Here is a 56,873-nt window from a genome sequence, read left to right as displayed (position 1 = left end):
CCTGGAGCGCGGAACGCCGGCCTGGGAAGATGCGCAGCGGCGTCTCGCCGGGCGCCTTGGCGAGGAGCGCAGCGGCGCCTTGGCGGCGTTGCTGGCGGAACTGGAGCGACTGGACTGACAACCGACGAAGCCTCTCGCCGAGGCGCTTCGTTCACGATAAAGCGGGTATATACCCGTAGATGGAGCGACCCATGCCGCGTGCCGCCTTCTGGATCCTGCTGTCCGGAGCCCTGATCCTTGCCCTGTCCCTCGGCGTGCGACATGGCTTCGGCCTGTTCCTCGCGCCGATGAGCGCCGACTTCGGCTGGGGCCGCGAAGTCTTCGCCTTCGCCATCGCCTTGCAGAACCTGGTCTGGGGCCTGGCCCAGCCGTTCACCGGGGCGCTCGCCGACCGCTACGGCGCGGCGCGGGCGGTGCTGGTGGGGGGCCTGCTGTACGCCCTCGGCCTGGTCCTGATGGGACTCTCGCAGTCGGCCACCGGGCTGTCGCTGAGCGCCGGCCTGCTGATCGGCCTGGGCCTTTCCGGCACCTCGTTCTCGGTGATCCTCGGCGCCGTCGGCCGCGCAGTGCCGGCGGAGCAGCGCAGCATGGCGATGGGTATCTCCAGCGCGGCCGGCTCCTTCGGCCAGTTCGCCATGCTGCCCGGTACCCTCGGCCTGATCGGCTGGCTGGGCTGGTCCTCGGCCCTGCTCGCCCTGGGCCTGCTGGTGGCGCTGATCGTGCCGCTGGCCGGGCTGATGAAGGATCGCCCGTTGCCGCTGCAGGGCCACGAACAGAGCCTCGGCGAAGCGCTGCGCGAGGCCTGCGCGCATTCCGGGTTCTGGCTGCTGGCGCTGGGCTTCTTCGTCTGCGGCTTCCAGGTGGTGTTCATCGGCGTACACCTGCCGGCCTACCTGGTCGACCAGCACCTGCCGGCGCAGGTCGGCACCACGGTGCTGGCGCTGGTCGGGCTGTTCAACGTGTTCGGCACCTACATCGCCGGCTGGCTCGGCGGGCGCTGGTCGAAGCCGCGCCTGCTGACCGCGCTGTACCTGGTGCGCGGGGTAGTGATCGTGCTGTTCCTCTGGCTGCCGCTGAGCGTCTACAGCGCCTACGCCTTCGGCGTGGCCATGGGGCTGCTGTGGCTGTCCACGGTGCCCCTGACCAACGGCACCGTGGCGACCCTGTTCGGCGTGCGCAACCTGTCGATGCTCGGCGGCATCGTGTTCCTCTTCCACCAGTTGGGCGCCTTCCTCGGCGGTTGGCTGGGCGGGGTGGTCTACGACCGCACCGGCAGCTACGACCTGGTCTGGCAGTTGTCGATCCTGCTAAGCCTGCTCGCGGCGCTGCTCAACTGGCCGGTGCGCGAGCGTCCGGTGGCGCGCCTGCAGGTGGCCGGAGGCGCGGCGTGAAGCTGGCCTGGCTGCTCGCCGCCGGGGCGCTGCTGGGACTCGCCTGGTGGGGCTGGCAGCGTGGCGGACTGGCGCTGCTGGAACTGGGCATGGGCGCATGCTGATAGGTGGCGATAGGCGCGGGGAAGGGTAAGCTGGGACATTCGTCGCCAAGGAGCCATTCCATGAAACCTCGCGTGCTGTTGTCCGTCCTGGCGCTCGCCGGGCTGCCGCTGAGCGGCTGGGCCGCCGATTGCCCGGAACTGTTGCAGGGCCAGTTGACCAAGCTGCGTTCCAAGGAAAGCATCGATCTTTGCCAGCGTTACGCCGGCAAGCCGCTGGTGGTGGTCAACACTGCCAGCCACTGTGGCTTCACCCCGCAGTTCAAGGGGCTCGAGGCGCTCTACCAGCGTTACAAGGGGCAGGGCCTGGAAGTGCTCGGGGTACCTTCCGACGACTTCAAGCAGGAAGCCGCGGATACCGCCGAGACCGCGAAGATCTGCTATGGCAACTACGGCGTGACCTTCGCCATGACCCAGCCGCAGCACGTGCGCGGCGACGAGGCGATCCCGCTGTTCCGCCAGTTGGCCGAGCAGAGCGGCCAGGCGCCGCGCTGGAACTTCTACAAGTACGTGGTGGATCGCCAGGGCAGGGTGGTCGCGCAGTTCTCCAGCAAGACCACCCCGGACGATCCGCAGCTCCAGGCCGCCATCGAGAAGGCCATCGCCAGCCAGCCCTGAGGGTCGGCCAGGCATGAAAAAGCCGGGCATTGCCCGGCTTCTTCGTTGGCGCGTGTGATCAGAAACGATAGGTGACCTGGGCGGTCAGGCCATGCGCGCTGTTGTCGTACTTGGCGCTGTAGGCCGGCTGCAGGGCGCTGCCTTCCTGGTTGACGCCGGCGGTGGTTTCCCACAGGTAGGCGTAGGCCACGTCGACGGTCAGGTCCTGGTTCGGCGACCAGCCGGCACCGACGGTGAAGACCTTGCGGTCGCCCACCGGGATGCGTACGTTGCGGTCCTCGTTGGAGGTCGGCGACGGCTCGTAGGCAAAGCCGGTGCGCAGCACCCACTCCGGGGTGGCCTGGTAGGAGGTACCTACCGAGAAGGACCAGGTGTCGCGCCAGTTCAGGTCTTCGCCGATGGTGTTGAAGCCCAGGGCCTGGCCGAGCGCCGGTACGCCGCTGTTGCGCACCTCGATCTTCTCCAGGCGGCTCCAGCGGGTCCAGACGGCGCCCAGGTAGCCCGTCCACTTGTCGTCGAACTTGTGGGTGATGGAGGTATCCACCGATTCCGGCAGGGTGATGTCCAGCTTGGCATCGTACTTGCCGTTCAGGCCCAGGGCACCCGGAGCGTTCTTCACTTCGGTGTTGCCGCCCAGGTGGTACTTGACCTTGGAGTGGTAGGTCAGGCCCCAGGTGGTGTCGTCGGTCAGGTCGACCATCACGCCGACGTTGTAGCCGATGGCGGTGTCGTCGCCCTTGATGTTGATCTTGGTATCGCCGTTGCTGCCGAGCAGGCCATTGGTGGCCAGGGTGTTCTTCAACTGGCCGTCGATGCGGTTGAAGGTCGGACCGAAGCCGACGGAAACCTTGTCGTTGATCTTCCAGGCGATGGTCGGCTGCACGGTGATCACCTGCACCTTGCTATAGGAGCCGTGGGAGCTGCCCATGAAGCCGTTTTCGTAATCGTTGATGATGCCGTAGGGCACGTAGATGCCCAGGCCGAAAGTGAAATCTTCGTTGATCGGCGTGGAGAAGTAGCCGAACGGTACGGCGGCCAGCGGTACCGAGTCGCCCTTGTTGCTGCCCTGGGCGGTGCTGTGGGCCTGGCTGATGTCGTCCTTGGCCTTGACGATGGCCAGACCGCCGCTGACTTCGGTGCGTTTCAGCTTGGACAGGCCGGCCGGGTTGCCGTAGATGGTGCTGGCATCGAGCGCGGACGAGGCGCGGCCGGCGTAGGCGGTGCCGGCGCCGCTGGCGCTCTGTTCGTTGATGGCGATGCCGTTGGCGAGGGTGTAGGTGGAGACAGCGCTAATGGTCAGTGCGAGAGAGGTTTTAAACCATATTGTTTTCATTGTTGGAGCAACTCCTGTGTATAACGGCGCGCAAACTACCAAGATTCCCAGACCGGCGCCAGTGTTCCGAAGTTCCGCAGGGTGCGGAACAGAGCGGTTGGCTCCGGTGCCAGTGAAGCGAAGGTAGCGCAACCGTTCGTGTCTGTATGTAAAAAATTTTCTGACCGGTTGGTCTGTTTCGGACGCGGGATTTTTCCATTCGCCGTCAGGCGACCTGGCTGAGGCTGCCGATGCAGCGTTGCCAGGCGTCGATGAACTCGTGCAGGCGACCGTGCGGCTGGAATACCTGGCGCCACACGCGAGCCTGGGCGAGGTGGTCGTGCTGGTCGGGCAGTGGCAGTCGCGCGGCTTCCACCAGCGACCAGGCGATGGCCGTGCTGTAGCGCAGGTTCACCGTCAGTTCCAGGTGCGGCGCGGCGAGGAAGGCATGCTGGCTGGCCAGGCCGCGGACCCGGCTGGCGCGCTCCGGGTCCAGCGCCAGGTACTGGTCCCAGAGCTGCTGGTGGCGTTCGCTGGCGATCCGGTACAGGCCGTGGCCACGGCGGTCGTCGAGGGCGCTCCCCAGCGCCGACTGGCAGGCCGCCGCGCCCAGCAGCAGCGCTTCGGCGGCGGGGCTGTGGCAGGACAGGTAGTCCAGGGTCGGGCGTATCACGTGCTGGCAAAGATCGTTGGCGGAAATACCCATGACGGCCTCGCGCAAGGTGGATCGGCGGGGCCGGGCAGTTTGGCAGCTTCTATTCCGATGGCCCCGCCGATAGCGGACTTAGCCGCTTGATTTGAAGTGTAGTGAAACAAGTCAGCTGTAAAGGACTGTTTTTAAATTGTTTCCAGCTTTAGAGAACAGCTGATATGCCCGCTGGAAATTAAACCGGCGCGTCCTTGCTTCGCTTGTGCTGGGCGGCATTCTCAGCCCCTGCGCAGGCTGTAGAGGAAGTCGCGGATGATGGCTTTCACTTCATTGGCCGCTTGCCGCTTGCTGCGTGCATCGCGAAGACTCATCGCGGCCTGGGTAAGGAAGCCGTAGAGCTGGCCGACCAGGGTTTCCCGGCGGTAGTCCTTGAGTTCGCCACTGGCCGCCAGTTCGTCCACCAGGCGCCCGACGTAGCGCAGCGTGTGGCGCGAGTCGATGCGTTTCCATCGCTCCCAGCCGACGACCGTGATCACCTCCTGCAGCGACAGTTGCCGCTTGCCGCGCGCCATCACGCTGTCGATGAAGGCCTCGGCCAGTGCGGCGGCCTCCGCCCACTTGTCGACATGCGCCGGCACCCTGTCCAGGTCCTCGGCGATCGTCCGTACCTGGCGTTCGTAGCATTCGGCGAGCAGTTCCTGCTTGCTGCCGAAGTGGTGGTAGAACGCGCCCTTGGTCACGCGCGCCTCGCGGGCGATGGCGTCGATGGAGACGCCGCCATAGCCATGTTCGATGAAGGCGGAGAGGGCGCTTTCCAGCAGCGCCTCGCGGGTCGCCTCGGCATTTTCCTGCTGCCTGCTCTTGACATTCATACTGCTGCCTTCTTACATACCGTCGGTATGTTCATGCTAGCACGCCTGGCGATCCGTCGAGCATTGCGTCCGTCCCGGCTGCTCGAACCCGCACGGCAAAGGAGGGAGCGAATGAGTACCGCAGTGGAGATCGCCTGCCGTGACGGTGTGCGCCTGGCCGGCGACCACTTCCCGGCCGTCGGCGATGCGCAGGGGAGCATCGTGGTGGCCTGCGCGCTCGGCGTCAGGCGCGCCTTCTACCAGCGCTTCGCCGTCCTGGCCGTGGCTTCCGGCTATGAGGTGCTGTTGTTCAGCTACCGCGGCAGCGAAGGCGACGACCCTGCCGTGGCTAGCTATCGCCTGGCCGACTGGGGACGCGAGGACATCGATGCGGCGCTGGCCTGGTGCCGAGCGCGCGCGCCGGAGCTACCGCGCTATTTCGTCGGCCACAGCATCGGCGCGCAGTTGCTCGGTCTGGCTGGTCAGGCCAGCGGATTGAGCGGCGCCGCGTTCGTCGCCGGTTCGTTTCCGTACTGGAGGCGCTGGCGAGGCAGGCAACGCTGGCAGATGTTCGGCCTGTTCTGCGTGGCGGTGCCGCTACTGACCGGACTGCTCCGACGCTTTCCCAGTCGTTTCTTCGGCCTCGGCAGCCTGGATATGCCGAGTCATTTCATGCGCGACTGGGCGCGCTGGGTGCGGCAGCCGGACTACCTCCTGGCACCGCGCTTCGGATTGCAGCGGCAGGGTTACGAGGCGCTGGACATCCCCGTCGCCAGCTTCCTGTTCGAGGACGACGACTACGTGCCGTGGGCTGCGGCGGAAAAGCTTCACCAGGTCTATGCCGCGGCGCACCTGGAGTTGCGTCGCAAGGGACGGGCCGAGGGGGCGGTCGGGCATTTCGGGCTGTTCCGCAACGAGGCGTTGCAGAAGGAGTTGCTCGACTACTTCAGGAAGCTGCCCGACGCGGCGTAAGCCGCGTCCGAGCGTATGGCGTCGTCAGTCGCCGGTGGCGACCGGGCGGCCCGGGTCGGTGATCCACTCGCTCCACGAGCCGGCGTAGAGGCGCGGAAGCGGGAAGCCGGCGAGGCTCAGGGCGAACAGGTTGTGGCAGGCGGTGACGCCGGAGCCGCAGTAGGCGACCAGCTCGTCCACCGGGCGACCGCGCAACAGGGCGGAGAACCGCTGGTGCAATTGTTCCGGCGGAAGGAAGCGGCCGTCGCTGCCAAGGTTGTCGGTGAAGGCGGCGCACTGGGCACCGGGAATGTGCCCGGCGACCGGATCTATGGGCTCGACTTCGCCACGGAAGCGCGGCTGCGCGCGAGCATCGAGCAGCGCCAGTCCGGGTTGGCCCAGTTGGGCCTGGAGGGTGGCGGCGTCGATCAGCAGCGAGGCATCGGGCTGGCCCTGGAAATCGCCGGGTCGAAGGTTGCTTTCGCCATTGGTCAGTGCCAGTCCCGCAGCCTTCCAGGCCGCCAGGCCGCCATCGAGGAGGTAGACCCCATCGCGCTTGCCCAGCCAATGCAACAGCCACCAGGCGCGGGCGGCGAATGCGCCGGGGCCGTCGTCGTAGAGCACCACCTGGCTATCCTGGCGCAGGCCCCAGGCTTGTAGCTTGAGCGCTAGCTCGGCGGGATCCGGCAGCGGATGGCGACCGGTCACGCCCTTGCGCACGGGAGCGGAAAGATCCCGTTCGAGGTCGGCGAAATGCGCGCCGGGAATGTGGTTCTCCTGATAGACGCGGGCACCGTAGGACGGGTCTTCGAGGGCGAAACGGCAGTCGAGGACCAGCAGGTCGGGTTCGCTGAGGCGGGCGGCCAGTTGTTGCGCGGTTAGCAGTTGGGCGGACGACATCGCGGACTCCTTGGGTCGGGAAGCAAAGCCGGTGGCGAATGGGTGGATCATGCCCCTTGGACCGCGTCGCGTCATCCCGGCGTCGCGCGGCGAGGTGGAGAAATGGCGAAAGGAAAGGGCTGGCTCCAGGCGAGGAAGATTCCTACTCGGTCATCAGCCTCGCCCGGCAGCGGGGGATTTGTCCAGACATGCAGAATCGGCTCGTTCCGAGATACCCGCTCCTGTGTTCTATCCCTCGGGACGCTTGTCCGATTGGCTTGGCCCGACGCTTGCGCCGGGCTTTTTTTCGCCTCTGTCCCGACCGCACCGCTTGCCTATCCATCCCGGGCCGCCTGCCGTAATGGTTGGGACCTTGCATGCCTGGCGATGGAGTCCTCGAAATGGTTGGGTTTTACGACTTGTAAGTTGGGAGTTTTCTTACTTCTAACTCAGGATTTTCAATTTTCTATAAATGCCACACTTCCCGCATCTTCAACTCATCGCTTTCCACCCTGCCATTTGCAAACCCAATGACGCCTCATGCCTTTGCTCGCTGGAATCTTCTGCTTCTCGTCGCTTCCATCTTTGCCGGACTTGTCTTTGCTCCGAGTGCCGATCTTTCCGCCTTGCCCACTCCTGAAGACCGGAAGTGGGTTCTGGCGGAAGTTCCGTCCGTTGCGGTTGATACGATGGTTGCCGGCAAGTTGGCTGGAATGTCGTGGTGGGGGAGAACCGTGGACGAGGAGCGCGAAGCTGAATCGAAGCGGGTTTCGGTGGGCGTGGATGGAGTGGCGCTAATCAAGGTCGATTGGCTGCTACGCGGCATTGTCCGCGATGAGGGCGGCATCTTCGCCCTTGTTGCCAAAAGCGCCGAGGGGCCTCTGCGGCGTTTTGCGGCGGGCGCCACTCTGCCTGGCGGCGAGCGTCTGGAGAGCATCACTGAACAAGGAATCCGCTTCTCGTTCTCGCAGGACGGGAACACCCAGGGTTTTGAAAGGAAACTGTATGCACCCTTGCCATAGGCCGAGCTTTGCCTTCTTGCGCCACCCGTTGTCCGTTGTCGTCTGTCTGGCCCTATTGGCAGGTTGCAGTACTTCCCCATTGCAGTTTCCCGAACCATTGCTCGCGAAGTCGGAAAAAGCCAAGGCAACCGAGGGCGTAGCCCTGGTGAGCGACGACGGAAAGAAAGCTCCGGCATCGTTGGCTGTTCCGAAGACGGAGTTCAGTGGCACGCCCACATCGCCTCGGTCGATCGTAGGCGGTGTAGTCGATCGAATGGACAAGGTGATCCTCGACGACAAGAAGGCTGACATCAGTCTGAACGTGGAGGACGTACAGCTTGCCGCATTCATCAACGAGGTATTCGGCAACATCCTCGGTTTGCCGTTTGAGATCGAAAGCGCTCTGAAGGAAAAGACTGATCGCGTGACCGTTCGTTTGGAACAGCCGCAGACTGCACAGATGGTTTACGAAGTCGCGCGCCAGGTGCTCGTCAACTACGGCGTGGAGATACTCCACCAAGGCGATATCTATCGCTTCCAGATCAAGCAGGTAGGGCTCAGCCCGGACGAGCCGCCCATTCTCATCAGTGGCGAAGCACGGCCTAGCGTGCCGATTGCCTATCGGCCGGTATTTCAATTCGTGGCGTTGCACAGCGTCGACCCCAAGGATGTGATTCCCTGGTTGAACAGCGCCTACGAAAAATCCGGCCTGAGCGTGATGGCCGATGGTGCGCGGAGTGGCTTGATGCTCAAGGGCATGTCTTCCATCGTCAACCAGGCCACCGAAGCCGTCCGCCTTCTCGATCAACCTTTCATGCGTGGACGTCACAGCCTGCGTATCGATCCGGCCTTCGTCAGTGCTGCCGACATGGCCAGTCAACTCAAGACCGTGATTGCGGCGCAAGGATACAGCGTCGGTATCGGCGAAGCGGTCGGCAGCATAATGCTGGTACCGCTGGAAAGTTCCAATGGCCTCATCGTCTTCGCCAACGATGGCCAACTTCTCGACTTGGTGCGCGAGTGGGCGCAGCAGGTCGACAGGGCTCCGATGGCGGTTGCCGCAGGTATCGGCGAGGAGAAGGAAGGACTGTTCTTCTACGAAGCTCGCAATACCCGTGTCACCGAACTGGCCAAGTCGTTGCGGGCATTGGTATCGGGGTTCGCCGGGGAGGGTGCCTACGGGATCACCTCCGGACTGCAAAGCAGCGCTTCCAAGCGATCTGGCGGTGGCAGGCGCGCCGGAGACGATGGTGCGGCACCGGCGGTGGCTCCCTTGCTGCAAGCCGCAGGTGCCGCCGCGTTGGTGGGGGGCGACGGTGCTAACGGTTTGCTCGGTGGCTTGGCGGCCGGTATCAGCGGCAGCGGCACCATAGTGGAGGACGAGAATCGAAACGCCATCTTGTTCCGAGGAGCGGCGCGTACCTGGCAGCAGATGCAGGGCTTGCTCCGGGAAATGGACAAGCCGGCCCGCCAGGTATTGATCGAGGTGACGGTGGCCAGCGTAAGTCTCAGCGACACCCAGGAGTTGGGCGTGGAGTGGGAGATGCTCAACGGCAGCTTCAATAGCGCGACCTCGACCGGAAGCAAGGGCAGCGCCGGGAAAGGAGGTTTCAACTACGTCATCAACACCGCCGGAGGCAATACCGCAGCCATCCAGGCAATGGCGGACAATCAACGAGTCCGGGTACTCGCCACTCCCCGTATCTTGGTCAAGAGCGGCGAGCAGGCCAACATCAATGTCGGTCGGGATATTCCTATCCCAACGGCCCAGGTCAATGACGACAGCACCACTGCTGGAAGCACCAACCTGCGCAATGAAATTGCCTACCGCTCTACCGGCACAATTCTGAATGTCGCCCCCGTAGTCTACTCGGATAGTCGGGTCGATCTTACGGTCAGCCAGGAGTTGAGCGACAGTGGCGGTTCTTCCGGCGGCGGTGGCAAGGCCAGTGGTGGAGGAATCAGCGCTCCGGAGATTTCCAGGACGTCGCTGGAAACATCGCTTACGTTGAAAAGCGGTGGGTCGGTGCTGATGGGGGGGCTGATTCGGGACAACATAACGGACTCCAACGCTGGCGTGCCTCTCCTGAAGGACATTCCCGGGATTGGTTTCCTCTTCGGACGCCAGAAAGCCGTGAAGACCCGTGAAGAAGTCATCATGTTGATCCAGCCTTACGTGCTGGAAAGTGATGCCGATGCCAGGGAAGTGACGGAAAAGCTGCACGCCATGCTGAGCAAGACACTGGCCTGCTCCGATAGACCGGGCGCCTGCCGTATGGAATGAGGTCGGTCGCCTGCAACACTCATCTAGACGACTCTCGTCGTGCTTCCCGATAGGCCTGGAACTTTCCGGGCCGTATCCATCCATAAAAATCTATTGCGAATCTTCTTTCTAAATGCTCAGAAGTAGCCTTTTACTTCTGGGTGTGACCCGGTTTTTAGAAACGTTTGTTCGTGATCGCTTGGATATTCTTAAGAATTTTCTCTATTTTACAGTTTTTATTTTTACCTTCTTCCGTAGGAAAATTCATTTATTAAATGGGAAGAGGTGAAAACGCACTTTTTGCTATTGCTGAGGTGCTTTGGCAATTATATAAAGCCATCCGTTGGTGCCTGTGTGGCCACTTCATGTAGTGGCTGGGCGTCAATTCGATCGGTGTCACCGGAATGATTGGAAGTATTCATGGTGTCAGGCCTGTCGATGTGTTGGTTGATTACCGATACATGATCATTAGCGTGTCGTCCAAAGATGGACACTTGACTGGAATGCTCAATATAAACGCTTCAAGGAGTTATTTTCTCATGCTCAAAAGAACACTACTCAGCGCCGCTGTAGCTTCGGCACTGTTTGCTGGAGTCGCGAACGCTGCCGGAGTGGTTGCTATTGCCACAAGCCCCACTCTGGAGGCGAACTCGCCTGGTGCAACCGAGCAGTACGGACCAGGACAGGCCAACTATGTCGTCGGCAAGAGTGTGGAAAATGGTGCCAACCTCGACAGCAAGGCGGCCAACATCACCCTGGCTCAGGAGATTTTCGGCAACAAGTCCGAAGAAACTACCTTTGACCTACCCAGCGTTACCTACACCATCGATCCAGTGAAGGCTGGAAATGCCGCTGCGGGCCACACCATCAAGCTGACCCTTGGTCGTACCGTCGTGCGCTTCGCCAAGGCCGTGACCGCCAACCAGATCAAGATCGGCGCCCTGGCGGCGGGTAGCGGCTTCGTCATCACCAGCGGCACTGGCGCCACTGACAACACGCTTGAGCTGCGCCTCGACCAGGTGGGTGCCGACATGATCAAGCAGACCGCGACCGGCGGCAACGTGGTGTTCTTCAACTTCCGCGAGCCGAGCAGCCAGGACAGCCAGCCTGCCAAGGTCACCAACATGCGCGCTCCGCTTCAGGGCGATGCCACCTTCGTGGCTGGAAGCTGGAATCCGAAAGTGAGCCTGCAGAACGACCCGCTGAACGAATTGCGTTTCCAGGTCACGGTTTCCGCCCAGTTCGATACCACCACTGGCGCCGATGCCGGCAACCCTGCGAATAACGATTCTGCACCGCCCCTGACCATTTTCACTTCGCTGCCCGCGGTTTACTGGGACGTTCTCAACACCAACCAGTATGGGCAGAATCGCGTCCTGCATCCGTTGAACCTGAACAATCAGGATCGCTCCTTCGATACCACGGTGTCCGTCGGTGGCGATAACACCGATTATTATGGTGCCAACTATGCGCGTCTGGGCGCCGTACGGCTCGGCATCAATACGGATGTGCTCAACGAAGCGGGTCGAACCGTGTTTGGTTTCGCCGGTGGCGACAAGGTGACCAGCACCCTGTCGGGTAACTTCAACGGGATCAGCGACATCGGCCTGACCACCGGGAACTGCTCCGCCTTTGCCGCCAATCCGGGGTCTGCCGCCAAGCTCTGGAATTCTGCCGCCATCGAAGGTGTAGTGGATGCGCAGGGCAACGGTACTTTGCCGGTATCGTTCGACAACTCGAATATCAACCAGACCTACAACGTCTGCGTGAAGGCTTCCGGCACCGTGCCGATGCAGGCGCTGCAACGTTTCGACGTGGGTGATCTGAAGGTCGACTTCGAGAACGTACGCTATGTCGACCGTACCATTGCAGGCAACCGTCTCGACGAGTTCTGGAAGAACAGTTGCGTCGCCAGTCTATTCAATCTGCCTGGCTCCAATGTTTCCGACCAGTTCTTCATTCGTCTGACCAACACCAGCGACGATGGTCGGGACGGCAAGGTGCGCGGGGTACTGTTCGACCAGAACGGTAAGCGTTATCCGGCGACTGGCAGCACCTACCTGACCGACTCGAGCGGGAAGACCGCCCTGAAAGCGCACGAAACCGGTGTGTACACCGTAACCGAAGTAGCCAAGGCCTTCGGTATCGACGGCACCAACTGGAACGGTGCCAACGGTCGCGCACGTCTGGTCCTGGAAGGCGAGTTCCCAACTTGCGAGGCGCTCGGCCTGATCCGCTCTGCCAATGGCACCATCACCAACATGACCTCCACCACCCAAGGCAACTTCAACGAAGATGGCTCGTCCACCTCGGAGAACCACAAGGCTGGTAACAACCGCAACTAAGTCGCTTTAGCTGCAGGCCAAAGGAGGCGATCTCCTCGATCGCCTCCTTTTCCACTGGGTAAGTAGAAAGAGAGTGCGTTACAGACGGGCTCGATGGGAGTTCTTACCCCTGAAAACCCAGCTCTGTACGTATCAAGGTGAGGCGAGATGCGCGTATTGGTCACAGGAGGTGCAGGATTCATTGGCTCTCATGTGTTGGTCGAACTCTTAGGCCAAGGCGCCAAGGTTGTGGTTCTGGATAATCTTGTCAACGGTTCTTCGGAATCTCTAAAGCGAGTGGAAAGAATAACCGGGCATCCGGTTGGCTTCGTACTGGGAGATATTAGAGACAGTCTTCTTGTTGAGCGCCTGCTGATCGATGAGAAGGTTGATGCGGTCATTCATCTGGCGGGGTTGAAAGCTGTTGGAGAAAGCGTTGATGACCCGCTGGAGTATTACGAGAGCAACGTTCAGGGAACTATTTCGCTGCTACGCGCCATGCAGAGGGTCGGGGTATTCAAGATTGTCTTCAGTTCTTCCGCAACGATCTATCAGATGCCTGGCACCTTGCCTATATCCGAGAGTTCGAAAGTGGGAGGCGTGGCCAGTCCCTATGGCCGGACAAAACTGACTGCCGAGCACATGCTCGATGACCTGGCTCGCTCCGATGCGCGTTGGTCCATCGCGGTGCTCAGATACTTCAACCCCATCGGTGCTCATGAAAGCGGCCTCATCGGTGAGGACCCATGCGGTACCCCAAACAATCTGCTGCCCTATATCGCCCAGGTTGCAGTCGGACGTTTGAGTCGGTTGACGGTACATGGCGGCGACTATCCGACTATCGACGGGACGGGAGTCCGGGACTACATCCATGTTTGCGACCTGGCAGCAGGACATACCAGGGCGCTCGAGTACCTGCGGCAGGGGCACGGCTACCACGTTTGGAATCTTGGGACGGGCACCGGCTATTCGGTCTTGCAGATCATCGAAGCTTTCGAGCGAGTCTCTGGCAGGCGCATTCCCTTTACGGTGTCCGGTCGCCGCCCAGGTGATGTGGCCGAGTGCTGGGCGGATGTTTCCAAGGCGGAGCGAGAGTTGGGCTGGAAGGCGGGGCTGGGCCTCGAATGCATGATTGCGGATGCCTGGCGCTGGCAGGTTTCCAATCCGAGTGGGTATTCATGAATCACGCCGCTGTTGTCGATGGGTTGCCTTTTAGCAACCTTGCGCTGATCTCCAATCAGGCTTTTTCAATCTACAATTTTCGTGGCGATTTCATTCGTGAGGTCGTACGTCGAGGAGCGAAGGTCTACGCTTTCGCTCCAGACTATGACGAGGTGACAAGCCGTCAAGTTTCGGAGCTTGGAGCAATTCCGGTTTCCTACAGCTTGAAACGTGCGGGCATGAATCCCTTTCAGGAGTTGCACGCGCTCCTGAGCCTGATCTGCAAGCTGCGGGCGCTGAAGATCGATGCCGTGTTCAGTTACTTTATAAAGCCCGTTATCTACGGTGGTATCGCGGCTTTTTTGACGGGCGTCAGATTACGCTATTCGATGATCGAAGGCGCCGGTTTCATCTATTCGGAAGAAGGCTATACCCATTTTCTACGGAAGCTGCTTAGGCATGTCGTGACCTGTTCGATCAGGTTGGTCCTTCGGTTCTCGTCTCGTGTATTTCTTCTCAATCAGGATGACTATGACCTGTTTGTGAGCCCTCGGCTGGCCAAGACGGGACGTGCCTTGATATTGCCGGGTATAGGCGTCGATCTTGATTATTTTGCCGCGAGTTCTCCCGTGTTGCGGCCTATTACTTTCGTGTTTGTCGCTCGTCTTCTCAAGGAGAAAGGTATCTATGATTTTGTGGAAGCCGCGAGAATCGTTAGAAAACGCAGTCCGCTCGCGCGTTTTCTGGTCTTGGGAGGCGTCGACAGTAATCCAGGAAAGGTTTCACGGGAGGAAATGAACCAGTGGGTAGCCGAAGGCTTGTTGGAGTGGCCTGGCCATGTGCATGACATCAAGGCATGGGTGGCCAATACGAGTGTATTCGTGCTGCCCTCCTATTATAGAGAAGGTGTGCCGAGAAGTAGTCAGGAGGCCATGTCCCTGGGGAAGCCTGTGATAACGACTGACTGGACGGGATGTCGTGAAACGGTACTGGATGGTTTCAATGGATTTCTGGTACCGATCAAGAGTCCGCAGAGTTTAGCCGCGGCAATGTTGAAGTTCATCGAGTCGCCTTCGCTCATCGCACGTATGGGAGAAGCCAGTAGATCGCTGGCGGAACAGCGTTATGACGTTTTCAGGATAAACAATACGATGCTTTCTGCGTTGTAGGGATCTGGCTGTGAGTTGTATGAAGGGTAATGCGCCGGTACTTGCGGCCGTAGATATAAGCAAGGGTTTTAGAGTCTACAGGGCTCCTCATCAAAGGATGTTGCAGGCCATCTGGGGTGAGAGAAAGAAATTTTATTCGGAATTCTGGGCTCTGCGGAATGTGAGTTTCCAGGTTTTTCCTGGGGAGGTGGTTGGAGTAATCGGCTGCAACGGCTCCGGGAAGTCCACCTTGCTGCAGATACTTGCGGGTACCTTGCGCCCTACGAGTGGGCAGGTGGTTCGCCCAGAAAGGGTAGCGGCATTGTTGGAGCTGGGGGCCGGTTTCAACATGGAGTACACCGGCAGGGAAAACATAATCTTCAATGCCATGCTTCTTGGATTGGGCGAGCAGGAGATTTCTGAACGCCTCGACGAGATAATCCAGTTTGCCGATATCGGTGAGTTCATCGATCGTCCGGTTAGAACATATTCGAGCGGTATGTTCGTGCGTTTGGCTTTCTCCATTGCGGCATATGTCGATGCCGATGTGCTGATCGTGGACGAGGCCCTGGCGGTAGGTGACGCCGCGTTTCAGTTCAAATGCCTGAACCGGCTTGAAGAACTGCTGCTGAAAGGCATCACCATCCTGCTGGTCTCCCACGATATACAGTTGATCAAGAGTTATTGTAGTCGAGCGATCTATCTATCCAAAGGTAGAGTGATATTCGATGGCGACTGTGAAACAGCCACGGAACTCTATCTGCGGGACAGTATAGAGACACAGCGGGCGGAAGTCCGCTCAGGAAGCCTGATCGCTTCTGGCGAACACGGGAACTCGGTAATTGCATATGGAAATGGGCAGGGCAGGTTTCTATCCATCCGTATGGGTGTACTTGACGAAGCCCGGGATTACTTCGATTCGGGCGAACGTGTCTGGGTCGAGGTACTTGTGCAATTTGACCTACCCGTCCCGGAGCACCCAAAAATCACCCTGACTATCCGTGACCAGCGCGGTTACAACCTCTATGGCATAAACAATTTATTGCTGGGCAAGGCTCTGAATGTCGAGCCTGACGGGCGCTTGAGAACACGCATCAGCTTCGACTGCGACTTGCAGGCCGGCGAATACGCCTTGACGTTTCGTCTGGAGAACTCTTTGTCGGAGTCCGTTTGCGAACTCATGGATAAAAAGGTCAATGCGGCGATATTCAGGGTCTTCAATTCGCCCAAGTGCTTCGATGCAGTGGTGAATCTGCATGGAGCATTCGAGCCGGTTCCGTTCTGCTGCGAGACCCGGGCTACCCAATGAAGTCATCGTCTTTGACCATGGTATTCGTCGTCCACGCCGGCGAGCTGGAAATCAAGTCTGCCGTGTTGGCGGCTTCTCTACGCAAACGCTTTGGCTTTTCCATGGATATCATTGCCGCATGTCCATCGGGAAAGGCTGACTGGGGTGTGCCAAGCGATGCATCCCGGCGCTTATATGAGCGTTTGGGCATTCCTCTTTTGCCTATGGATAGTCCTTTCGGGCCAGCGTATCCAATAGGCAACAAGTTCGCGGCGTTGGCGCTGGGGCCGGCTGTTGGGCATACGTTGTTTCTCGACAGTGACATGATCTGTGTCGATGCATTCGAAGCTGACATGCTTTGTCGTTTCGATGCGGCACTCAAACCTGCCGATATGGCATTGGTGGCAAAACAGAACGATTACTGGGAACGCATATACGCCCATGCGGGATCGGCATTGCCTGGAGATCGGGTAGTGACCACTTGTTCCGGGGAAGCGATGCCTGCGTACTATAACGCTGGCTTTATCCTGGTACGTGATGCCAGGCGTTTCGCCGAAGTCTGGTACAGGCTCGCCGAGCGCGTCCATGCGGATCCGCTGATCACCAACAAGATGCCCTGGCTGGACCAGCTGACGCTACCCGTCGCTCTGCACGCGTTGAACTACAAGACGAGAGCGCTCAGCGAACGGTTCAATTATCCGCTTCATATCAAGCCGCTATCCGCTGCGTCCCTACCACCCTTCTTCTGCCACTACCATTCTCTCGACACACTTGTCAGCGAGCGTTCGCTATGGGCCGAACTGGACGAACTGGCCAAGCGTTTCCCTGAGCTGCGCGAAGTGCTTGCGCTGGATGCCAACTGGAAGAAGGCGATCCTGGTTCCTGCACCTCGGCTGGCTTTTTCGGAAGGTGATTCCACCGGCACTGTCGAGGCCGGACAGGACCTGGTGATCACCGGGATTCCCCGGAGCGGAACCAGCCATCTATGCCGTCTGCTCTCCCAGCAGCCCGACACCGTGGTGCTCAATGAACCTCCTCAGGTATTCGAAGCGCTGAAACTCTCGCCTCTTCCTTGGGGACTGCCACGCTACTACGCAGAGTTACGTCGCGACATCCTGGCGGGCAGGCCCGTGCCGAACAAGCATGTGAATGGCCGCCTGGTCGACGACACTGCCAGGGGCAACGATCAGTCCAGCGACTATTTCGCTGAGGTGCGGGGGGCTTCGTTTCACCTGGGAACGAAGAACACGCTTGCCTATATCGCCCGGCTGGCCCTGATTCGCAAGGTCATGCCGACGGCGTTGCTGATCGCAACCATCCGTCATCCCTACGACACCCTGAACTCCTGGGCGAACACCTTCGAGCACCTGCGCCAGGCTGCCGTCGAACGCCAGCCGTTCGGATGTCCCGATGACCTGGCCCTCACGGGATGGCAGCGCAAGGCACTACTGGCCATTGCCGATACCGACCACCTAGCTGTCCGGCGTGCTCTGTGGTGGCGTTACCTGGCACTGCAACTGGAGGACGCCGGGGATTACGTCCAGTTGTTGCGCTACGAGGATTTCGTCGAGGCGCCGCAAACGACCTTGGCCGCTCTGCGAAACAACCGCCCCTTGCCTTTCGACGAGCCTGCGGTGTGGAGCAAGGGGCTGGCGCCGGACGAGCAGGAGCTGGTTGCCAACATAGTCTGCGACGTTGCCGAGCGATTCCACTACGTCTTGTAGAACCGGGAGAACCCTTATGCCGGATATCAGTTTAATCATGAATTTCCATGCGGAAGACGTGCTGGCGCATTGGAGCCTGCTGGGTTTTCAACGCATGCGTGAATTTGCGTCGCACCATGGGGTTTCCGTGCAGTTGGTGGCGGTGCTCGACCGCGCCTCGCAAACGACTCGGCGAATCGTCAGGCAGCATCCGATCCTGCGCGAGGGCGACAAGGTCCTTCAGGTCGAGCATGGCGATCTCGGGCTTTCCCGGAACGCCGGGATCGATAGCGCGGATGCGTCCACGGTGGGGGTGTTGGATGGCGACGACTACTGCTCGGCGAACTGGTTGGTCGAAGCCCTGCAGGTGGTATCCGAGAAGGGCAATGGCGTCGTGGTCCATCCCGAGTACACGGTGAGCCATGGAGCCTGCCATTTGCTGGGGCGTTCGGTAGATCAACTGAGCGAAGACTATCCCGTGGAAAGTTGCTTCAAGCATCACCCATGGGTTTCCGTTGCCGTAGCCGAGAAAGCCGTATTCCAGGAGCTTCCATACCTGGAGACCCGAGTCGGGAAATCCGGCTTCGGTTATGAAGATTGGCATTGGAATCTCGAGGTGATTGCGTCCGGTCGGAAGCACACCCTGGCTAGCGGCACCTGCCTGTTCTATCGCCGCAAGGAAGCATCGATGCTGGCCGCCATGGGCGCGCTGAACGCAGTGGTTCGCCCCGGACGATTCTTCGATGGACGGTGTTTCGATCACTATCCGGCTTCTCCGGGGCCGGGGAGGCACATGCCTGCCGCGGCAGCCCCGCATCGATGAGCCGAGCATCCAGCACTTCTACCAAGTGGAACTTTCCTGATGAGCCTGAACGGCAGACTGAAAGCTCGTGCGGCCAGCTTCGCTCGCACAGCCTATCCACCTATTCTTGGATCGTTGCGGCGGGTGCTCTCCGAGCGCCAACTACAACGCTTCATACTGGTCTGCGACCGTTTGAAGGGCTGGTTGCTCAAGGAGGCAGTCGTCGTACCGTCACCCTCTCCGATGGCGCTGCCGCCATGGATAGTCGACGAAATGAAGGCGTTGGCCCGGATCGAGCCTGCCCTGTATCCCTCGGCGGCGAAGCTGCGCGTTTTCACTTCCTGGAAGGCCCCGATAGATAACGGACCGGCGCAACTGTACCGGGGATGTCTGGCGGACTTCATCGAATATGCGCCGGATATGGTCTTCCTCGTCCCGCATTTGCAGCGTGGTGGCGCTGACCTGGGAATCCTGCATCATGTGCGGTTATGCGCCGAGATGGGCGTGAAGGTGACGGTAGTGGTCACGCGGGATGTGGTGTCTCCCTGGCTCAACCGGCTTCCGGCGGAGGTTCGGGTGGTGGAGTTCGGACGCCTGGGCAATCTGCTCGGCGAGGAGGACCGGCGCCTGGTACTGCTGCGCCTTTTGCTGCAATGTCCTGCCAGGAGTATCCACATCATCAACTCGCAACTGGCCTGGGAACTGCTCGAGCGGCATGGCAAGACGTTGACGTTCGAGGGTAAGCGGATTTACGCCAGCGTCTTTTGCGACGACCTGGACGGCAATGCGGTTCGCTGCGGCTATGCCAGCGAGTTCCTCCCACGGTCCTGGATGCACCTGGCGGGCCTGCTTTCGGATAACCGGACCTTCCTCCAACAGATTCACGAGCGGGACGGCATTCCGCCGGAGCTCATGCATGGGCTCTACTTTCCCGCCAGCGACCATGCAGAGGCGATTCCGACCGCAGGCTCGACGATTCTTTGGGCCAGCCGTATCTCGCCGCAGAAAAGGCCGGACCTGCTCTACGAGATTGCCCTGGCGCTTCCCGAATACCTGTTCGAAGTCCACGGCGAGGTCGATCCTGCTTGCAGGGGAGAAACCCAGAGGAAGCTGCGACGCCTGCCGAATGTCAGGCTTCATGGGCGTTACGACTCCTTCCAGGCCCTGGCTCGGCAGGGGCGATATGCGATGTTGCTGTATACCTCTCGCTATGACGGCTTGCCGAACATCCTGCTCGAAGCCACTGCTGCAGGGCTGCCCATAGTCGCCCCCGACGTCGGGGGTATCGCTGAGTTCCTGAATACCGAAACGGGCTATCTGGTCGGCGCTGACGCCGATGCCGGCGAGTTCGCAAGGGCAATCAGGAGTGCGCTGGGCAATCCCGGGGAGACGGCGAGACGGGTGAAACGCGCCCGCGAGTTGCTGACGCGACGTCATGGCTGGGCCGCATTCAGGGATGCGGCCAGGAACATACCCGGCTACCTGCCTGGGGGCGTGCGGCCTGAGCAAGAGGTCTCCATGGAAACCGAACCGGTGTCCAGGTGAAGGGCGTGAGGTCGGCCCATTTTCTGCAGCGCTTGATATTTTCCCTACCGCCTGCTTTTCGTTCGTGGCTGGGAGAGAAGGGAAGGCACCTGGTCCATCTTGTCCTCGATATCGGTTCGGCCTCGGCGCTCCGGCAGGATTCCGGGCACGCCACTCCGTGGGATCCGCAAAAGCCCCTGCTGAGCGTGGTCATTCCCTGCTTCAACCATGGGAGGTATTTGAGGCGCGCGCTTGATAGCCTGGCTCGGCAGAGCTTCCAGGACTTCGAGATCATTCTGGTCGACGATGGTTCTGATGACCCTTCGACCCTGAGCCTCCTCGAGGCTCTCCAGGAGCCCGGCATGACGATCCTGCGCCAGCCCAATCGTGGGCCATCCGCCGCGCGGAATGCCGGTGTGGCGCGGGCGAGGGGGCGTTATATCTGCTGCCTGGATGCGGATGACTGGCTGGCGTCCACCTATTTGGAAAAGTGCCTGGTCTTGCTGGAGGGAAACTCTGGCGTCCGCCTGGCGTACAGCTGGGTCCAGGTGGTGGGAGAGGAGCATCGGCTGCATCGTTCCGCCGGCTTTCATCCCGGACTGTTGCGTTACTTCAATCCGTTCTGTGTCTCCGCGATCTTTCATCGCGATAACTGGCTGGCGGTAGGCGGTTTCGACGAAGCCAGGGAGGCACAGTTCGAGGATTGGGATTTCTGGATCGCCCTGGTCGGATGTGGGGTGCGAGGCAGGCTGATCAGGGAACCCCTGTTGTTCTATCACCGCCAGGTCGGCTCCAGACTGGAGACCGGCAAACGTCATGCCTTGAGTTCTTACAAGCGCATGCGGACTCGCCATCCTCGCTTCTATCGAGGGAGTCCATTTCTTCGAGCGCAGCGGCAAGGCTATTACGACTGCTGGGCATATCCTCCTCTGCTCAACCTCTCCCGCGCCGACCAATACAACGCCGTCATATCCGATGCGGTAGCCGTGGTGGCCGACGCGCCGCTCACCGAGGACTGGAACGCATGGCGTCGACAATTCGATGAGCTGCCAGCGTCCTCGACGGTTTTCGTCATTGCCGGTGGGTGCCGAAAACTCCCGGGCTGGCTGCTGGAGAGGGCGAGCGCCATCTACTGGCTGGACGACCTGCTGCACGAGCGGCAATGGTCGGCTTTCATCGATAACTTCAGGCGGACCCGCGGAATCTCCAAGGTGTTTTCCGTGGGCAGGACGGCGTGGTGAAGGTTCTTTCGCGAGGTCCCGTCGCCGATGCCGTGCCGTTGCTGTCCATCCTCACGGCCTGCGATTGCAGCGTGGAGGAACTCGAACGAATCGCCGCATTTCTCGAGACGCAGACGCTGAAACGCTGGCGCTGGCTTCATTGCCCAGGAGTGGACAGTGACTGTCTGCCGGTAGAGGGGATGGCGGTACTGTACTTGCCGCGAGCACCGGCAGCCCTGAGGGCGACTGCTCTGGAAGAGGCGATCTGGTTCCTGCTGTCCCGACCGACCCTGCCGTGGGTCGAACTTCGCGAAGATGCGCGCCGCGGCGACCTCTTCGTCAGTCGCAGGTCGTTGCCCGAGGGCCGTATTGGCGCAAGGCTGAACGGGCGCAGGCAGCCTTGCTCGCCGGCCATGCTGGCGCCGGGGGGCTTGCCTAAGGCACCGGGAAAGCGCCTGTTGCTGCTGGCGCCCTGGCTTGAGCCAGGCGGAGCGGATCGTTGCAATCTGGATATGCTTCGAGCCTTGGCCCGGGAGGGCTGGATGCTGACGGTGGTCGCCAGCCTGGCGGCCGAGCATAGGTGGCGGGATCGTTTTACCGCGCTCACTGCGGATGTCTGGGTGCTCCCGGACTTTCTGGCTGTCGAGAAAGCTTGCGGCTTCCTTGCTTATCTGGTGGACAGTCGACAACCCGACCTGATGCTGCTTTCCAACTCTGCATTCGCCTATGACGTGCTGGGGTACGTCCGGACCCGCTACCCGGGCCTGCCCGTGGTCGACCTCAATCATATGGAGGAGGGCTGGGACGATGGCGGCCATCCGGGTAGAGCCGCGCGATGCACTGCCTTGCTGGACAGGCACTGGGTCGTATCCGGGCACCTGCGCCACTGGCTGCTCGACCGTGGCGTCGAGGCGAGCAAGGTCGAGGTGTTGCACTGGTTCGCCGATGTGGACTCGTGGAAACCCGACAGCCTGACGCGCGCGAAGGTCCGGGCGCGCCTGGGAATAGCTCCGCAGTGCGTAGTGATCGCCTATGCGGGGCGGCTCTGCGCGCAGAAGCGACCGGAGCTGTTTGCCGCCAGCCTTGGCGAGTTGGCGCGCCGTGGTAGTGGTTTCGTCGCGTTGGTACTGGGCGATGGCGAGCTGGCAGGGGAGCTGCGGAACGACCTCCGGCGCCATGGCTTGGCCGGGCGGGTACGGATGCTGGGCTGGCAGGACGAGGCTGCGTTGCGCGAGTTGTTCCAGGCCTCCGATATATTTTTCCTGCCATCGGCCGGCGAAGGTATCGCACTGGTTCTCTACGAGGCGATGGCGTGCGGAATGGCCATAGTCGCAGCCGATGTCGGCGGTCACGCAGAACTGGTCTCTGCCCACTGCGGCTTCCTTGTTCCGCGGCGCGATGCCGAACGAGAGGCCAGGGATTACGCCGCTAGGCTCGAGAGCCTCATGCGCGAACCGGAAATGCTGAGGCGGATGGGGCAGAACTCCGCACGCCGCATCCGCGAAGCATTCACCTTGTCTCTTTTCGAGCGGCGTTTGCGGGAGTTGCTGGAACGCGTGCCGGTTTCGACTCCATGCGGCGTTTGCACGGATAGTCCGGTGCCTGCCCTGGGGGCGGCCAGGCTTTCCATGCAATGGGCGTCCTACCGACTGGCAAACGGATTGCGCTGCCGGCTGGATATCCAGAAGCACGGCCGTTTTTCAAGATTCCTGGAGCGATGCGCGAAGGGGGTGTTCTTCTTGCGCACATTCGGGGCGAAGGCGCTTTGGCAAAAGATCAGGAAGCACTGAATGAATAGGGAGGTTTCATCCATGACGCCCAGGGTGGTGGTGATTCTCGGCATGCATCGCTCCGGTACGAGCGTACTTTCCGCCGGACTCGAGGCGCTCGGGGTCGAGTTTGGCGAGAATCTGATCCCACCCAGGCCGGACAACCCCAAGGGATACTGGGAAGATGCCCGCCTGGTGGCTTTCAATGACAGAGTCCTGGCCCTGTGCGGGTTTTCGTCGGGCGACGTCGGGTTGTCCAGTCGCCGGGTGCTGGGCGTCGAGCGATTCGAAGAGATCGTCCAGCAGGCCATGGCGCTTTTGACTGAGCTACTGGCAGGCAAGGCGCTGCTGGGTATCAAGGATCCGCGTATGCCGCGTCTGATGCCGATCTGGCAAGCCGCGTTCGATGCATTGGGGCTATGGGTCGACTATGTCATTGCGGCTCGCCATCCTCTTAGTGTCGCGGAGTCTCTTGCTGCCCGTGACCACTTGAGTCGGGAAAAGAGCCTGATGCTCTGGTACGAACACTCCTGTCGCTCGATGCAGTGGGCGCTCCACAAGGGGGCCGTGGTGGTCGACTACGATCGATTGCTGGCTCTGCCGCGACAGGAACTGGGCCGTATTGGCCATCGACTTTCCTTGCCGGTGGACGAGTCGGCTTGTGCCCGCTTCGTCGGTGATGTCCTGGATGTCGCATTGCGTCACTCATCCCATGATGCGAGCGCGTTGGCTGCCGCAGCGGGAAGCTTTCAGGCGCTGCTCGAGGTGCATGAGGCACTGCAGCAGCTTGCCGTGGACCGGTTCGACATCGAAGGGTGGAAGGGCCTGGAGCGGGAATTCAGCAGAGCGATGCCGTTGCTGGAGTACGTGGGGGAGCTGGACAGGCAACTCTGGCAATCGGCTTCGTCCCACAACGAGAGCATGACGCGGTTCAGCGAGCAGGTGGCTGACCTGGCCATGAGCTGTACCGCACAGAGGCAACTGAACGATGGACTGAGAGATCGCTTGCTTGAGGCCGGTGCTCGGGACGAACAGAACGAACGAGCCATGCGGGAACTTTCTCGGCGATTGTCGGCGTGTCGCGAAGAGCTTGCTTCCGCTCAGCGCACTCTCGCCGAAACGGACAACTTGCTACGGCGCACGCAGATAGATCGCGATGATACTCACGCCCGTTTGATGGCTATATTGGACAGTCGCTTCTGGCGTTTCACGAAACCCTTGCGAAACCTGTCCCGTCTGTTCGGCAGCGAGACGGGGTGTCCCTGAGCGCAAGCTGGAAGTGGGGCTGCGGACGGTTCGTGCCTCCAGGCCCAGTCATCTTGTCAGGCTGGCTGGTTCGTCTCCAGGTAGGAAATGATTCGCTTCACCGCCAGGTCGGGGTCTTCTGAAAGTGTATCGATCGTTATGTTCGGCTGTGCGGGCGTTTCGTAGATCGAGTCGATCCCGGTGAAGTTTTCGATCTTGCCCGAGCGTGCTTTCCTGTACAGGCCTTTGGGATCTCTTCTCTCGCATTCCGAGAGCGGCGTATCGACAAAGACCTCAATGAAATGCTCGATGCCGATAAGTTCCCGAGAGAGGTTCCTGTCTCGCGAAAATGGCGAGATGGTTGCCACGATCACGATAAGGCCGGCTTTCAGCAGGATCTTTGCCACTTCCGCGATTCTTCGAATGTTCTCGGTGCGATCTTCGTCGCTGTAGCCAAGGTTTCGGCACAGGCCAAGGCGCAGATCGTCGCCGTCCAGGAGAAACGTATGTTTCTTCTGTTCGAAAAGCGCTAGTTCCAGGGCATTCGCAATAGTGGATTTTCCAGCGCCACTCAACCCGGTCAGCCAGACGACCGCTGGGCGTTGGTGCTTGAGCGCACTGCGTGTCTCGTTATCGATCGATCGTTTTCCATGTTCACGAGGGTTCATCGCTGTTTCTGCCTGGAGGATTGGTTAACTGCATGGGAAGGGGGGCCTCCCGAAGTTGGACTTGGATTCCGTTGGGGGCCGGTACTTCTTCTAATGCGCGGTCAGGGCGTGTTTGTGCAGTTAGTTAAGTTAACGTTGCGCCAAATAAGTGCGTATAAGAAATTTCTTTATTTTCAGTAGGATGTTCTTTCCCTTAGGTATTTAAGCAAGTGGCTGGTTTCACTTGTCTTCCAGCCATGGCCGTGCAGTGTTCGGTCGCGAGGGTGCTGTTGGAGACCGAGAAAGCAGGGGAACTCATCCAGTGTTTTCCGGGGCGCAGAGTTGGTCGATGGCATGGCGCAGCTTCGACCGGAACTCACCGAGGTGACTTCCCGATCGGACGAGCCGAGAAAATAGTACCTCTGTGCTATTCGAGCTTCTTCGCCGCGACGCTATAGTCCCGCCCTTGATCCCCGCGTTTCGCGGAAACCGGTTGTGCAGGACGCACGCGACTTGGAAGGAACCATGACTCGGCAATCCGCACTCGCCACCGGCCCGGAGGCCAGCGATTGGTGGCGCTTCGGCAGCGGCGACGAGCCGGCGCGCAAATTGTTCTTCGCCGGTGGGCGTTCGCTTGCGGCGTCGAGAAAACCTGCCGCCGCACCGCGCGGAATGGCCGTGGCCGAGCAGGCGAACCGCGCGCAAGCGTCCGGGCAGGACGCCGCGCCGGGCCTGCGAACCTTCGACCTGCTGCCTGGCAACCCGCCGAAGAACCCCTAGACACGGAGTCAACCCATGCGCCGGATATTCATCGCGCCGTTACTGGCGTCGCTTTCCCTGGGCGGCTGTATCCAGATGGACACGCTGCCCGAGGTCTACGCCCGCAGCCAGTGGAAGGGCCGTTCCGCCGAGGAAGCGATAGCCTTCTTCGGTACGCCGCAGAACATGGAGCGCACCGCTGACGGCTCGCAGGTGGTGATGCAGTGGTACACCGACACCAGCTATTCCCGCTATGAAGTGGTGGGCTCCAGCTCGGAGATGCAGGGCAACGTGATGGTGAACACCAACTACTGGGATACCGTCAACCACCCCAATCGCTGCATCATTTCCGTCACCGTCGACAAGAGCAAGCGGATCACCCAGTTCGAGGCCGACGACGGCGAGTTGCTGCTGTCCCACGGCTGCGCTGGCATCAAGTACGGCCCGCCGTAGGCCTGAGCTCCTCGACCTGCCTTGTCTCAGGAAGCGTGGCTGGCGGCCACCGGGCGCTCGCGCAGGGCGCGCAGGGTGGCGCGCAATTCCGTGGGGCGCACGGGCTTGGAGAGCAGGGCGATGTCGGTGTCTTCGACGCTGGCCTGGATACGCTCGATGTCGTGGCCGCTGATCACCAGCGCCGGTATCGCCTCTCCGCGTTGCCGCCGTACCCGCTCGATGCACTCGACGCCGGAGGCGTGGGGGCCGAGGTCGTAGTCGACGACGAGGATGTCGCAATCGGTTCGCCAGCCGTCCGCCTCGGTTTCCGCCTGGACCGTGCAGCCCCAGCGTTCGAGCAACGCCGAGGTGGCGCGCAGGACGTTGCGATCATCTTCCACCAGGCACACCCGCAAGCCGGTGAGCAGGCCGGCCTGCAGGGGATCGTCGCGGCGGGGCAGGGCTTGCGCGGCGACCGCCGGCAGGCCGTGCAGGGTCACCGCGGTGCCGCGTCCGACCCGCGAGCGCAGCGTCACCTCGATCCCGGTCAACTGCCCCAGGCGGCGGACGATGGACAGCCCCAGGCCGATTCCCTCGACGTCGCGGTCGCGCGTCTCGCGTACCCGGTAGAACTCCTCGAACACCCGCGGCAGGTGTTCCTCCGCGATCCCCCGGCCCTGGTCGTAGATGGCTACGGCCAGGCCGTCGCCTCGCCGCCGCACGCCGATCAGCAGCGGGCGCTCGGCGGCGTACTTGAAGCTGTTGGAGAGCAGGTTCTGCAGCATGGTCGACAGCAGCCCCGGATCGGTTCGCGTCCACAGGCGGCAAGGGCGCAGGCGCAGTTCCACCCCGGCCCAGCGCGCCGCTTCGGCGTTGCGCCGGACCAGGTCGCGCAGCAACTCGCCCAGGTGGACGTTCTCCTGCTTGGGTTGGAGCCGACCGTTGTCGAGGGTGTAGAGATCGAGAATGGAGCGGAACAGTTGCGAGACGTTGAGCAGCGAGCGGTCGATGTTGTCCACCAGGCGCCGTTCCTCGTCGCCCAGGCGGGCGTCGCGCAGGCAGGCGGTGAACAGGCCGATGGAGTGGATCGGCTGGCGCAGGTCGTGGCTGGCCTGGGCCAGCAGGCGCGATTTCTCCTGGTTCGCCTGCAACGCTTCCTCGGTGGCCTTGCGCGTGCGCTCCAGCAGGAGGTGCGCGTAGAAGGGAATGACGGTACTGGTGGTCATCAGCATCAGCACCATGAACGGCTGAGCCTGCCAGGCCGGGGTCAGTCGATAGATGACCAGTAGCGCGAGCAGCGCCAGGGCGGTGGCGATGGCCAGGTAGCGCGAGCCGTAGCGCATGCCGTTGCCCAGGTTGATCCAGACCATCACCGCGTACAGCGGCAGCGCTGCCTCGCCGCCCACGATCAGGCCGAACGAGGTGCCGGCGTAGTCGTGCAGCATGCAGAAGATCCGCCGCGCCGGGTAGTGCCCCGGCCAGCGCACGATGGCCTGGCGTAGCAGTATGGAGGCGATCAGGAACAGGCCGTAGTAGGCAACGATCGGCAGGTAGGTCTCGACCTTCAGGCCGGGCAGCAGGCCGATCAGCACCACGTAGAGAATCGCGCAGGTGGCCACGATCAGTCGCAGGTTGGCCTGGTCCAGCTCGGTATTCTTCTCGAACTTCATGTGCACCTCCGTGTGCATGGTAGCGCCGCGCGCCTTTTCCTCTGTTTCGCCCCCTTCGTCACGAAGACGGACGAAGGGTGGGCGCGGCGGTAGCGGGCTAAGGTAGCATGCGCGGCGGAAACTGCGACTCCTGGAGACTACAAGAATGACTGGCCGCATCATCGTCGCCGATGATCATCCGCTGTTTCGCGAGGGCATGCTGAGTATCCTCCAGCGCCTGCTGCCCGAGGCCAGGATCGAGGAGGCCGGCGACCTCGCCGGGGTCCTGCGCCTGGCTGGCGAAGGCGAGCAGCCCGATTCGCTGATCCTCGACCTGCGTTTCCCCGGCCTGACCCGCATCGAGATGCTCGCCGACCTGCGCCGCCGGTTCCCGCGCACCACCCTGATCGTCGTCTCGATGGTCGACGACCCGCAGCTCATCGGCGAAGTGATGAACGCAGGGGCCGACGGCTTCCTCGGCAAGAGCATCGCGCCCGAGGAACTCGGCCAGGCGATTCTGGCCATCCGCGCCGGGGAAGTGCTGGTGCGCTACGAACCCTCCGGTCTCCTGCCGCTGCAGCCCAGCCCGCGCCTGGAGGGGCTCACCGAGCGCCAGCTGGATGTCCTGCGCCTGCTGGCCCAGGGCAAGAGCAACAAGGAGATCGGCCGCGCCCTGGACATCTCCCACTACACGGTGCGCATCCATGTGTCGTCGCTGCTGCGGGCACTGGACGTGCCGTCGCGGACCGCGGCGGCGGTGAAGTACCGGGCGCTGCTGGGGCAGGGGGATGCGGAGTAGCACCATGGGCACGCCGCGGATGCGCCGAGGCGCCGGGGCTGTTTTAATGGCGCACTCTCCATGGCCAAGGAAACGGACACATGCGTAGCCCGCTTGCCACGATTGCCTGCGCCTGCCTGCTGCTCGGCGGCTGCTCCAAGTCCGCCGAGGACAGCGCCAACCCATTGCTGGGCAAGGATGCCGAGTGCCTAGAACTGTTCGCCCGCAGCAATGCGCTGTACTGCGACATCCGCGAGGACGAACGCGAATCCCAGGCGAACGGTACGCCGCGCCGGCACACCGACTACGAGGTAGCCGATGCCGCCTACCTGCTCAAGGCCACCGGGGAGCGCTGCGCGATCGATACGACCTATGTCACGGAGTGTTCGGCGAAGGCCGGGCAGTGGCTGCAGAAGGCCCGCGCCAAGGCGGCGAAGCCCTAGTCGCAGCGCCCGCGCTCAGCGCAGGCGCGTCGCCAGCTCCGCCAGTTCGCCGCGCAGCCAGAGGCTGCCGGCTTCGTCGTCGGCCTGGCGCGACCAGTAGAGATTCAGAGTCACCGCTGGCAGGGCCAGCGGCATCGGCAGCAGGCGGTTGCCCAGGCCGCGGTTGATCAGTTCGGCGTAGCCTCGGGTCAGGGTCAGCAGGTAGCCGCCCTGGGCCACCAGCAACGCCGCCGACAGGTAGTGCTGGCAGCGCTGGCGCACCTGGCGGGTCAGGCCGAGGTGGCCGAGGGCCAGGTCTTCGATGCAGATGCCGCGTCGCCGCGAGGTCACCGCGACATGGTCCGCCGCCAGGTACTCCTCCGCACTCAGGTCGCCGGCGAAGCCCGGCCCGGCCATCACGCACAGGCTGTCGTCGAGCAGGTGCTGGCGGCGCAGGGCGGCGTCGGTGGGCCGGGCGATCTCGATGGCGAGGTCGATGCGTCCGGCGCCCAGTTCCGCCTTCAGGTCCGCCCAGTGCAGGCTGTTGCAGCGTATCTCGATGCGTGGCGCGGCCTGGCGCAGGTGGGCGAGGATCGCCGGGAGCACCAGCGGCTCCAGTTGCTCCGGCATGTTCAGTTGGAAGGTCCGCGCGCCGCGCCGAGGGTCGAACGTCTGGCAGCGATTCATGCTGCGGTGCAGGCCGGCGAGGGCGTCATGGATGCCCGGCGCCAGTCGCTCGGCCAGCGGCGTCGGCGCAACCCCGCGCCCCTGGCGGACGAACAGCGGGTCGCCGAGCTGGTCGCGCAGGCGCGCCAGGGCGTGGCTGACGGCCGACTGGCTGAGATGCAGGAGGCCCGCCGCGCGGGTCAGGTTGCGTTCTCGATAGACCACTTCGAAGACCCGGAACAGGTTCAGATCGAAACGGCTGAGGGGCGACCATTCATGTGGCTGATTCATGTTTGCGCGCGCCTGTCTGGGGAAGGCGCCAGCCTAGCAGGCATGCTCGCCGATAGAACCATGCATAGGCTTCATGGATGTCGATGAATAAGCCTCAGTTCTGCCGCTTCCTTCGGCTGCCTAAGATGCCTGCGACGATGACCAACGCGCCGCCGGGCCAGCTCCTTTCGCCGGCCGCCTGACCCGCTCCCCGGAGAACCTGCCGTGACCGCTCCCTTCAACGCCTTGCTGATCGCCAACCGCGGCGAGATCGCCATTCGCATCGCCCGCGCCTGCGCCGACCTGGGTATCCGCTCGGTGGCGGTGTTCGCGGAAGACGATGCCGCGTCCCTGCACGTGCGCAAGGCCGATGTCGCGCTGCCGCTGGCCGGCCGTGGCGTGGCGGCCTATCTCGACATGGATCGGCTGGTCGCGCTGGCCCTGGAGCAGGGCTGCGAGGCGATCCATCCGGGCTACGGTTTCCTCGCCGAGAACGGCGAATTCGCCCGTCGCTGTCAGCGCGCGGGCATCCACTTCGTCGGGCCGCAAGCGGAAGTGCTCGACCTGTTCGGCGACAAGGCTGCCGCGCGCGCCCTGGCCGAGCGCCTGGAGGTGCCGCTGGTGGCCGGGATCAACCGTGCGGTCAGCGTCGAAGAGGCCGAGGCGTTCCTGGAAGGGCTGGGCGATGGCGCCGCGGTGATGCTCAAGGCCCTTGCCGGCGGCGGCGGACGTGGCATGCGCGCGGTGGAGGAGGTTGCGCAACTGGCCGATGCCTACCGCCGCTGCCGTGCCGAGGCGCAGGCGGCGTTCGGCCGGGACGAGTTATACGTCGAGCAACGGGTAGCGCGGGCGCGGCACATCGAGGTGCAGGTGCTCGGCGACGGCAGCGGTGCGGTCAGCCACCTCTGGGAGCGCGATTGCAGCCTGCAACGGCGCCAGCAGAAACTGCTGGAGATCGCCCCCAGCCCGGACCTGCCGGAGGCCACCCGCGAGGCGCTGATCGATTGCGCCCTGCGCATGGCCGGCGCGGTGCGCTATCGGGGGATCGGTACCTTCGAGTTCCTGGTCGACGAGGAGCGCCCCGGGCGCTTCTATTTCATGGAAGCCAATCCGCGCATCCAGGTGGAGCACACCGTCACCGAGGAAGTCACCGGGGTCGACCTGCTGCACGCCCAGTTGCGTCTCGCCGCCGGCATGGAGCTTGCCGCCCTCGGCCTGGAGCGACCGCCGGCGATCGGCGGCTGCGCGGTGCAACTGCGGATCAACCTGGAGACCCTGGCGGCCGACGGCAGCGCCCGTCCGGCGGTGGGCACTATCGGCGCCTACGAACCGCCCAGCGGTCCCGGCCTGCGGGTGGACGGCTACGGCTATGCCGGCTATCGGGTCAGCCCCAGCTACGATTCGCTGCTGGCCAAGCTCGTCGTGCGCGGTGCGGATTATCCCGCCGCGTTGCGCCGGGCCTATCGGGCGCTCTGCGAATTCCGCCTGGAGGGCGTGGCGAGCAACCTGGATCTGCTGCGCAACCTTCTGCTGCATCCGACGGTACAGGCCAACCGGGTCGACACCCGCTTCGTCGAAAGCCACCTGGAGACACTGCTGGCGCCTATCCCGGCGAGCCATCCGCGGCTCCGCGCCGAGTGCCCGCTCGCCGAGGACGCCGCGCCTGCGCGGGTCGAGGCGCCACTCGGCAGCCTGCCTCTGCCTGCGCCGAGCAGCGGGGTGCTGGTGGCCCTGGAAGTGGCCGAGGGCGAACGGGTGCGTGCCGGCCAGCGGGTCGCGATCCTGGAAGCGATGAAGATGGAATTCGAGGTCAAGGCACCCGGCGGCGGTATCGTCCGGCGGCTCGCGGCGAGCCTCGGGGAGCTTCTGGAGGAGGGCGCGACGCTGCTGTTCCTCGAACCGACGGAGGATGACGACGAGCAGGCACCGACCGAACAGGCGCTGGACCTGGCGCATATCCGCGCCGATCTCGCCGAGGTACTCGAGCGCCAGGCAGCGTTGGGCGACGAGCGTCGTCCGCAGGCGCTGGCCAGGCGGCGCAAGACCGGACAGCGTACCGCGCGGGAGAACGTGCTCGACCTGCTGGACGAGGGCAGCTTCAGCGAATATGGCGGTTTCGCCCTGGCCGCCCAGCGTCGCCGGCGCTCCGCCGAGGAGTTGCTGGAGCTGAGCCCCGCCGATGGCCTGGTCGCCGGCACCGGTACGGTGGGGGCCGCCAGCTTCGGCGTGCAGGCCGCGCGTTGCCTGGTACTGGCCTACGACTACACGGTGTTCGCCGGCACCCAGGGGGTGATGAACCACAAGAAGACCGACCGCCTGCTCGGCCTGGCCGAACAGTGGCGCTTGCCGCTGGTGCTGTTCGCCGAGGGCGGCGGCGGGCGCCCGGGCGATACCGATTTCGTCGGCGTCGCCGGCCTCGATTGCCATACCTTCGTCGGCATGGCCCGGCTCTCCGGGCTGGTGCCGCTGGTGGGAGTGGTCTCCGGTCGCTGCTTCGCCGGCAATGCCGCGTTGCTGGGCTGCTGCGATGTGATCATCGCCACCCGCGACGCCACCATCGGCATGGCCGGCCCGGCGATGATCGAGGGCGGCGGCCTGGGCCGTTTCGCCGCCGAGGAGGTCGGTCCGACGGGCGTGCAGGGGCCCAACGGAGTGATCGACGTACTGGTGGAGGACGAGGCCGAAGCGGTCGCGGTGGCCAGGCGCTATCTCGGCTATTTCCAGGGCCCGCTGCCCGACTGGAGTTGCGCCGACCAGCGCGAGTTGCGCCACCTGGTGCCGGAGAACCGCCTGCGTGCCTACGACATCCGCCAGGCGATCGAGGTCCTGGCCGACCGGGGCAGCGTGCTGGAACTGCGGCGCCAGTTCGCTCCCGGCCTGGTCACCGCGCTGCTGCGCATCGAGGGCCGGGCGTTCGGCCTGATCGCCAACAACCCTGGCCATCTCGGCGGCGCCATCGATGCCGCGGCTGGCGACAAGGCCGCGCGCTTCATGCAGTTGTGCGACGCCTTCGACATCCCGATCGTCTCGCTCTGCGACACCCCTGGCTTCATGGTCGGCCCGGAGGCGGAAAAACAGGCCACGGTGCGCCACGTCTCGCGGATGTTCGTCAGCGCCGCCAGCCTGACGGTGCCGTTCTTCACCGTGGTCCTGCGCAAGGGCTACGGACTGGGAGCCCAGGCCATGGCGGCGGGCAGCTTCCATTCGCCGCTGTTCACCGTCGCCTGGCCCAGCGGCGAGTTCGGCGCCATGGGCCTGGAAGGCGCGGTGCGGCTGGGCTTCGCCAAGGAGCTGGCGGCCGAGGAAGATCCCCAGCGGCGCGAGGCGCTGTTCCGCGGCATGGTGGACAAGGCCTACCGCAACGGCAAGGCGCTGAACATGGCCAGCTACCTGGAGATCGACGCGGTGATCGACCCGGCGGAGACCCGCGCCTGGCTCCTGCGCGGCCTGGCCGTCGCCGGAGAACCGGCGCCGAGGGCGGGGCGCAAGCGGCCGTTCGTGGATACCTGGTAGATGGTCGACCCGCAGTGCCCTGGCGCCTCAGGACGACGGCGGCGTCGCCTGAACCTGCGCGGCGACCGCCGCCTTGTCGATCACCGACCAGACGCCGGCGATGCGCTCGTCTTCGAATTCGTAGAAGACGTTCTCGGCGAAGCGTACCCGCTGGCCGTTGACCGGGATGCCGAACAGCCGGCCGCTGGGTGTGCAGTCGAAGTGCAGGCGGCAGGCGACGCCCGGCGGATCGACGAGCAGGCGTTCGATCTCGAAGCGCAGGTCGGGGATTGCCAGGAAGTCGCCTTCGAGCATCCGCAGGTAGCCGTCGAGTCCGATCTGCACGTCGTTGTAGCGCACCCGGTCATGGACGAAGTCGCCCAGGCGCGCCCAGTCCTGGCGGTTCAGGCAGTCGATGTAGGCGCGGTAGCGCTCGGCGAGTCGGTCACGGGTCATGCGGGTCTCCTTCGAGCTGTCCGGGCGGCATGAGCCAGACCCTAGCAAACCCGCGAGACGCCGTCAGTCGCTAGGCTTCAGCCCAGGCGCATGGACAGCTCGACATCCTCGGCGAAGGGCGTCGACAGGTAGCCGTTGGCCGGCGAGCGGACATGGGCCAGGTACTCGGGACTATGCTCGGCGTTGTCGGCGATCACCAGCGCGCCGGGGCGCAGGCGGCTTTCCAGCAGGGCGAGGACCTCCGGGTAGAGCGCCTTGGCGCCGTCCAGCAGGACCAGGTCGATGCTGTCCGGCAGGTCCTTGGCGAGGGTTTGCAGGGCGTCGCCCTCGCGCAGTTCCACCAGGTCGAGCAGCCCCCCAGCGGCCAGGTTGCGCCGTGCCCGCTCGGCCTTGGAGGGTTCGAACTCGCTGCCGATCAGGCGGCCACCGCCGTTGTCCCGCAGCGCCGCGGCGAGGTGCAGGGTGGACAGGCCGAAGGACGTGCCGAACTCGACGATGCTGCGCGCCGAGCTGCTGCGCGCCAGCATGTAGAGCAGGCTGCCGGTTTCGCGGGAGACGGGCAGCGCCAGGTCCTTCAGGCGGCCGTAGAACTCGCGGTATTCGGTCTTGCTGCCCATGAGGCGCTTCAGCTCGGCCTCCGAGAGGTCGGCGAGGGCGGGACTGTCGCCCGGTGCGCTGGCTTCGGCTTCGGCGAACAGGCGTTGCAGGAGATCGGCGAGCGGGGCGTTGGTGAGGGTATTCATGGATGGCTCCGGGAATGTTTGAGCGCGTAAGTGCGTGGACCTAGAATGCGATGGATTCATCGCATTCCGCCATTCGCATTCCGGAGCCTTCCATGAGCGACAAGCGAAACCCGCGTATTTCCTCGCGCAAGCAGCCGCAGCAGGCCCGTTCCAGCGAACTGGTGGCGAGCATCCTGGAGGCGGCTGTTCAGGTTCTGGCCAGCGAAGGCGCGCAACGTTTCACCACCGCGCGGGTGGCGGAGCGCGCCGGGGTGAGCATCGGTTCGCTGTACCAGTATTTTCCGAACAAGGCGGCGATCCTCTTCCGCCTGCAAAGCGACGAGTGGCGGCGCACCACGCGTCTGCTCGGCGAGATCCTCGAGGACACCACCCGGCCGCCGCTGGCGCGCTTGCGCCGGCTGGTGCTGGCATTCGTGCGCTCGGAGTGCGAAGAGGCGGCGATACGCGTGGCGCTGAGCGACGCGGCGCCGCTGTATCGCGACGCCGACGAGGCGCGGGAGGTGAAGGCGGAGGGCGCGCGGGTGTTCCAGGCATTTCTCCGGGAGGCCTTGCCGGAGGTCGCCGAGGCCGAGCGCAGCCTGGCCGGCGACTTGCTCACCACCACCCTCGGCGCGGTCGGCAAGCAGTTCTCCGAACAGCCGCGCAGCGAGGCGGAGATCGAGCGTTACGCTGAGGCCCTGGCCGATATGCTCTGCGCCTATCTCGCCGCCCTTGACGAGCGCTGAGGTGCCGGGTGGCCGGAGCAAAACCGTCGCTTGGCCCAGCGGCCCAGGTACGCGGCTGGCGCGTTCGTAGGCTTGGCGGAGCAGGCGTTTATCGGCGGAAGCGACCGGCGTCTGCCGGTCGCGGGAGGGATCAGGCTTCGGCGATGCCGGTGACGACGATGCCGAAGCGGCGCAGCAGCAGTTCCGCCGGCTCGTCGCTTTCCAGCTTGCCGGTGCTGTAGTGGCCCGGCTTGAGGTTGGCCTCGGCCCATTCCAGCAGGTGCTCGGCGACCTCTTCGGGGCTCGGCTTGTGGGGGAACGGCAGGACTTGGCGCTCGGTGGCTTCGTCCTTGCTGTAGGTGATTGCCCAATCGCTCATGGGTAGGCTCCTTGTTTTCGCTGAGTTGGCAGGCCGGCAGGGCCCGAAGGGTAGACCGGCGCAGTCGCGCAAGGGTTGCCCTGGCGCGATGGGCGGTCCGCGTCCGACTGTCGGCCGAGGGCGGAAAACACTTATGATTCAGCCACATGCTTTGTCTGGACCGGTCCCCGATGCTGTCTGCCGTACGGCGCTACAAGTCGATGCTCTCCAGCGCCCTGGCGCGTTGTTTCCCGCGTACCACCGCCTACCTGCAGGCCGAGCGCGAGGCTCGCGAAGCCTTGTTGCAGCCGGCCAAGGCCCGCTCCAGGAAGAACGCCGCGAAGGCTCCGGCCAAGGCCGCCGGCAAGCCTGCGAAGGGCGCCGTTCGGGGGACCCCGCGCAAGCCCGCTGCCGCCTCGCGGCGCGCGCCGCAGGGAATCTATCCGGCTGCCGCACTGAAGGTCGACGAATCCCAGGAGCGCGCCATGCGCGAGCAGGTGGCGCAGGCCGTGACGCTCGGTGTGGTCAGCCCGCCGTCCGAGGAACAGTGGGCGATGATCCTCTGCCGCCAGCCGCTGGCGCGGATCTTCGCCGGTGCCGGCTCGGGCAAGTCGACCACCCTGGTCCTGCGGGTGGTGTTCATGCTCTGCCACCTGGGCGTCGAGCCGCAGCGGCTGACAGTGATTTCCTTCACCAACGCCTCCTGTGCGCAGTTGCGTGAACAATTGCTGCGGCTGCTCGCGCACTGGCAGTACCCGTTCGACGCGGCCCAGGCGCGGCAGTGCGTGCGCACTTTCCATTCGGCGCTCGGCAGCCTGGCCCGCGAGGTGCTCGGCAATCCGCGCTGGTTCGAACAACTGGACGACCGCGACCCCGCCGCCGAGCCGGACAACCCCCTTGCCGCCGGACGCCTGCGTCCGGCCCAGCAGCGCCTGCTGAAGCAGGCCTACCAGCAGTGCTACGCGGAAAGCCCGGCGTTCCGCGCCAAGACCCACAAGCTGCTGGAACTGCCGCCGCCGGCGGAGCCGGAAGAGGGCGCGCGGCGGCAGCCGAAGGCGCCGCTGGAGCCGTTCAAGCTGGCCGGCGAGTTCCAGGCGCTGCCGCTGTACGAAGCCTTCCATGCCCAGGCCGGGTTCGCCGAGAGCCTGGGCCTGCGCGTCGAACGCCTGGACAGCGGCAAGCTGGAATGCGGGTTGCGCGAGAAGATCTTCGTCGAAGCCATGGCACTGTTCTGGGCGAGGTTCCAGGCGCTGTTGCGCGAGGAGGGCCTGATGACCTTCGACGCCGCGTTCCAGCAGCTCGGCGAGCGGATGGCCGGCGGGGCCCTGGCGGAAACGGCGCTGGCGCCGTTCACCCATCTGCTGATCGACGAGTTCCAGGATGTCTCGCCGCAGATCGTCCTCTGGCTACAGGCGTTGCACCGTCGCCTGGCGACCCAGGGCACCGCGCCGAGCCTGATGGCCATCGGCGACGACTGGCAGTCGATCTACGGCTGGCGCGGCAGTTCGCCGGAGCTGTTCATCGACTTCGACCGGCACTTCCCCTCGCGTGGGCGGGGACGCAAGAGCGCGCTGCTGGTGCTGGAAACCAACTACCGCTCCGTCGAACCGATCATTCGCGACGGCGAGAAGGTGCTGGCCGGGGTGCGTTTCAAGCAGGACAAGACCTGCCGCGCGTTCCGCCCGATCCAGCCGGGCGACCATGGCGTGAAGCTGGTGCAGCGTTTCGACCTGCGTGCGCAACTGCCGAAGCTACTGGCGGAAATCCGCGCCCAGTGCGAGCACGCCGCCGCTCGCGAGAGCAGCGAGCGCACCGCGGTGCTGTTGCTGAGCCGGCGCAACGAGCCGTTGCAGGCGATCCAGGCGGAGTTGGATCGCGCGCTGCCGGTGAAGGGCATGACCATCCATCGCGCCAAGGGCCTCCAGGCCGAAGTGGCGATCGTCGTCGACGACTGCCTGCCGGGCGAGAAGCATCCGTTGCGCAACGCGCTGTACGCGGCATCGGGCTTCTTCCGCAACAGTTACGACCAGGCCATGGAGGACGAAAGCCTGCGCCTGGCCTACGTGGCGATCACCCGTGGCGTCAGCCGGGTGCTCTGGTACACGCGCAAGGCGCAGGGCGCCACGGCCCTGTTGGCCCGACGCTGAGGACGACTGTCTCGGCGGGCTACGCCTGGCGCTGCATCCAGGCGCTGAATGCGCGCAGGCGCTCGATGAACACCGCCGGGTCGGTGACCTGGCCGTCCAGCACGGCCTTGAAATATTCCAGGGCCGGCGCCTGTCCGGGGTACCGCGCGCGAAACAGCGCCAGGTAATGCTCCAGGGTCTCCGGCCAGACGCTCTCCGTCTCCCCGCGAAGGATGTCGCTGGAGCGGATCAGCTTCTTCGCCGCTTCCCGTTGCAGGCGGCGGCGCTTCTCCTCCGAGGACGCGCTTTCCAGGCGTCGCGCATAGTCTTCCAGCACCTGCGCATAGTCGCCGTTGAGGGCCAGGGCGATGGCTTTCGCCGGACGCAAGGGCGGCAGGGCGCTGGCCAGGTCTTCGCCCCACAGGCAGCGGCAGCGGTGCTTGAGCCAATAGCCCCAGCTATCGCGGTTGGCCGGATCGCGGGCCTGGTCCAGGTGGCCGATATCGAAATCGATCTTGCTGACTTCCGGGTGGCGCGCCTGCAATGCCAGGCGCGCGGTTTCCAGTTGCGCGGCCAGTTCGGGGCTGGGCGGGTCGCGCAGGACCAGGGTCAGGTCGAGGTCGGAGCGCCCCGTGATGGCCTCGCCGCGGGCGACGCTGCCGTACAGGTAGACGCTGTGCACGGCCCGCTCGAACGGAGGCCGGGCCAGGGTTCGGCGCAGGTCGTCGAGCAGGGGGCGAAAGGCCGCCTGCGGTTCGACGCGTGGCGGCAGGGGAATGAAGCCATCGGGCATGTCCATGCCGACAGCCTAGCGGCACGCCGCCCGCGCGTCGATCAGCCTGCGTTGCGGAACAGCAGCGCCTTGAGGCCCGCCGCGGGGTCGACATCGGGGAACTCCGGCGGATTCTCCAGGCGTTCGACGAAGTGCAGCGACGGCGCCTCGCGGGCGGTTTCCTCGAGGAGGAAGTCGGGGCCGATGGCCGGGTCGTTGATACAGGCCAGCAGGGTGCCGCCGGGCACCAGCAGTTCCGGCAGGCGGCGGAGAATCCTGCGGTAGTCCTGGGTCAGGACGAAGCTGCCTTTCTGGAAGCTCGGCGGATCGACGATCACCAGGTCGTACGGGCCGAGCTTGCGCAGCTTGCCCCAGGACTTGAACAGTTCGTGGCCGAGGAAGCTCACCCGGCCGAGGTCGTGGCCGTTCAGGCGGTGATTGTCGCGGCCGCGGTTGAGCGGGCCGCGGGCCATGTCCAGGTTGACCACCTGGCTGGCGCCGCCGGCAATGGCCGCCACCGAGAAGCCGCAGGTGTAGGCGAACAGGTTGAGCACGCGGCGGCCGGCGGCCTGCTCCTGCACCCAGCGGCGGCCCAGGCGCATGTCGAGGAATAGCCCGGTGTTCTGGTTGCGTCCCAGGTCGAGGCGGAAGCGCAGTCCGTTTTCCACGATGTCCCAGGTTTCCAGCGGCTCGCCCGACAGCCATTCGCAGGCGCTGTCTGGGCGGTAGCGGTGCTGCAGGACCAGATGCCGGCCTTGGCTCGCAGCCCAGGCCGGCGCCGTGGTCAGTTGCCCCAGGGTCCGACGCAAGGCCTGCAGTTCCTCCGGCTGCGGCTCCTTGAACAGAGTCACCAGCAGGACGCCCTGCAGCCAGTCCGCGGTCAATTGTTCCAGGCCCGGCCAGCAGCGGCCGCGACCATGGAACAGACGGCGGGTCTCCGCCGGCGCCGGGGACAGCGCGGCGAGCAGGTGTTGGAGGAGGGTATCGAGGGCTTCGCGATTCATGGCGGTTCGGCGTTGAAAAAGGGGCGGATTCTACCCGTTGCGTGACGGACAGTCCGCCCCTTCGCTTCAATCGGGCGTCGCGGGCGCAGGCGCGGCGCTGGCCGGGCCGCCATCCTGGATCATCAGCAGGCTCTGTGGCGAGGACAGCGCGATGCCTTCGCTGCGCAAGCGGTCGAGGATGGTGAAGAGCAGGTCGCTGCGCGCGCCGGCCACCGAACGCGGGCTGTTGACGAAGCCGCTGGCGTTGAGCACCAGGCCGTTGCTGGCGAGATCCTTGAACGTCACCGAGGGCGCCGGTGCGTCGAGGATCGCCGGGTGTTCGGCGAAGGCCTGCAGGAGCAGTTCGCGGACCTTCATCGCGTCGGTGTCCAGCGGCAGGGTCAGGTTCACCCCGACCACCCCGAGGGCATTGCCCATGGTCACGTTGCGCACGGTCTGGGAGATGAACTGCGAGTTCGGCACGATCACCGTGGAGCGGTCGCCCATCTGGATCTCGGTGGCGCGCACGTTGATCCGCCGGATATCGCCCTCGACCCCGCCCAGGCTGACCCAGTCGCCGACCTTCACCGGCCGCTCGGTCAGCAGGATCAGGCCGGAAATGAAGTTCTGCACGATGGCCTGCAGGCCGAAGCCGATGCCTACCGAGAGGGCGCTGACCACCCAGGTCAGGCTGGTCAGGTTGATGCGCAGGGTGGACATCACCAGCATCGCCAGGAGCACGAAGCCGAGGTAGCCGACCAGGGTCACCAGCGAGGCGCGCATGCCGGCGTCCATGTTGGTTTCCGGCAGCAACCGCTCGCTCAGCCAGCGCTTGACGATGCGCAGGGCGAACAGGCCGCCGACGAACAGCAGCAGGGCGACCAGGATGTCCTGCGGGACGATGTTCAGGTTGCCCAGGGTCTTGCTGCTTTCGCCCAGTTGGGCGAAGCCCTGCAGCAGTTCGCTGGGGCTCGAGCCGACCGGAAGGAAGGCCAGCAGCAGCGCGGTGAGCAGCAGCAGGGTGCGGCCGACCCCGGCCAGCACCGTGCTGGCCTGGGCCTGGTGGCGCGGCGACAGGCCGAGCGCATTGGCCAGCGCCAGGCCGCTGGGATGCTTGGGCGAGAGCAGGGTTTCGCAGATGTCGCCGAAGAAAGCGATCAGCAGGTAGGTGGTGGCCGCGATCACGCTGATCCACAGCAGCTTGCCGGTGAGGAAGTAGGCCAGCGACAGGTAGCCGGTGAACAGGGCGAGGAGGATCGCTGCGATCCATACCGAGGCGACGAAGGGGATCAGCCCGGCGATCCCGCCTGGCCGCTCCAGGTCGTGCTTGCGCCGCACATGGTGGTAGCGCAGCAGGGCGGCGGCGAAGATCAGCGCGGTGACCAGCGCGGTCAGGCCGTTGAGGGCGACGGTCAGGGCCAGGCTGGTGCCGGTGACGCTGTTGATCCGTTCCTCGGTGGCCACCAGCATCAGCGCCACCGCGAGGATCGCCGGGAACGGGCCGAGGGCGCTGGCGATCCTGTCCGGGATCGCCGGCAGCCGCCAGGATGGTCGCGGCAGCATCAGCAGGGCGCGGCCGAGGCCGGCGATGAAGGCGCAGAAGGTCGCCAGGCTCACCAGTTGATCGGTCAGGCTGGCCATGTCGGGGCTCAGGCTGGCGTTGCTTTCCAGGCCCCAGCGCATCAGCGACACCGCGCCGACGATGGTCAGGATGGTCGCCAGCCCGACCGCCAGGGCCAGGGCGCTGCGCCGCAGGCGGCCTTCCGGCAGCCAGCGGATCATCGCCCAGGTAAGCATGCGCTCCAGCAGGCGGCGGCCGAAGCTCCAGACCAGCACGGTGGCCAGCAGGGTTCCGGCGAAGGCCCAGCGGTGTCCGGGCGCGATGGCGCTGTCGAAGGCGACCAGGGCCTCCGCCTTCAGCTTGTCCAGCCGGCGCAGGTCGTCGTCGGTGGGACGGATCAGGGTCGACCAGAAGCTTGGGCTGAACGGTGTCGCCGCGCGGCTGCTGATCTGCGAGTTGAACAGGCTGCGGCGCAGGTTGACGATCTGTGCCGCCAGGTCGCGGGACGACTGGCCGAGCTGGGTGGCCTGGCGTTCGTCATCGAGCAGGGCGTTCTTCTGCCGGGTCAGGGCCTGGCGCTGGGCGGCGAGGCTTTCCGCCTCGTCGGGCTGCGGCGGGCCGATCACTTTCAACTGATCGTCGAGCCGCTCGATGTCGGCCACCCGTAGCGCGAGCAGGGCGTCGGCCTGACGCTGGACTTGCAGCGCGCTCTGGCGCAACTCGGCGAGGAGGTCGTCGCTGGCGTCGGCGGTAACGCGCTGGCGGATCAGGTCGAGTTGCGCGTTGAGCTGGTCGAGGCTGGCGTCCTCGGCCAGGGCGGGCGGCGCTTCCAGGTCGACGGCCGCCTGCGGAGCCGGCCTGGCGGCCCAGGCCTCGCTGCCCAGGCTCAGGAGCAGGCCCAGGGCCATGGCGAACTGGCAGAGCAACATATGCAGGCTGGCGCGCCTCATCGAATCCCCCTTTCGATCCTGACTGGCTCAAGCAGTATGGACCGGCGCGGGCGCCGAGTAATTCCCCGCGTCGATAATCGCCAGGCGGCGCTAAAGGGACATGGATTCTGGCCATATCGATCCCTTTTTGGCCGCCGCCGCCGTTTTGCCGCGACCGCGCGCTGGGCAGAATCCCTCCACCAAGAACAAGAAACCTGCGAGGTCTCTCCATGCTGAGCGTCTACAGCGACGATCATCGTCTGCACTTCGGCCAGTCGGAACTGGTCGACGGCAAGCTGCAACCCTGTTTCGAAATGCCCAGCCGGGCCGACACCGTGCTGGCCCGGGTGAAGTCGCAGAACCTTGGCGAGGTGATCGCGCCGAAGGATTTCGGCCGCGAGCCGCTGCTGCGCATCCACGACGCCGCCTACCTGGACTTCCTCCAGGGCGCCTGGGCCCGCTGGACCGCCGAAGGCCACAGCGGCGACCTGGTGTCCACCACCTTCCCCGGCCGCCGCCTGCGCCGCGACGGGCCGATCCCCACGGCGCTGATGGGCGAGCTGGGCTACTACAGCTTCGACACCGAGGCGCCGATCACCGCCGGCACCTGGCAGGCCATCTACAGCTCCGCCCAGGTCGCGCTGACCGCCCAGGAGCATATGCGCCAGGGCGCCCGCAGCGCCTTCGCCCTCTGCCGTCCGCCGGGCCATCACGCCGGTGGCGACTTCATGGGCGGCTACTGCTTCCTCAACAATGCCGCCATCGCCACCCAGGCGTTCCTCGACCAGGGTGCCCGGCGCGTGGCGATCCTCGATGTCGACTATCACCATGGCAACGGCACCCAGGATATCTTCTACCGCCGCGACGATGTGCTGTTCGCCTCGATCCATGGCGATCCGCGGGTCGAATACCCGTACTTCCTCGGCTACGCAGACGAGCGCGGCGAAGGCGCCGGCGAGGGCTGCAACCACAACTATCCGCTGGCCCATGGCAGCGGCTGGGACCTCTGGTCGGCGGCGCTCGACGACGCCTGCGTGCGGATCGCCGGCTACGCCCCGGATGCCCTGGTGATTTCCCTTGGCGTGGACACCTACAAGGAAGACCCGATCTCCCAGTTCAGGCTGGATTCGCCGGACTACCTGCGGATGGGCGAGCGCATCGCCCGGCTGGGCCTGCCGACCCTGTTCATCATGGAAGGCGGCTATGCGGTGGAAGCCATCGGCATCAACGCGGTCAACGTGCTGCAGGGCTACGAAGGCGCGGCCCGCTGAGGAGCGAAGCATGCAATCGACTCGCAAGCTGCTGGCCGGCCTCGCGCTGGCCGTTTCCGCCGGGCTGGTCCAGGCCGCGCCGGAAGTACGGATCTACAACTGGTTCGACTACATCGCCCCGGACACCCTGAAGAACTTCCAGGCGCAGACCGGCATCGCGCCGAAGTACGACGTCTACGACAGCAACGAGGTGCTGGAGGCCAAGCTGCTGTCCGGGCATTCCGGCTACGACCTGGTGGTGCCCAGCGACAGCTTCCTGCCTAACTACCTGAAGGCCGAGGTGTTCCAGCCGCTGGACAAGAGCAAGCTGCCGAACTGGAAGAACCTCAACCCGGCCCTGCTCAAGGTGCTCGCCGGCAAGGACCCCGGCAACCGCTACGTGATGCCCTACATGTGGGGCACCAACGGCATCGCCTACAACCTCGACAAGGTCCGCGCGGTGCTCGGCGACGATGCGCCGCTGGACTCCTGGGACCTGGTGTTCAAGCCGGAGAACCTGGCGAAGCTGCAACAGTGCGGCGTGGCCTTCCTCGACTCGCCCACCGAGGTGATCCCCGAGGTGCTGCACTATCTCGGCCTGTCGCCCAACAGCCACCAGCCGGAAGACTACCGCCGAGCCGAGGAGCACCTGGCGAAGCTGCGCCCGTACATCACCTACTTCAGTTCCTCGAAGTTCGTCAGCGACCTGGCCAACGGCAACGTCTGCGTGGCCATCGCCTGGTCCGGCGGAGCGATGCAGGCGGCCAACCGGGCCAGGGAAGCGAAGAACGGCATACGCATCGAGTACCGCATCCCGAAGGAGGGCGCCGCGGCCTGGTTCGACGTGCTGGCGATTCCGCGCGACGCGAAGAACGTCGAGCAGGCGCACGCCTTCCTCGACTACCTGCTGCGCCCGGAGGTAGTGGCGCCGATCTCCGACTACGTGGCCTACGCCAACCCGAACAAGGCGGCGGACGGCCTGATCTCGGCGGAGTTGCGCGACAACCCGAACGTCTACCCGCCGGAAGAAGTGCAGGCCAGGCTGTATTCGGTGGAAATGCTGCCGCCGAAGCTGGAGCGGCTGCGCACGCGGACCTGGAGCAAGATCAAGACCGGCAAGTGAGCGGCCGCGGCCAGATGGCGGGTTCGCAGGACGGATAGCGTCCCCCAGGCCAGGCCAGGCAAGCAGGCCGGAACCGCCGCCCACGGCCCGCTGGAGGTCGCTTCCAGGCTTCGACCGGGCGCGCCGGCTTGTCCATAATGGCGCTGCCCGACGGTCGCCGCTGGCGGCCGCTTCCTTCCATGCCTGCCTGTGAGTCCGCCATGCGTAAGTCCGCCGATGCCTTCGCCTTCCAGACCATGCTGTTGCTCTGCGTGATCTGGGGCATCCAGCAGGTGACCATCAAGTGGGCGGCGACGGACATCGCGCCGGTCATGCAGGCGGCCATCCGTTCCGGCATCGCCGCCGCCCTGGTCGGCCTGCTGATGTGCTGGCGCGGCGGCTGGGAGGGCTTGCGCCAGGGCACCCTGGGCGCCGGCCTGCTGACCGGCACGCTGTTCGCCCTGGAGTTCCTGTTCATCGCCCTCGGCCTGCAATACACCACGGCTTCGCACATGTCGGTGTTCCTCTATACCGCGCCGATCTTCTCTGCCCTCGGGCTGCACTTCCTGCTTCCCAGCGAACGCCTGCGGCCCTTGCAGTGGCTGGGCGTGGCGGTGTGCTTCGGCGGCATAGCGGTGGCCTTCGGCGGAGGCCTGTCGTGGGCGGAAATGGATGGGCGGATGCTGCTCGGCGACGCTTTCGGCCTGCTCGCCGGGATGTCCTGGGGCGCGACCACGGTGGCAGTGCGCGGCACCCGGCTGTCCGAGGCACCGCCAAGCCTGACGCTGTTCTACCAATTGTTCGTGGCATGCGCCGGGTTATTGCTGATCGCTCTTTTCAGCGGCCAGTTCGGCGAGGTCCGCTGGACCCCGGTGAGCACCGCCAGCGTGCTGTTCCAGGGCGTGGTGGTGTCGTTCGCCAGCTACTTCTGCTGGTTCTGGCTACTGCGTCGCTACCTGGCGAACAACCTGGCGATCTTCTCCTTCATGACCCCCCTGTTCGGCGTCACCTTCGGTGTATTGCTGCTGGGCGAGCCGCTCAGCCTGAACTTCGTCGCCGGCGCGGCGCTGGTCCTCGCCGGCATCACCCTGGTCAGCGGCGAGCAGTGGCTGCGACGCCTGCTGCGACGCTGAGCGAGTGCGGCCGGCGCAACAGCAGGCCGGCGAAGACCAGGCCGAGCCCGGCGAGCGCCAGCGCCGGTTGCAGGCCGCCGGCGAAATGCGTGCTGAGCGCCGCCAGCAGCGGGCCGAGCAACTGGCCGAGGGCGAAACCGGTGGTCAGTTGGCCGGCGTTGCGCTGCGGCGTATGCGGCGCCAGTTCGCGGGCGTATTGCATCACCAGTTGCATGCCGGCGAGGAACGGCAGGCCGGTCAGCACTACCCCCAGGGCCAGTCCGCCGATCCCCGGCAGCAGGCAGGCGAGCACGCCGAGGGCCTGTAGCCAGAGCGCGCCGACCAGCCAGCGGCGGGTGCCGTCCGGGCGCTGCCGGCGCAGGCTGATCAGCACTACCCCGGTGGCCGAGGCCAGGCCGAAGCAGGGCCAGAACAGGTCGGCCTGCCATTGCCCGTGGAAACGCGCCGCGGCCATCTGCGAGAGAAAGGTGGCCGGGATGATGTAGCCGAGGCCGACCAGTCCGTAGGCCCAGGTCAGGCGGCCGAGGCCGGCGTTCTCGCTTGCCGTGGCAGGCGCGTCGTGGCCGGCGCTGCGTGCGGCCGGGCGCGGCAGCAGCGGCAGGAGCATGAGGATCAGGACCAGCGCGAGGTCGGCGAAGAGCTTCCAGATGAACACCGAGTCCTGGCCCAGGGCGTTGCCCAATGCCGCCAGTAGGCCGGTGACCATCACCCCGATGCCGGGGCCGGCGAACACCAGCGCGCCCAGCCGGGCCCGACCGCTTTCCGCGGCGAGGCGCTGGCTGAGGGCGGTGACCATGATCAGTACCCAGGCGCTGGCCACGCCAAGACCGAAGCGCAGCAGCGCGTGCGGCCAGAAGCCCTCGGCCCAGACCGAGGCCAGGGTCAGGCCGAAGCAGGCCCATAGCCCGACCAGCAGGCGCAAGCGCGCCTGCCGCGCTTCGCGGGCGAACAGCGCGTCCAGCGCGCCGACCAGGTAGCCGAGGTAGTTGGCGGCGGCCAGCAGGCCGGCGCCGGTCAGGTCGAGCTGGCCTTCGCGGATCAGGTGCGGCAGTTGCGGGGTCAGGGAGAAGCGTCCGACCCCCATGGCGACCACCAGCGCCAGCAGGCAGGCGAGCAGGCCGACCAGCGGCGAACGAAGAAAATCACGGGACATGTGCGGATTCCTGCCGGGGGATGAATGGCAGCAGGTTAGGTCTTGCGGCAGTTCTGTAAAAATGAATAATCGTGAATTACTTGTTCTGTTTTGGAGAATTAATCGTGGAGTTCGGCCAGTTGAGGATTTTCCAGGCGGTCGCCGAGGAAGGCTCCATCGCCCGCGCCGCCGAGCGCCTGCACCGGGTGCCGTCGAACCTGTCGACGCGCCTGCGGCAACTGGAGGAACAGCTTGGCGTCGACCTGTTCCTCCGCGAACGCCAGCGCCTGCAACTGTCGCCGGCCGGCAAGGTCCTGCTGGACTACGCCGCGCGGCTGTTCGCCCTGCAGGAGGAGGCGCGCGCGGCGGTGCAGGGGGGCGAACCGGTGGGCGACTTCGCCCTCGGCTCGATGTACAGCACCGCGGCGATCCACCTGCCGCCGCGCCTGGCGGAATACCACCGGCGCTATCCGGCGGTGAACCTGCAATTGCAGACCGCGCCCAGCGGCGAGCTGGTCGAGTCGCTGCTGGGCGGGCGCCTGGATGCCGTGCTGGTGGACGGCCCGCTGGACTTCGACGGTCTGGAGGGCCTGCCGATGTTCGAGGAGCGCATGGTGCTGGTCACCGAGAATGGCCACCCGCCGGTGCGCGGTCCCGAGGATGTGGCCGGCAGCGCGGTGATCGCCTTCCGCCCGCGCTGCTCCTATCGCCTGCTGCTGGAGTCCTGGTTCGCCAGCGCGCGGGTGAGCATGGGCCGGGTGATGGAGATCGAGTCCTACCACAGCATGCTGGCCTGCGTGGTGGCCGGCGGCGGGGTGGCGCTGATGCCGGTGTCGATGCTGCAAAGCCTGCCGGGGCGGGAGTCGGTGGCGGTGCATGCGCTGGCCGAACCGTTCGCCCGGGCGAATACCTGGCTGGTCTGGCGCAAGGGCATGGTCGGCGCCAACCTGAAGGCCTGGATCGGTCTCCTGCAAGGGCGGGAATCGGCGTTGGCTTGATTCAGGTCAGGGTCCGGGGCCGGTTTCCCGCAGTAAAGTTGTTTCCAAGGACGGAGTGGAACGTGCGGAGAGTGGGACGCCGGTCTACTCTTTCCTAGGGCGACCTGACTTGTCAGGTCGCCCGATTCTCCTTCCCTTGGACAAGGGGCCTGTCATGAAACTCTGGCTGCAAAACCTGGCGTGGCAACTCGGTGTCGCCCTTGGCCTGATCGAGCCCCCGCGCATGCAACCCATCCCGGTGGAAAACGACGAGCAACGCCGGCGCCTCGCCGCGCGGCAACGTCGCTGAGCCGGTTCCCCGACGCTCTGGCCTCCGCCTGCGGCGCTGGCCAGAGTCCCGGTTTTGGTCTATCGATCGTGGTTCCTGAACCAGGCGACGATCATTTCCCTCAAACGCTCCCCGGAAAAGCTCGCGAAATGCCCGCCATGCACGGTGCGCACCGGTAGCTCGCGCAGGCGCGCGAGGCTGGAGGCATAGTCGTCGAGGTTGGAATGATAGGCATCCTCGACCAGCGGACCGTCGTAGACGATGTCGCCGGAAAACAGCGTCTGTGTTGCCGCTTCCCACAGGCTGATGCCGCCCGGCGAGTGCCCGGGCGTGTGCAGCACCTGCAGCACGCGGTCGCCGAGATCGAGCACGTCGCCTTCGTCGATCAGTCGGGTCGCCGGCGCTGCTCGCACCCGGTATTTGGCGTAGCACAGCGGGCACTCCGGATGTGCCTCGAACATCTCGTCGCCGACATAGGCGCGCGCCAGGGTGCTGTCGCCGTCCGGCGCGGCGAGGATCTCCGCCTCGGCCGGATGCGCCAGGCGCTCGGCGAATTCGTGGTGGCCGGCGATATGGTCGAAGTGGGTGTGGCTGGCCACCGCCAGCAGCGGTCGTTCGGTGAGCCAGGGCAGTTGCTCGCGCAGGCTGACCAGACCGGAGCCGCTGTCCACCAGCACGTCGCGCTCGCGGCCCTGGACATGCCACATGTTGCAGCGATAGAAGGGGCGCACGTAGGGCTCGTGGATCAGGCTGATACCGTTGTAGAAGTGCCGGGTTTCGAACCAGCGGTCGCGGCTGACGATTCTCATCGCGGTCTCTGTCGGTGGAAAGGCTATCCCAGAAGGATAGGCGTTCAGGGTATGACCTTGCCCGGGTTGAACAGCCCGCTGGGGTCGAGCAGTTCCTTGATCTGCGCCATCAGCGCGAGCTTCAGCGGATCGGCGTAGCGTCCCAGGGCTTCCTTCTTCTCCAGGCCGATGCCGTGCTCGGCGGAGATCACGCCAGCGCATTCGCCCAACTCGCCGTAGAGGATTTCCTCCACCGCCTGGTGCAGCGGCAGCAGCGGGACGTCGGCGGCGAGCATGACGTGCAGGTTGCCGTCGAGGAAATGGCCGAAGAGGAAGACCTGCATGCCCTTCACCAGGTCGTCCAGGCGCCGCCGGATGCGCTCGACGTAGCCGGCCAGGGCCGGCACCGGCAGCGATACGTCGAAGGACAGGCTGTCGACGCCGGCGTGGATGGCCGCGTCGGAGTCTTCGCGCAGGCGCCAGATGGCCAGGCGCTGGGTTTCGTTGGCGGCGAGCAGGGCGTCTTCCACCAGCCCGTCCTCGAAGCAGTCTTCCAGCAGGGCGGTGAGCGCCTCGCCGGCATCCAGGTGGCGGTCCTCGGCCAGTTCCACCAGCAGGTAGAGAGGGCAGGACGCCAGGCTCGGCGCGCTGTCGCCCATGGGTGCGGCGGTGCATTGCAGGTAGTCGTGCCAGAGGATCTCGCAGGCGAACAGGCGTTCGGCGTGCTCGCGGCGCAGGCGCGCGGCGATGGTGATCGCCGCGTCGACGTCGGGCAGGCCTAGCAGGGCGGTGGCGCCGGGACGCTGCAACGGCTCCAGGCGCAGTACCGCACGGGTGACGATGCCGAGGGTGCCTTCGGCGCCGATGAACAACTGCTTGAGGTCGTAGCCGGTGGTGTTCTTCAGCAGCCCGCGCAGGTCGCTGTAGACGCTGCCGTCGGCGAGTACCGCTTCCAGGCCGAGCACGCGCTGGCGCATGGTGCCGAAGCGGAAGGCGCGGATGCCGCCGGCGTTGGTCGCGACCAGCCCGCCGACGCTGGCGCTGCCGCGCGCGGCGAGATCGATGCCGGGGTCGAGTCCGGCCTCGGCGGCCAGCGCCTGGGCCTGTTCGAGGGTGACGCCGGCGTCGAGGTCGAGGGTCTGGCTGGCCGCATCCAGCCGGTGTATGCGGTTCAGCCTGCGCAGCGAGAGCAGCACGTCGCCGGCTTGTGCGGCGCCGCCGCCGACCAGGCCGGTGAGTCCGCCCTGGGGTACCAGGGCGCGTCCCGCCTGGCGGCACAGACGCACCACGGCGGCGACCTGGTCGGTGCTTTCCGGCAGGACCAGGAAGCTTCCGGCGAGGTTCTGCGGATGGTAGCCGGGGTCCTGCCCGGCGAGCGCGGCACTGTCGCGCACGCCACGGGCGCCGAGGATCTCGCAGAGGGAGCGGTAGAGTTCGGAATCGTCCATGGCGGGCTCCGGGTCAGGGATGGAAGGGCGCGGCTTGCAGCACCTCGACGATCAGCGGACGGTCCGCCGGGGCGCCGCGCAGCAGTTCGCGCAGGTGTTCGAGATCGCGCGCGCGTTCGGCGGCGCAGCCGAAGCCGCGGGCGATGGCGAGGAAGTCCGGGGTGTAGATATCGACCCCGAGCGGAGTGATCTCGCGCCGCTCCATGTAGCGCTTGATCTCGCCATAGCCGTGGTTGTTCCACAGCAGCACGACGATGCCGACCTTGGCTTCCACCGCGCTGGCCAGTTCCGGCAGGGTGAACTGCAGGCCGCCATCGCCCATCAGGCTGACCACCGGGCGTCCCGGCTCACCGAGCTTGGCGCCGATGGCGGCGGGCAGGCCATAGCCGAGGGTGCCGTAGCCGGTGGAGGCGTTGAACCAGCGGCGCGGCTCGTCGAGATCGACCAGGTGGTTGCCGCTGTAGACGGTCTGGGTCGAATCGCCGACGAAGCGGGCGTCCGGCCACTCGGCGAGGATCGCGGCGAACAGCTGGCGATAGTGCGACCAGCCGGCGAAGTCTTCGGCCAGGCGCTGGCGCACGGCGGCGGCGCGCCGGGCCCCGGGGCTGTCCGGCGAGGCCTCGCCGCCCGGCAGTTCGGCCAGCAGCACGCGCATGGCCAGCCGGGCGTCGCTGTGGATGGCCAGGCTCGGCGTGTAGTTGCGCATCAGTTGCTGCGGGTCGATGTCGATGCGGATCAACTCGCCATCGAGGGCGAAGCCGCCGTCGAACACCACGTCGTAGTCGGTTTCGCCCAGCTCGGTGCCGATGGCCAGCACCACGTCGGCCTCGGCGGCCAGCTCGCGTACCGGCACGCAGGACTGGTTGCTGCCCAGCAGCAGCGGGTGGTCGGCCGGTAGCAGGCCCTTGGCGTTGATCGTCAGGGCGGTCGGCGCGTCCAGCGCGGCGGCCAGGGCACGCGCTTCGGCGGCGGCCTCGACGCAGCCGCCGCCGAGCAGCAGCAGTGGCTTTTTCGCGTTGCGCAGGCGCGCCGCGGCCTCGCGCAAGGGCGCGAGGGCCGGCGCCGGGCGGCTGGCGAGGGTGCGTGGGCGCAGGGCCAGGTGTTCGGCGGGCGCGGTGATGACGTCGAGCGGCAGCTCGATGTGCACCGGCCGCGGCCGCTCGCTGTCGAACACGGCGAAGGCGCGGGCGAGCACCGCCGGCAGCTCCTCGGCGCTCATCAGGGTATGGCTGAAGGCGCAGACGTTGCCTACCAGGTTGCGCTGGTTCGGCAGCTCGTGCAGGTAGCCGTTGCCGTGGGCCAGGCGCGCGCGTTCGTTGACGCTGGAGATCACCAGCATCGGAATCGAGTCGGCGTAGGCCTGGGCCATGGCGGTGAGGATGTTGGTCATCCCCGGGCCGGTGATGATGAAGCACACGCCGGGCTTGCCGGTGACCCGTGCGTAGCCGTCCGCCATGAAGCCGGCGCCCTGCTCGTGGCGCGGGGTGACATGGCGGATACGGCTGCCGGGCAGGCCGCGATAGAGCTCTACGGTATGCACGCCGGGGATGCCGAAGACGGTCTCGACGCCCCAGGCTTCGAGTTGCTTGACGAGGAATTCGCCGCAGGTGGTCATGGCCGTTCCTTTTTCATGTTCTCGGGAATGGAAAAGGCGAGGGAAAGTCCCTCGCCTGTCGGGGTTGTGCCTGGTTCAGGCGGCGCTGGCGACACCCGTCGGGCGCCGCGAGAACAGGCTGACCAGGACGAAGCTGAGCAGGCCGACCGCCAGGCTGTAGTAGATCGGCGTATTGGCGTCGAGGCCGTCCTTGATCATGAACACCAGCACGGTAAGGAAGCCCAGGGTCATGCTGGTGATGGCGCCGGCGGTGGTGGCGCGCTTCCAGTAGATCGCGCCGATCAGCGGGATCAGCATGCCGCCTACCAGCAGGTTGTAGGCCACGGTCAGGGCGCTGATCACGTCGCTGACCACCAGGGCGATGCCGAGCACTACCAGGCCCAGCAGCAGGGTCGCGATGCGGTTCTCGTGCACGTCGCCGTTGTCGGACTGGCCGCGGCCGCGGCGCAGGCGCGGCAGCAGGTCCTGGGTGACGGTGGTGGACGCCGCCAGCAGGCCGGCGCTGGCGGTGGACATCAGCGCCGCCAGGGCGGCGGCGATGACCAGGCCGCGGATGCCGTTCGGCAGGCTGTGCTCGACCACACTGGCGAAGGCGTTGTTGACGTTCTCCAGGTCCGGCAGCAGGACCTTGGCGGCCATCCCGATCAGCGCCCCGGCCATGCCGTAGAGCACGCAGTAGATACCGGCGGCGGAGCCGGCGACCTTGGCCACGGTCTCGCTGCGGGCGGTGAACACCCGCTGCCAGATGTCCTGGCCGATGAAGATGCCGAAGAAGTAGATCAGGAAGTAGGTGACGATGGTGTCCCAGCCGATCGCGGTGAAGTCGAAGTAGCTGGCCGGCAGCTTGGCTACCAGGGCGTCCCAGCCGCCGGCGTCGTTGATCGACAGCGGCATCAGCAGGAACACCAGGCCGACGGTCATGATCAGGAACTGCACGATGTCGGTCAGGGTCAGCGACCACATGCCGCCGATGGTGGAGTAGAGCACCACGACGCCGCCGCCGATCAGGATCGAGACCCAGAACGGCAGGCCGAACAGGACCTGCATGACGGTGCCGATGGCGATGGTCGAGGTGGCGCCGATCATCAGTGCGTAGACCAGCATGATCAGGGCGCTGGCGTGGCGCGCGGCGGGGTTGTAGCGACGCTCCAGGACCTGGGTGACGGTGTAGATCTTCAGCTTCAGCAGCGGCTTGGCCAGGAACAGGCTGAGGCCGACGATGCCGAGGCCGATCGCGCCGCACAGCCAGAAGCCGGAGATGCCATGGACGTAGCCCAGGCGCACGGTGCCGATGGTGGAGGCGCCGCCGAGGACGGTGGCGGCCATGGTTCCCAGGTAGAAGCCGGGGCCGAGGTTGCGGCCGGCCACCAGGTAGTCGTCGCGGGTCTTGGCGCGGCGCATGCCGTACCAGCCCAGCGCGATCATGCCCGCGGCGTAGATCAGAACGACGAATATGTCGAGGGCCATATCAGGTCTCCCAAGTTTCTCATTGTCATTGTTGTATCCGGCGAGGCGCCGGAAGCGCGGGACGCTGGCGTCCCGCCGTGTGTGTCCCCCACCTCAGGCGGTGGCTATCGCCGGTGCCCTCCGCGTGCCGTGCGCGCGCACCCAGCGCGGTCCTCGCGGGCCATAGACGCAAGGCGGTTCCGGGAACAGGCGCAGCAGTGCCAGGTAGAGCAGGGAGGCCAGGCCGAGGGCGACCGGCAGGCTGAGGTCGATGCCGCCGGCCAGTTCGCCGAGCGGACCGACGAATTGCCCCGGCAGGTTGACGAAGGCCAGGCCGGCTGCCGCGCTGGGAATCCAGGCACCCATTCCGCGCCAGTTCCAGCCGTGCTCGAACCAGTAGGCGCCGCCGCGCTGGCCGCGGGTGAACACCTGCAGGTCGTCCGGGCGGTAGAAGCCGCGACGGGTCAGCAGGCCGATCAGCATGATCACCATCCACGGGGTGGTGCAGGTGACGATCAGCACGGCGAAGGTAGAGACGCTCTGCACCAGGTTGAAGGCGAAGCGGCCGACGAAGATGAAGCCGATCGAGGCGACCCCGATCAGCACCGTGGCCTGCACCCGCGAGAGCAGGCGCGGGAACACGCTGGACATGTCCAGCCCGGTGCCGTACAGCGAAGTGGTGCCGGTGGACATGCCGCCGATCACCGCGATCAGGCATACCGGCAGGAAGAACCAGCCGGGAGCGATGGCCAGCAGGCCGCCGACGTAGTTGTTGGCAGCGATGTAGTCCGGCGCGCGGACGGCGACGATGGTCGCGGTGGCGAGGCCGAACAGGAAGGGAACCAGGGTCGCCAGCTGCGCGCCGATCACCGCCAGCATGATCCGTGCCTGCGAGGTCTGGCGCGGGATGTAGCGGGCCCAGTCGCCCAGGAAGGCGCCGAAGGAGATCGGGTTACTCATGGCCAGCAGGGTGGCGCCGATGAAGGCGGCCCAGAAGCCCGGCTGGCCGAGTTGCACGCTGCCGGCGTAGGCGGCGTCGAAGGGGCCGGCGAAGGCGAACAGGCCGAGCAGGAACAGCAGGCTGGCGGCCCACACGGCGATCCTGTTGACCAGCAGCATGAAGCGGAAGCCGTAGATGCATACGGTCAGCACCAGCACGGCGAACAGGCCGTAGGCCAGGCCCAGGTTCAGTTCGCTCTCTTCCAGGCCGACCAGGCGCCGGGCGCCGCCGACCAGGGCATCGCCGGAACTCCACACCGAGAGCGAGAAGAAGGCGATGGCGGTCAGCAGCGAGAGGAAGGAGCCGACGATGCGCCCGTGCACGCCGAAGTGCGCGCCGGAGGAGACCGCGTTGTTGGTGCCGTTGAGCGGGCCGAACAGGCCCATCGGGGCGAGGATCAGCGCGCCCAGCGTGACGCCCAGCAGGATCGCCCACAGCCCGGCCTGGAAGGACAGCCCGAAGAGCACCGGAAAGCTGCCGAGCACGGCGGTGGCGAAGGTATTGGCGCCGCCGAAGATCATGCGGAACAGATCGACCGGCGTGGCGTTGCGTTCGTGGTCGGGAATCTGTTCGACCCCGAAGGTTTCGATGCGTGTGATTGCGTGTTGGTTATTGTTGTTATCCATGACGTTCTCCCGGGAGAGCTAGCTAGTCGATGGCAGGTACTCCGGCATCGCCGACAAGTGCTCATGGCAGGCCAGCCAACGGCCTTCTTGTTGTTCTAGGCGGAACAGGATGGTTTCCCGTTCCCGGTTCAGGCTTTCCGTTCCCTGGAGGCGCAGCCGGGTGGCGACATCGTGGCTGAAGATCGCCAGGTCGCCTTGCAGGCTGACGCAGGTATTGCTGGATTCGCACGCCAGCACTTCGAAGCCGTCCTCGCGTCGCCAGCGCTCCCACAACTTGCGGTAGGCCGCGCGCGAGCGCAGCGGCTGAGGCCAGTTGTGGAAGATGAAGCTGGCGTGCTCGCTGAAGGCGGCGAAATAGGCCTCGGCATCGTTGCGGGCGAAGGCCGCCACCAGTCGGCGGGCGGCCTCCAGCACCTGTTCGACGCGGTCGTCGGTCATGGTCGCGCTACGGCTCAGCGACGCACCACGCCCGGGAGGACGCAGAGCATTTCATAGAGCAGATTGGCGCCCAGCAACGAAGTGTTGCCGGTGGTGTCGTAGGGCGGCGAGACTTCGACCAGGTCGCAGCCGATCAGGTCCAGGCCCTGGCAGCCGCGGATGATTTCCATCGCCTGGATGGTGGTCAGGCCGCCGATTTCCGGGGTGCCGGTGCCGGGCGCCCAGGCCGGGTCGATGCCGTCGATGTCGAAGCTCAGGTAGACGGGGCCGCCGCCGACCTTCTCGCGGACCTCGGCCATCAGCGGCTCCAGCGACTTGTGCCAGCACTCCTCGGCCTGCACCACGCGGAAGCCCTGCTTGCGGCTCCAGTTGAAGTCCTCGGCGGTGTAGCCCTGGGCGCGCAGGCCGATCTGCACAACACGGTCGCAATCCAGCAGGTCTTCTTCCACCGCGCGGCGGAAGGTGGTGCCGTGGGCGATCTTCTCGCCGAACATGTGGTCGTTGACGTCGGCGTGGGCGTCGACGTGGACCAGGCCGACCTTGCCGTGCTTCTTCTTGATCGCGCGGAGGATCGGCAGGGTGATGGTGTGGTCGCCGCCGAGGGTCAGCGGGAGGATGCCGTGACCGAGGATGCGGTCGTATTCCTGCTCGATGATGCGCACGGCTTCCAGCAGGTTGAAGGTGTTGATCGCGACGTCGCCGATGTCCGCCACGTTCAGCGAGTCGAAGGGGGCGGCGCCGGTGGCCATGTTGTAGGGACGGATCATCACCGATTCGGCGCGGATCTCGCGGGGGCCGAAGCGGGTACCGGAGCGCAGGGAGGTGCCGATGTCGAGGGGCACGCCGACGAAGGCGGCATCGAGGGCGTCGAGTTCGGCGGGGGACTGGACATGGGGCAGGCGCATCATGGTGGCGATGCCGCCGAAGCGGGGCATTTCATTGCCGCCCAGGGGCTGGTGGAGATTCTTGTCCACGGGGTGGCCTCACGGTCGTTGTGGTTGTTTTAGGGGTCGGATGGATTCTCTTCACAGCCGGTAGCGAGTCAAATCGCTGGCTACAAATAATCAGTTCAGAGATTTCTAAACTAACGGCGAAGCGGCTAGACTTCGCCGCCGAGCCTGGACGGCGGCCTTTGCCTCGGCCCGCAGTCCGAAATCCTCGCCCGCAAACCGGAGTCGCCGTGTCCAACGCCTTGCCCGACCTGCGCCTGTTGCGCATCTTCGCCGCGGTGGTGCGCCACCAGGGCTTCGCCGCCGCCCAGCAGGAGTTGAACCTGTCGACCTCGGCGATCAGCACCTACATGAGCCAACTGGAGAACCAGCTCGGCATCGTGCTCTGCCACCGTGGCCGCGGTGGCTTCAGCCTGACCAGCAAGGGCGAGCTGTTCCACCAGGAAACCTTGCGCATCCTCGGCGAACTGGAAGGCTTCGAACGCTACGCGCTGGCGTTGAAGGGCGAGCTGCGCGGCACCCTGAACCTCGGCGTGCTCGATTCCACGGTGAGCGACCCGGCGCTGCCGCTGGCCGAGGTGATCGGCGCCTTCAGCCGCGAACACCCGGCGGTTCACCTGCACCTGCTGGTGCAGAGCCCCTACGAACTGCAACTGAGCGTGCTGGAGAACCGCCAGGACCTGGCTATCGGCGCCTTTTCCAGTCGCATGAACGGACTGGTCTACCAGCCGC

General features: G+C 65.1%; 49 protein-coding genes and 1 pseudogene (2 of these 50 only partly in view). 29 read left to right on the top strand and 21 right to left on the bottom strand.

The genetic code is table 11. The features are described 5' to 3' along the window. The 3 genes from JHD77_RS06690 to JHD77_RS06680 all read left to right on the top strand — a co-directional run. Nucleotides 1–118 carry the 3' portion of a MarR family winged helix-turn-helix transcriptional regulator gene (locus JHD77_RS06690; RefSeq protein ID WP_003123092.1) on the top strand. The gene continues 332 nt to the left of window position 1, outside the view, so the window shows 118 of its 450 coding nt (coding positions 333–450); the start codon falls outside the window, past its left edge; its stop codon occupies nt 116–118. 73 nt (nt 119–191) lie between these two features. Continuing rightward, nucleotides 192–1,391: an MFS transporter gene (locus JHD77_RS06685; RefSeq protein WP_014603139.1), complete on the top strand. Its 1,200-nt coding sequence runs from the start codon at nt 192–194 to the stop codon at nt 1,389–1,391. A gap of 164 nt (nt 1,392–1,555) precedes the next feature. After that, nucleotides 1,556–2,110, top strand: a complete 555-nt coding sequence (locus tag JHD77_RS06680) for a glutathione peroxidase (RefSeq protein ID WP_003082631.1) — start codon at nt 1,556–1,558, stop codon at nt 2,108–2,110. A 58-nt stretch (nt 2,111–2,168) separates the two neighbouring features. On the opposite strand, the gene JHD77_RS06675 is transcribed toward JHD77_RS06680, so the two are convergent. From JHD77_RS06675 to JHD77_RS06665, 3 genes are all read right to left on the bottom strand, one after another. After that, the gene (locus JHD77_RS06675) at nt 2,169–3,443 is read right to left on the bottom strand and encodes an outer membrane protein transport protein (protein WP_003082638.1); all 1,275 of its coding nucleotides are present in this window, start codon (nt 3,441–3,443) and stop codon (nt 2,169–2,171) included. A gap of 205 nt (nt 3,444–3,648) precedes the next feature. Beyond that, nucleotides 3,649–4,128 carry a hypothetical protein gene (locus tag JHD77_RS06670; protein ID WP_003082640.1) on the bottom strand — a complete coding sequence of 160 codons (480 nt, stop codon included), beginning with the start codon at nt 4,126–4,128 and terminating at the stop codon, nt 3,649–3,651. Between the two features lie 221 nt (nt 4,129–4,349). Then, complete coding sequence (locus JHD77_RS06665) at nt 4,350–4,943, bottom strand: TetR family transcriptional regulator (RefSeq protein WP_003158260.1); 594 nt, start codon at nt 4,941–4,943, stop codon at nt 4,350–4,352. A 111-nt stretch (nt 4,944–5,054) separates the two neighbouring features. Between JHD77_RS06665 and JHD77_RS06660 the strand changes: the two genes are divergently transcribed. Then, entirely contained in the window at nt 5,055–5,894 is an 840-nt protein-coding gene (locus tag JHD77_RS06660; RefSeq protein ID WP_003158261.1) for an alpha/beta hydrolase family protein, read from the top strand. Between the two features lie 24 nt (nt 5,895–5,918). On the opposite strand, the gene JHD77_RS06655 is transcribed toward JHD77_RS06660, so the two are convergent. Then, a complete protein-coding gene (locus JHD77_RS06655; protein WP_054375768.1) occupies nt 5,919–6,773 on the bottom strand; it encodes a sulfurtransferase in 855 nt (284 codons plus the stop codon). A gap of 509 nt (nt 6,774–7,282) precedes the next feature. On the opposite strand from JHD77_RS06655, the gene JHD77_RS06650 reads away from it, so the two are divergent. From JHD77_RS06650 to JHD77_RS06595, 12 genes and pseudogenes are all read left to right on the top strand, one after another. Then, nucleotides 7,283–7,774, top strand: a complete 492-nt coding sequence (locus JHD77_RS06650; protein WP_031689934.1) for a hypothetical protein — start codon at nt 7,283–7,285, stop codon at nt 7,772–7,774. Beyond that, entirely contained in the window at nt 7,758–10,037 is a 2,280-nt protein-coding gene (locus tag JHD77_RS06645) for a type II secretion system protein GspD (protein WP_023835679.1), read from the top strand. The genes JHD77_RS06650 and JHD77_RS06645 overlap by 17 nt, the downstream gene beginning before the upstream one ends. A 518-nt stretch (nt 10,038–10,555) precedes the next feature. Next, nucleotides 10,556–12,361, top strand: coding sequence for a hypothetical protein (locus JHD77_RS06640; protein WP_023115444.1), 1,806 nt, complete (start codon nt 10,556–10,558; stop codon nt 12,359–12,361). A gap of 147 nt (nt 12,362–12,508) precedes the next feature. After that, the gene (gene galE, locus JHD77_RS06635; protein WP_016263724.1) at nt 12,509–13,522 is read left to right on the top strand and encodes a UDP-glucose 4-epimerase GalE; all 1,014 of its coding nucleotides are present in this window, start codon (nt 12,509–12,511) and stop codon (nt 13,520–13,522) included. Between the two features lie 23 nt (nt 13,523–13,545). After that, a complete protein-coding gene (locus JHD77_RS06630; protein ID WP_010895560.1) occupies nt 13,546–14,670 on the top strand; it encodes a glycosyltransferase family 4 protein in 1,125 nt (374 codons plus the stop codon). A gap of 19 nt (nt 14,671–14,689) precedes the next feature. Continuing rightward, entirely contained in the window at nt 14,690–15,958 is a 1,269-nt protein-coding gene (locus JHD77_RS06625) for an ABC transporter ATP-binding protein (RefSeq protein ID WP_010895561.1), read from the top strand. A gap of 146 nt (nt 15,959–16,104) precedes the next feature. Beyond that, on the top strand, nt 16,105–17,661 hold the full coding sequence (locus JHD77_RS06620) for a sulfotransferase (RefSeq protein WP_191519462.1): 1,557 nt from the start codon (nt 16,105–16,107) through the stop codon (nt 17,659–17,661). A 16-nt stretch (nt 17,662–17,677) separates the two neighbouring features. Further along, nucleotides 17,678–18,403 (top strand): annotated as a pseudogene (locus JHD77_RS06615) (glycosyltransferase); the annotation flags it as partial. A gap of 99 nt (nt 18,404–18,502) precedes the next feature. Continuing rightward, entirely contained in the window at nt 18,503–19,987 is a 1,485-nt protein-coding gene (locus tag JHD77_RS06610) for a glycosyltransferase family 4 protein (protein ID WP_074198317.1), read from the top strand. Nucleotides 19,988–19,992: 5 nt separating this feature from the next. Continuing rightward, entirely contained in the window at nt 19,993–21,207 is a 1,215-nt protein-coding gene (locus JHD77_RS06605) for a glycosyltransferase family 2 protein (protein WP_170869669.1), read from the top strand. Continuing rightward, on the top strand, nt 21,204–22,976 hold the full coding sequence (locus JHD77_RS32840) for a glycosyltransferase family 4 protein (protein WP_031689928.1): 1,773 nt from the start codon (nt 21,204–21,206) through the stop codon (nt 22,974–22,976). Before JHD77_RS06605 ends, JHD77_RS32840 begins: the two co-directional genes overlap by 4 nt. Before the next feature lie 21 nt (nt 22,977–22,997). After that, nucleotides 22,998–24,221, top strand: coding sequence for a sulfotransferase family protein (locus JHD77_RS06595; RefSeq protein WP_023131210.1), 1,224 nt, complete (start codon nt 22,998–23,000; stop codon nt 24,219–24,221). A 56-nt stretch (nt 24,222–24,277) separates the two neighbouring features. Here JHD77_RS06595 and cysC read toward each other — a convergent pair whose 3' ends face one another. Further along, nucleotides 24,278–24,868, bottom strand: a complete 591-nt coding sequence (cysC, locus tag JHD77_RS06590) for an adenylyl-sulfate kinase (protein ID WP_017002019.1) — start codon at nt 24,866–24,868, stop codon at nt 24,278–24,280. Nucleotides 24,869–25,372: 504 nt separating this feature from the next. Here cysC and JHD77_RS06585 point away from each other — a divergent pair. Both JHD77_RS06585 and JHD77_RS06580 read left to right on the top strand, forming a co-directional pair. Beyond that, the gene (locus JHD77_RS06585; protein ID WP_003162339.1) at nt 25,373–25,627 is read left to right on the top strand and encodes a hypothetical protein; all 255 of its coding nucleotides are present in this window, start codon (nt 25,373–25,375) and stop codon (nt 25,625–25,627) included. A 15-nt stretch (nt 25,628–25,642) separates the two neighbouring features. Further along, nucleotides 25,643–26,059, top strand: coding sequence for a hypothetical protein (locus JHD77_RS06580; RefSeq protein WP_003082897.1), 417 nt, complete (start codon nt 25,643–25,645; stop codon nt 26,057–26,059). A gap of 26 nt (nt 26,060–26,085) precedes the next feature. Here the strand turns inward: JHD77_RS06580 and JHD77_RS06575 are convergent, their stop codons facing one another. Then, the gene (locus tag JHD77_RS06575) at nt 26,086–27,708 is read right to left on the bottom strand and encodes a two-component system sensor histidine kinase (RefSeq protein WP_004353773.1); all 1,623 of its coding nucleotides are present in this window, start codon (nt 27,706–27,708) and stop codon (nt 26,086–26,088) included. Nucleotides 27,709–27,853: 145 nt separating this feature from the next. On the opposite strand from JHD77_RS06575, the gene JHD77_RS06570 reads away from it, so the two are divergent. Together JHD77_RS06570 and JHD77_RS06565 are read left to right on the top strand one after the other, a co-directional pair. After that, entirely contained in the window at nt 27,854–28,486 is a 633-nt protein-coding gene (locus tag JHD77_RS06570) for a response regulator (protein WP_003086978.1), read from the top strand. Between the two features lie 80 nt (nt 28,487–28,566). After that, a complete protein-coding gene (locus tag JHD77_RS06565; RefSeq protein ID WP_003082903.1) occupies nt 28,567–28,908 on the top strand; it encodes a hypothetical protein in 342 nt (113 codons plus the stop codon). Nucleotides 28,909–28,923: 15 nt separating this feature from the next. On the opposite strand, the gene JHD77_RS06560 is transcribed toward JHD77_RS06565, so the two are convergent. Continuing rightward, complete coding sequence (locus JHD77_RS06560) at nt 28,924–29,844, bottom strand: LysR family transcriptional regulator (protein WP_003158265.1); 921 nt, start codon at nt 29,842–29,844, stop codon at nt 28,924–28,926. Between the two features lie 204 nt (nt 29,845–30,048). Between JHD77_RS06560 and JHD77_RS06555 the strand changes: the two genes are divergently transcribed. Beyond that, nucleotides 30,049–33,336, top strand: a complete 3,288-nt coding sequence (locus JHD77_RS06555) for an acetyl-CoA carboxylase family protein (RefSeq protein ID WP_003158266.1) — start codon at nt 30,049–30,051, stop codon at nt 33,334–33,336. A gap of 27 nt (nt 33,337–33,363) precedes the next feature. Here the strand turns inward: JHD77_RS06555 and JHD77_RS06550 are convergent, their stop codons facing one another. Both JHD77_RS06550 and JHD77_RS06545 read right to left on the bottom strand, forming a co-directional pair. Next, nucleotides 33,364–33,771 carry an ester cyclase gene (locus JHD77_RS06550; RefSeq protein ID WP_003118664.1) on the bottom strand — a complete coding sequence of 136 codons (408 nt, stop codon included), beginning with the start codon at nt 33,769–33,771 and terminating at the stop codon, nt 33,364–33,366. 77 nt (nt 33,772–33,848) lie between these two features. After that, nucleotides 33,849–34,514 carry an O-methyltransferase gene (locus JHD77_RS06545; RefSeq protein WP_003158267.1) on the bottom strand — a complete coding sequence of 222 codons (666 nt, stop codon included), beginning with the start codon at nt 34,512–34,514 and terminating at the stop codon, nt 33,849–33,851. A 92-nt stretch (nt 34,515–34,606) separates the two neighbouring features. Between JHD77_RS06545 and JHD77_RS06540 the strand changes: the two genes are divergently transcribed. Beyond that, nucleotides 34,607–35,239, top strand: coding sequence for a TetR family transcriptional regulator (locus JHD77_RS06540; RefSeq protein WP_003158268.1), 633 nt, complete (start codon nt 34,607–34,609; stop codon nt 35,237–35,239). Nucleotides 35,240–35,369: 130 nt separating this feature from the next. Here the strand turns inward: JHD77_RS06540 and JHD77_RS06535 are convergent, their stop codons facing one another. Continuing rightward, entirely contained in the window at nt 35,370–35,597 is a 228-nt protein-coding gene (locus JHD77_RS06535; protein ID WP_003082927.1) for a hypothetical protein, read from the bottom strand. Nucleotides 35,598–35,767: 170 nt separating this feature from the next. Here JHD77_RS06535 and JHD77_RS06530 point away from each other — a divergent pair, with 170 nt between their 5' ends. Further along, a complete protein-coding gene (locus tag JHD77_RS06530; protein WP_003105414.1) occupies nt 35,768–37,723 on the top strand; it encodes a UvrD-helicase domain-containing protein in 1,956 nt (651 codons plus the stop codon). Between the two features lie 19 nt (nt 37,724–37,742). On the opposite strand, the gene JHD77_RS06525 is transcribed toward JHD77_RS06530, so the two are convergent. From JHD77_RS06525 to JHD77_RS06515, 3 genes are all read right to left on the bottom strand, one after another. Further along, nucleotides 37,743–38,501: a nucleotidyltransferase domain-containing protein gene (locus JHD77_RS06525; protein WP_003105415.1), complete on the bottom strand. Its 759-nt coding sequence runs from the start codon at nt 38,499–38,501 to the stop codon at nt 37,743–37,745. A gap of 35 nt (nt 38,502–38,536) precedes the next feature. Continuing rightward, entirely contained in the window at nt 38,537–39,478 is a 942-nt protein-coding gene (locus JHD77_RS06520; protein WP_003082935.1) for a class I SAM-dependent methyltransferase, read from the bottom strand. Between the two features lie 66 nt (nt 39,479–39,544). After that, nucleotides 39,545–41,968: a DUF3772 domain-containing protein gene (locus tag JHD77_RS06515; RefSeq protein WP_003105416.1), complete on the bottom strand. Its 2,424-nt coding sequence runs from the start codon at nt 41,966–41,968 to the stop codon at nt 39,545–39,547. A gap of 209 nt (nt 41,969–42,177) precedes the next feature. On the opposite strand from JHD77_RS06515, the gene aphA reads away from it, so the two are divergent. The 3 genes from aphA to JHD77_RS06500 all read left to right on the top strand — a co-directional run bounded on the left by aphA (nt 42,178) and on the right by JHD77_RS06500 (nt 45,432). Continuing rightward, nucleotides 42,178–43,218: an acetylpolyamine amidohydrolase AphA gene (aphA, locus tag JHD77_RS06510; RefSeq protein ID WP_003105417.1), complete on the top strand. Its 1,041-nt coding sequence runs from the start codon at nt 42,178–42,180 to the stop codon at nt 43,216–43,218. A gap of 10 nt (nt 43,219–43,228) precedes the next feature. Beyond that, the gene (locus JHD77_RS06505) at nt 43,229–44,320 is read left to right on the top strand and encodes an extracellular solute-binding protein (RefSeq protein WP_003082943.1); all 1,092 of its coding nucleotides are present in this window, start codon (nt 43,229–43,231) and stop codon (nt 44,318–44,320) included. A 200-nt stretch (nt 44,321–44,520) separates the two neighbouring features. Then, nucleotides 44,521–45,432, top strand: a complete 912-nt coding sequence (locus JHD77_RS06500; protein ID WP_003082945.1) for a DMT family transporter — start codon at nt 44,521–44,523, stop codon at nt 45,430–45,432. On the opposite strand, the gene JHD77_RS06495 is transcribed toward JHD77_RS06500, so the two are convergent. Continuing rightward, complete coding sequence (locus JHD77_RS06495) at nt 45,392–46,585, bottom strand: MFS transporter (protein ID WP_003105421.1); 1,194 nt, start codon at nt 46,583–46,585, stop codon at nt 45,392–45,394. The two genes, JHD77_RS06500 and JHD77_RS06495, sit on opposite strands and share 41 nt — an antisense overlap. 104 nt (nt 46,586–46,689) lie before the next feature. On the opposite strand from JHD77_RS06495, the gene ptrR reads away from it, so the two are divergent. Then, on the top strand, nt 46,690–47,562 hold the full coding sequence (ptrR, locus tag JHD77_RS06490; RefSeq protein ID WP_003082949.1) for a putrescine utilization regulator PtrR: 873 nt from the start codon (nt 46,690–46,692) through the stop codon (nt 47,560–47,562). A 154-nt stretch (nt 47,563–47,716) separates the two neighbouring features. After that, nucleotides 47,717–47,851 (top strand): PA1414 family protein, encoded by a 135-nt coding sequence (locus tag JHD77_RS32640; protein WP_003087006.1) that lies wholly within the window; start codon nt 47,717–47,719, stop codon nt 47,849–47,851. A 59-nt stretch (nt 47,852–47,910) separates the two neighbouring features. Here the strand turns inward: JHD77_RS32640 and JHD77_RS06485 are convergent, their stop codons facing one another. The 7 genes from JHD77_RS06485 to speB all read right to left on the bottom strand — a co-directional run bounded on the left by JHD77_RS06485 (nt 47,911) and on the right by speB (nt 56,165). After that, nucleotides 47,911–48,639 carry an MBL fold metallo-hydrolase gene (locus JHD77_RS06485; protein WP_191519242.1) on the bottom strand — a complete coding sequence of 243 codons (729 nt, stop codon included), beginning with the start codon at nt 48,637–48,639 and terminating at the stop codon, nt 47,911–47,913. Between the two features lie 44 nt (nt 48,640–48,683). Continuing rightward, complete coding sequence (locus tag JHD77_RS06480) at nt 48,684–50,066, bottom strand: FAD-binding oxidoreductase (protein ID WP_003105426.1); 1,383 nt, start codon at nt 50,064–50,066, stop codon at nt 48,684–48,686. 13 nt (nt 50,067–50,079) lie between these two features. Then, a complete protein-coding gene (locus tag JHD77_RS06475; protein ID WP_003082958.1) occupies nt 50,080–51,681 on the bottom strand; it encodes a 5-guanidino-2-oxopentanoate decarboxylase in 1,602 nt (533 codons plus the stop codon). Nucleotides 51,682–51,756: 75 nt separating this feature from the next. Beyond that, nucleotides 51,757–53,148, bottom strand: coding sequence for a sodium:solute symporter (locus tag JHD77_RS06470; protein ID WP_003100479.1), 1,392 nt, complete (start codon nt 53,146–53,148; stop codon nt 51,757–51,759). Nucleotides 53,149–53,241: 93 nt separating this feature from the next. Further along, nucleotides 53,242–54,753 (bottom strand): purine-cytosine permease family protein, encoded by a 1,512-nt coding sequence (locus tag JHD77_RS06465; RefSeq protein WP_003082961.1) that lies wholly within the window; start codon nt 54,751–54,753, stop codon nt 53,242–53,244. Between the two features lie 18 nt (nt 54,754–54,771). Then, entirely contained in the window at nt 54,772–55,191 is a 420-nt protein-coding gene (locus JHD77_RS06460; protein WP_003100466.1) for a YybH family protein, read from the bottom strand. A 14-nt stretch (nt 55,192–55,205) separates the two neighbouring features. After that, entirely contained in the window at nt 55,206–56,165 is a 960-nt protein-coding gene (gene speB / locus JHD77_RS06455; RefSeq protein WP_003082966.1) for an agmatinase, read from the bottom strand. A 206-nt stretch (nt 56,166–56,371) separates the two neighbouring features. Here speB and JHD77_RS06450 point away from each other — a divergent pair, with 206 nt between their 5' ends. Beyond that, on the top strand, nt 56,372–56,873 hold the 5' portion of the coding sequence (locus tag JHD77_RS06450) for a LysR family transcriptional regulator (protein WP_003082969.1). The gene runs 392 nt beyond the window's last position; 502 of the gene's 894 nt are visible here — the first part of the coding sequence; it begins with the start codon at nt 56,372–56,374; its stop codon lies beyond the right edge, outside the window.

This window comes from Pseudomonas sp. P20 (assembly GCF_016463925.1).
In the GTDB taxonomy this organism is placed as follows: Bacteria; Pseudomonadota; Gammaproteobacteria; order Pseudomonadales; family Pseudomonadaceae; genus Pseudomonas; species Pseudomonas aeruginosa.
This window is presented reverse-complemented; position numbering and strand designations above follow the sequence as displayed.

Bases quoted from the DNA above. Each gene is read 5' to 3' on its own strand.
- JHD77_RS06560 (WP_003158265.1), bottom strand. From the start codon at position 29,844: ATGAATCAGCCACATGAATGGTCGCCCCTCAGCCGTTTCGATCTGAAC.
- JHD77_RS06680 (WP_003082631.1), top strand. From the start codon at position 1,556: ATGAAACCTCGCGTGCTGTTGTCCGTCCTGGCGCTCGCCGGGCTGCCG.
- JHD77_RS06485 (WP_191519242.1), bottom strand. From the start codon at position 48,639: ATGAGAATCGTCAGCCGCGACCGCTGGTTCGAAACCCGGCACTTCTAC.
- JHD77_RS06505 (WP_003082943.1), top strand. From the start codon at position 43,229: ATGCAATCGACTCGCAAGCTGCTGGCCGGCCTCGCGCTGGCCGTTTCC.
- JHD77_RS06550 (WP_003118664.1), bottom strand. From the start codon at position 33,771: ATGACCCGTGACCGACTCGCCGAGCGCTACCGCGCCTACATCGACTGC.
- JHD77_RS06495 (WP_003105421.1), bottom strand. From the start codon at position 46,585: ATGTCCCGTGATTTTCTTCGTTCGCCGCTGGTCGGCCTGCTCGCCTGC.
- JHD77_RS06610 (WP_074198317.1), top strand. From the start codon at position 18,503: ATGAGCCTGAACGGCAGACTGAAAGCTCGTGCGGCCAGCTTCGCTCGC.
- JHD77_RS06565 (WP_003082903.1), top strand. From the start codon at position 28,567: ATGCGTAGCCCGCTTGCCACGATTGCCTGCGCCTGCCTGCTGCTCGGC.
- galE (WP_016263724.1), top strand. From the start codon at position 12,509: ATGCGCGTATTGGTCACAGGAGGTGCAGGATTCATTGGCTCTCATGTG.
- cysC (WP_017002019.1), bottom strand. From the start codon at position 24,868: ATGAACCCTCGTGAACATGGAAAACGATCGATCGATAACGAGACACGC.
- JHD77_RS06465 (WP_003082961.1), bottom strand. From the start codon at position 54,753: ATGGATAACAACAATAACCAACACGCAATCACACGCATCGAAACCTTC.
- JHD77_RS06460 (WP_003100466.1), bottom strand. From the start codon at position 55,191: ATGACCGACGACCGCGTCGAACAGGTGCTGGAGGCCGCCCGCCGACTG.
- JHD77_RS06670 (WP_003082640.1), bottom strand. From the start codon at position 4,128: ATGGGTATTTCCGCCAACGATCTTTGCCAGCACGTGATACGCCCGACC.
- JHD77_RS06660 (WP_003158261.1), top strand. From the start codon at position 5,055: ATGAGTACCGCAGTGGAGATCGCCTGCCGTGACGGTGTGCGCCTGGCC.
- JHD77_RS32640 (WP_003087006.1), top strand. From the start codon at position 47,717: ATGAAACTCTGGCTGCAAAACCTGGCGTGGCAACTCGGTGTCGCCCTT.
- JHD77_RS06640 (WP_023115444.1), top strand. From the start codon at position 10,556: ATGCTCAAAAGAACACTACTCAGCGCCGCTGTAGCTTCGGCACTGTTT.
- JHD77_RS06595 (WP_023131210.1), top strand. From the start codon at position 22,998: ATGACGCCCAGGGTGGTGGTGATTCTCGGCATGCATCGCTCCGGTACG.
- JHD77_RS06655 (WP_054375768.1), bottom strand. From the start codon at position 6,773: ATGTCGTCCGCCCAACTGCTAACCGCGCAACAACTGGCCGCCCGCCTC.
- aphA (WP_003105417.1), top strand. From the start codon at position 42,178: ATGCTGAGCGTCTACAGCGACGATCATCGTCTGCACTTCGGCCAGTCG.
- JHD77_RS06480 (WP_003105426.1), bottom strand. From the start codon at position 50,066: ATGGACGATTCCGAACTCTACCGCTCCCTCTGCGAGATCCTCGGCGCC.
- JHD77_RS06675 (WP_003082638.1), bottom strand. From the start codon at position 3,443: ATGAAAACAATATGGTTTAAAACCTCTCTCGCACTGACCATTAGCGCT.
- JHD77_RS06685 (WP_014603139.1), top strand. From the start codon at position 192: ATGCCGCGTGCCGCCTTCTGGATCCTGCTGTCCGGAGCCCTGATCCTT.
- JHD77_RS06525 (WP_003105415.1), bottom strand. From the start codon at position 38,501: ATGGACATGCCCGATGGCTTCATTCCCCTGCCGCCACGCGTCGAACCG.
- JHD77_RS06535 (WP_003082927.1), bottom strand. From the start codon at position 35,597: ATGAGCGATTGGGCAATCACCTACAGCAAGGACGAAGCCACCGAGCGC.
- JHD77_RS06645 (WP_023835679.1), top strand. From the start codon at position 7,758: ATGCACCCTTGCCATAGGCCGAGCTTTGCCTTCTTGCGCCACCCGTTG.
- JHD77_RS06580 (WP_003082897.1), top strand. From the start codon at position 25,643: ATGCGCCGGATATTCATCGCGCCGTTACTGGCGTCGCTTTCCCTGGGC.
- JHD77_RS06575 (WP_004353773.1), bottom strand. From the start codon at position 27,708: ATGAAGTTCGAGAAGAATACCGAGCTGGACCAGGCCAACCTGCGACTG.
- JHD77_RS06515 (WP_003105416.1), bottom strand. From the start codon at position 41,968: ATGAGGCGCGCCAGCCTGCATATGTTGCTCTGCCAGTTCGCCATGGCC.
- JHD77_RS06665 (WP_003158260.1), bottom strand. From the start codon at position 4,943: ATGAATGTCAAGAGCAGGCAGCAGGAAAATGCCGAGGCGACCCGCGAG.
- JHD77_RS06545 (WP_003158267.1), bottom strand. From the start codon at position 34,514: ATGAATACCCTCACCAACGCCCCGCTCGCCGATCTCCTGCAACGCCTG.
- JHD77_RS06520 (WP_003082935.1), bottom strand. From the start codon at position 39,478: ATGAATCGCGAAGCCCTCGATACCCTCCTCCAACACCTGCTCGCCGCG.
- JHD77_RS06500 (WP_003082945.1), top strand. From the start codon at position 44,521: ATGCGTAAGTCCGCCGATGCCTTCGCCTTCCAGACCATGCTGTTGCTC.
- JHD77_RS06570 (WP_003086978.1), top strand. From the start codon at position 27,854: ATGACTGGCCGCATCATCGTCGCCGATGATCATCCGCTGTTTCGCGAG.
- JHD77_RS06540 (WP_003158268.1), top strand. From the start codon at position 34,607: ATGAGCGACAAGCGAAACCCGCGTATTTCCTCGCGCAAGCAGCCGCAG.
- JHD77_RS06530 (WP_003105414.1), top strand. From the start codon at position 35,768: ATGCTGTCTGCCGTACGGCGCTACAAGTCGATGCTCTCCAGCGCCCTG.
- JHD77_RS06470 (WP_003100479.1), bottom strand. From the start codon at position 53,148: ATGGCCCTCGACATATTCGTCGTTCTGATCTACGCCGCGGGCATGATC.
- JHD77_RS06625 (WP_010895561.1), top strand. From the start codon at position 14,690: ATGAAGGGTAATGCGCCGGTACTTGCGGCCGTAGATATAAGCAAGGGT.
- JHD77_RS06585 (WP_003162339.1), top strand. From the start codon at position 25,373: ATGACTCGGCAATCCGCACTCGCCACCGGCCCGGAGGCCAGCGATTGG.
- JHD77_RS06650 (WP_031689934.1), top strand. From the start codon at position 7,283: ATGACGCCTCATGCCTTTGCTCGCTGGAATCTTCTGCTTCTCGTCGCT.
- JHD77_RS06475 (WP_003082958.1), bottom strand. From the start codon at position 51,681: ATGACCACCTGCGGCGAATTCCTCGTCAAGCAACTCGAAGCCTGGGGC.